Genomic DNA, 57,671 nt, shown 5'->3' on the forward strand with positions numbered 1-57,671 from the left:
GGTGTACCCGGGGGGAGGTCGCGCAGCCCGGCGCCGGCGGGGTGCCGTCGCGCCCACCCGTGCCGCCCTGCGGCACGACTGCCCGCGGAGACGGCTGCGTGGGGTCGCTGCGGCGGCTGGGCGACGGCGGCACGCGGCGGGCGTGGCTGCGGCACGCGGGTGGCGGCTGCGGCACGACTGCCCGCCGAGACGGCGGGCGGCGTTATGGGGACGGTTGGGGGGACGGCTGCGGTTCGGGTTCCGGGACGCGGCGCCGGCGCCGCCGTTTCAGCAGCGCCCACGGCCCCCGCGGCCCCGCCGGCATCGCCGCCGTGACCTCCGTGCCCGCCTCCGACGCCGCCTCCGCCGCCGCCCGGGCCACCGGCAGGAACCCCTCGCGGCGCGCGGCGTCCGGCCGCTCCTCCTCCGCCGGCCACAGCCCCAGCGCCGCGCAGACCGTCGGCAGCACCGCCATCGCCGCCGTGGCGTATCCCTCCACGGAGGGGTGGTAGCTGTCCGGCCCGAACAGCTCCCGCGGATTCGCCGCGAACTCCGGACCCAGCAGATCCCCCAGCGACACCGTCCGCCCGCCCTGCTCCACCGCGCCGATCGTCTGTGCCGCCGCCAGCTGCCGTGACGCACGCCGGGCCAGCCAGCGCAACGGTTGCCACACCGGCTCGATGGTGCCGAGATCCGGGCACGTACCGACCACCACCTCCGCACCGGCCGTCCGCAGCCGGCGCACCGCCGACGCCAGATGGCGTACGGACTGGGTGGGCGGCATGCGATGGGTGACGTCGTTGGCGCCGATCATGATCACGCAGATGTCCGGCACCCGCGACGGATCCGCCAGCGCCATCGTGACCTGCCGGTCCAGATCGTCGGAGCGCGCCCCGGGCACCGCCACCGTGCTCAGCCCCACCGGACGCTCCGCGATCGCCGCGACCCCCGACGCCAGCAGCGCGCCCGGCGTCTGGCCCGCCCGGTGCACGCCCTGCCCCGCCGCCGTGGAGTCGCCCAGCATCGTCAGCCGCAGCGCCGGCTCACCCGGCACCGTGTACGCGGCGCCGTACAGTCCGTCGGCGTTCGGCACGCGAGGACTCGTGCCGTTGCCCACACGGCGCCGCGCCAGCTGCGCCTCCGCCAGCAGCAGGCCCACGGCGGCCGCGCCGGCCAGGCCGATGCCACCGCCGCCGTACGCCGCACCGGCCGCGATCCGCCGGGCCACCCGCGCCCTCGACATGCCCGTCATGCCCGCTGCCACCTCCTCGAAGCCGTACCCAGTGCTTGCCCCGTACGGACGGTGGTCCAATCCCGACGGGGAGTGAACGACCCGCGCGGCTTCCGCCCCGGGAGGGCCTACGCTGGTCGGACCACTACGACCACCTCTTTTGCAAGCATCCGGAGACAACGGTGCACATCCACGACTCGATGATCAGCCTCGTCGGCAACACCCCGCTGGTGCGGCTCAACAGCGTGACCAAGGGCATCAGGGCGACCGTCCTGGCCAAGGTGGAGTACTTCAACCCCGGCGGCTCCGTGAAGGACCGCATCGCCCTGCGCATGATCGAGGCGGCCGAGCAGAGCGGGGAGCTCAAGCCGGGCGGCACCATCGTCGAGCCGACCAGCGGCAACACCGGGGTCGGGCTCGCCATCGTGGCCCAGCAGAAGGGCTACAAGTGCATCTTCGTCTGCCCGGACAAGGTTTCCTTGGACAAGATCAACGTGCTGCGCGCCTACGGCGCCGAGGTCGTCGTCTGCCCGACCGCCGTGGCACCGGAGCACCCCGACTCGTACTACAACGTCTCCGACCGGCTGGTGCGCGAGACGCCGGGCGCCTGGAAGCCGGACCAGTACTCCAACCCCCACAACCCGCTCTCCCACTACCACTCCACCGGGCCCGAGCTGTGGGAGCAAACCGAGGGGAAGATCACCCACTTCGTGGCCGGCGTCGGCACCGGCGGCACCATCTCCGGCACCGGGCGCTATCTGAAGGAGGTCAGCGACGGCGCCGTGCAGGTGATCGGCGCCGACCCCGAGGGCTCCGTGTACTCCGGCGGCTCCGGGAGGCCGTACCTGGTGGAGGGCGTCGGTGAGGACTTCTGGCCGACCGCCTACGACCGGGACATCGCGGACGGGATCGTCGCCGTCTCCGACAAGGACTCCTTCCAGATGACCCGGCGCCTGGCCAAGGAGGAGGGCCTGCTGGTCGGCGGATCCTGCGGCATGGCGGTCGTGGCGGCGCTGGAGGTGGCCTCCGGGCTCGGTGAGGACGACGTGGTCGTCGTCCTGCTGCCGGACAGCGGACGCGGCTACCTCAGCAAGATCTTCAACGACGAGTGGATGGCCGACTACGGCTTCCTGGAGGACACCGGGCCCAGCGCCCGCGTCGGCGACGTCCTCGACGACAAGGAGGGCGGCCACATCCCCTCCCTCGTCCACATGCACCCGGACGAGACGATCGGCCAGGCCATCGAGGTGCTGCGCGAGTACGGCGTCTCGCAGATGCCTGTGGTCAAGCCGGGCGCAGGTCACCCGGACGTGATGGCCGCCGAGGTCGTCGGCTCGGTCGTGGAGCGGGAGCTGCTGGACGCGCTGTTCAGCAAGAGCGCCTCGCTCGACGACCCGCTGGAGAAGCACATGTCCGCGCCGCTGCCGCAGGTCGGCTCCGGCGAGCCCGTCGCGGACCTGATGGCCGTCCTGGGCAAGGCGGACGCGGCGATCGTCCTCGTCGAGGGCAAGCCGACCGGCGTGGTCAGCCGCCAGGACCTGCTGTCCTTCCTCGCCAAGAGCGAGAAGTGACGGGGCGTCGGGCGAAGCACCGTTGAATCAGAAGCACCGCTGAACCAGCGGTGAACGGCGGGGTGTTGGCGCGCCCGTGCTCCTCGTGGACTTCGCGCAAGCGGTACGAGGGTGTCACGTGCGCGCAGCACTCGCTTAACACGCGTCCGGCAGAGTGGTGGGTGTCGGCAGGGCGGTGAGAACGCCTCCCGGGGCGTTCAGCACCGGATGGGGCCTTCTCCGGTCCGGCCGGCGGCCAAGCGGCGTCGTAGGACCTCCGGAGCGGCTCCCGGACCCCCAAGGACGCCCCGGACGCGCAGCCGCCTCAACGTGCGCGCGTCCCACGCGGGGACCGCCGTCGTCCCGCCCCCCGGCGACGGGGGTGCGGCGGTCCCCGCGCAAGGCGGCTCGATCTCAGTCCTCCCAGTCGCCGTCCCGCGCGGGCCGGCGGGTGGCGAACAGGCCGGGATGGGTCCGTACGGCCTGTACGACGTTGACGCCGACGATGCCCAGCCAGGTGACCAGCAGGCCGGGCAGATGGCCCACGCCTCCGCCGATCGCGGACAGCGGCACCGCCAGGACCAGCGAGACGATCCCGAACCCGAAACGCTCGCCCCAGGAGTCCGTGACCCTCGGCGACCGTGCGTCCCGGGCCTGCGTCAGCCGGCGCTCGGCGAGCTGCCGGCGCACCCGGCGCTCCACCGCGCCGTCGATGCGCTGGTCGACCTTCTCCAGGAACGAGTCGACCAGCGCGGACTCGTACTCCTCGCCCAGTTCCCTGCGCGCCTGCAGGGAGGCCTTGAGTTCCTTCTTCAGCTCGGCGTCCCGCGCGTCCATTCCGGTCATGAAATCCACGGTAGGCAGGGGCGGGCCCGGTGGCACTGGGGGTAACCCCCCTCTCGGCCCGGGGTCCGCCGCGCCCCTGCTTCACTTCTCGCACATCTTCTCGTCGGCCCGGGACTGCTCGACGTCCACCTTCTTCGATGCGGCCACGGGAACGCCGGCGCCCTTGAAGTCGGGGCCGAGGGTGAGTGTCATCGGCGCGTCCGGGGACGCGTCCGTGGTGCCGGGCTTCAGCGCGGCGGCGGGCAGGCCCATCAGGTCGGCGAGCTTACGGGCCTGGGCGGCCTGGTTCGGCGCGTACTCCAACCGTGTCCTGCCGACCTCGGCCGGGGCGTTCCCCCTGTTCGTGGACCTGGGGACGCCCTGGCTGGTCTGCAGCCAGGTCAGGGTGTCCTGCGCGGCGCCCTGCGGACCGCCGCCGTTGTAGACGTCGACGCGCACGGCGGACGCCTCGGCCCGCGGCCCCTCGAGCAGGGCGGCCTGCTGGTCCTTGGCCTTCTTCTCCTTCTTCTTCACCTCGGTGAGGGAGACGTCGTTCTGCAGGATGCTGAAGAGCTTGGGGGCCTCGGCCGGGTGCGGGACGACGGTGACGGGGCTGGGCTCGGCCGGGTTGTCGATCACCGGCAGCGTCATCAGGGTGATGTTCTTCAGATCGATTTTGGCCAGCTCCTTGGCCAGGGTGAGGAGCTTGCCGGGACTGCCTATCCCCTTGTCCACGGTGAGGGACTTGGTGGCCGCGTCGGCCACGTCGAGCATCTTCGACGGGCTGTCGAGCGTGTCCTCCTTCAACTGGCGGATCATCGACGCGACGAACTTCTGCTGCATCTGGATCCGGTCCAGGTCGCTCTCGTTCTTCAGGCCGTGCCGGTTGCGGAGAAACGCCAGCGCGTCCTCGCCCTGGATCGTGCTCTCCCCGGCGGGCAGGTCCAGGTTCGTCCCGCCGTCCAGGTCCTTGATGGGCTTCTCCAGACACACCTTCACTCCGCCGACGGCGGTGGACAGCGTCTTGACCGCGTTGAAGTCGAACATCATGAAGTGGTCGACCTCGATGCCGGCAAGTTCCTCGACCGTGCGCATGGTGCAGCCCGGGTCGCGGCCGTTCACCCCGTAGGACTCGTTGAACCTGGTGGTGCCCGACGAGCCCGGGACGAGCTTGGTGGAGCCGTCGGACTGCTTGGTCTCGCAGTCCGGGATCTTCGTCATGAGGTCCCGGGGAATGCTCACCACGGTCGCATTGGTGCGGTCCTCCGCGACATGGAAGAGGAGGGTGGTGTCGGCGTGGCCGGTGACGTTGTCCCGGTTGCCGTAGGCCTCGTTGCCCTCGCCGGTGCGGACGTCGTTGCCGATGACCAGAAGGTTGACCGGGCCGTCCGCGAGCACCTTGTCGCTGCCCACGTCACCGATGTCGACGGTGTTGATGTTGCCGTAGAGACGGTCGTACCAGTAGTACGCGAACGCCGAGCCGCCGACGAGGACCAGCCCGAGGACGCCTCCCGTCCACATCAGCGCCTTCTTCCGGCCGCTCTTCCTCGGCCTGCCGCGCCCGCCGCCGCGCGAGTCGTCCGCGGCGGGCTCGGAAGCGGGCGCGGTACGGCGGCCGCGCTGCGCCGGGACGCGGCCGGGCGCGGGGGCGGTGCGGGATGCGCCGCGGGGGCGGGGGAACGGCGGCGGCTCGGGGGAGCCGTTCAGCCGCAGCTCGTAGTCGCCGGTCTCCGGGTTCAGCACCCACTGGTCGGCAGGGTCGGTCCCGTCCGCCTGCCCACGGCTCCGCGCATCCACGCTCGTACCGTCCTCCGTCGGGCGCCCCGGAGGACACCTGCGTCTCAAAGCGCTTGCTTGTTCGATGCGTTACGCTAACCGGCCCATTCCGGATGCGCTGACGTCATAGCAATATCGCCGAGATCCGGATCTGTCCCCGGCCGGGCACCGTGTGTGATCTCCGCCCCTCACGACGCGTGTACGGCCGCGACGTCCGCTTCGCCTGTATAACGGTATGCAGAAGACACGACGGATGAATGGGCAGAGAGGTCGAGGGGGAAGTCAGGTCATGAGCGGCAGCGAGAGCCCCGCCGCGCGCCTCCAGGCGCTGTTCGAGGGGCATCGGCTGACGCCGACCCAGCGGCGCATCGCGCACAGCATGGTGCGGCGGGCCGCCGATGTGCCGTTCCTGTCCAGCGTGGAGCTGGCCGAGCTGGCTGGGGTCAGCCAGCCCTCCGTGACCCGGTTCGCCGTCGCCCTCGGTTTCGACGGCTACCCCGCCCTGCGCCGGCATCTGCGCGAGGTCGCGCCTGTCGAACCCGCGCCCGAGACCGGCTCGTACAACGAGTACCAGCAGGCCGTCGAGGCCGAGATCGAGAACCTGCGCCACCTCGCCGACGCGCTGGCCGACCCCGGGCCCGTGCAGCGGGCGGGCCGGGTCCTCGCGGGCAGCCGCCCGCTGCCCGTGCTGGGGCTGCGTGCCGCGGCGGCACAGGCGCACGGCTTCGCCTACTTCGCCGCCAAGGTCCACCCCGACGTACGGCTGCTCAACGAGGGCGGCACGATGCTCCACGACCGGATCGACGCCGCCGCCCGCGCCGGGGCGAGCGCCCTGCTGTGCTTCGCGCTGCCCCGGCATCCCCGGGAGGTCGTCGACGCCCTCGCCCACGCCAAGGAGACCGGGCTGACCGTCGTCACCGTCGCCGACTCCCCGTTCGCGCCGGTCGCCAAGACGTCCGACCTGCTGCTGCCCGCCGCCGTCGGCACCGGGCTGGCCTTCGACACCGCGTGCGCGCCGATGCTGCTGGGCCGGGTGCTGCTGGAGGCGATGTGCGACGACCTGCCGGACGCGCAGGCGCGGCTCGAGGAGTTCGACGCCAAGGCGGCGGCGCGCGGGCTGTTCGTGGACTGACGGCGGGGCCGCCCGCCGCGTTTTCTCAGACTCGTCTCACCTTGCGCCGCTAGCGTCCGCCTCCTTGAAACCATGCACGGGTAAACCATGCACAGGCATCGGAGGACGGGAGGCCAAGGACGTGACGCGCGGAGGACGCGGAGGACAGGGACTGGCCCGGGTGGCCGTCGTCGTGCGGGCCGGGGCGGCGCCACTGTGGTGGCTGGGAATTTTCGCCGCGGGCATCGGGGTGCTGGTGCCCGGACTGACCGGACGCCGGATCGGTGTCCTGACGGGCGCCGCGCTGTTCGTCGTGGCTACGGCCGTCGTGGCGTACGTACGGCGCGGACGGTACCGCGCGCTCGCCCGCTCGACGGCGCGGGCGGGCCGGAACGATGTGCTCCAGGACCGCGCGGTGACCGTGCGCAACTGGCGCCGGGCGCACCGCTGGTGGCTGCTGCTCACCTTCCTCGCCGCCCTGGGCACGGGGTTCGCCGCACCCGCCGCCGGTGGTCTGCTGCTCGCCGGGTGCGGGGCCGGGCTGTGGCTCAAGGCGGCCTGGATCGGCCGGCTGGAGCAGGCGGACGAGGCCCTGCTGTGGGTGCGCGTCGACTGGCTGCGCGCGGCGGCGGGGCGGCCTGCCGGCCGGGCGGTCAAGGCGTACCGGACCACGGGGATCGCGGCGGGGGATGCCGCGCCGGGCGGCGGTTCTCGTCGCAGGAGTGCGGCGATGGTGTGAGTGGGGGTGCCCTGCGGGCGCGGGGTGCTGTGTTGTCCGCTCAGTTCCCCGCGCCCCTCGGTGGGTTGTTGCTCAGGGGGCCAGTGCGGTCAGGGCGTCGGTGTGGGCGGCTCCGGACTCGGTGACGATGTCCTCGATCGTCTGGGCTCCGCGCACCGTGGCGAAGGCGACCCCTCCCTTCCCGTCCGGAGTGAAGCCGTGGACGGCGGGGCGGGGCAGCGAGTTGTACGCGTAGTGGTGGGCGAAGTAGTACGCGCCCGTGTCCAGCGCCGCCGCATAGTCGCCCTGCTCCAGCAGCGGCAGCTCCTGTCCCTGCGCGAGCAGGTCGCCCGCGAAACAGGCCGGTCCCGCCACGTCCTGCACCACCGCCGGTCCCTTCTTGGGCCTCCCCTTCGCGTCATAGGCGGCGATCCTCAGCGGCCACGACTGCGGCGCGTACACCGTGCGCGTCGCCACCTGGACGCCCGCGTGCGTCACCGCGACCGGACGTCCGCCCGCGCTCTTGGCGTACTCCACACGGGCCACCACCGTGCCGTGCTTGGCCAGCAGTGACCGTCCGAACTCGGTCACCAGGCCGTAGCGCCCGTCGAACAGCCCCGGGACCGTCTCGCGCAGCAGCCGCGCGTACTCCCCGTACGTCGGGCTCGTCTCCTCGGACGCGAAGTTCACCGGCAGTCCGCCGCCGATGTCGACGGTGTCGATCTGCTGCCGTCCGGCACGCCGGTTGATCTCCTCCGCCAGCGCGTACGTCTCCGCGATCCCCCGCGCCATCATCGACAGCGCGATGCCCTGGGAACCGGAGTGCGCGTGCAGCCGGGTCAGCCACGGCCGGTCCAGATACGCCCGCACCACCCACTCCCGCGCCCCCTCGTCGCGCAGCGCCACCCCGAACTTCGAGGTCGCCGTCGCCGTGGACAACGCCTCGATGGAACCGCCGCCGACCTGCGGGTTCACCCGGATGCCGATGGGGGAGCGGGAGCCGGACCCGGCCATCAGGGCGTCGATGCGCTCCAGCTCCTGCGGATTGTCCGCGTTCACGGCGATGCCCAGCGCCAGCGCCTCCCGCAGCTCGGCGAGGGTCTTGGCGGGCGAGTCGAGGACCGTCCGCTCCGGCGCCACCCCGGCGGCCCGTGCCAGCGCCAGCTCGCCCGGGCTAGCCACCTCCGCGCCGATGCCCTCCTCGCGCAGCAGCCGCAGCACCGGCACCAGCGGGCTCGCCTTCACCGCGAAGGCGTGCAGCACGGGTGTGCCGTGCGCCGTCACCGCGTCGAACGCCGCCCGCAGCCCGGCCGCCGACTCCCGGATACCGGTGACGTCCAGCAGGGCCACCAGGGGAGTGTCGCCGTCGAGCAGCCCCTGCTCCACGGCGGCCCGCACCGCCTCGTCCCGCCGTGCCGCCCGTCCCGCGCCCTGCGGGTCCACCTCGTCCGTCAGGCCGTTGCCGTAAGCCACCGTGTCCCCCGCCCCTTCGGCGTTCACCTTGTTCGTGCGCATGCATCCAGCCAAACATCCCTCTCCCGGCGGTGACGACACACCCCCTGTCTTGACTAGCTCTATTCAGGAGTCAAGGATGTGAATATCAGCAGTAATCATCTGCAGGCATCATCCGCAGTGATCCGCAGCATGAGGAGGCACACCATGGCCGGACCCGGACCCGGACCCCGCCCCGTCCGAGCGCCGCGCGGCACCGAACCGAGCGCCCTGGGCTGGCAGCAGGAGGCGGCCCTGCGGATGCTGCAGAACAACCTCGATCCCGAGGTCGCCGAGCACCCCGACAAGCTCGTCGTCTACGGCGGGACGGGGAAGGCCGCCCGCGACTGGCGCTCCTTCGACGCGATGGTCCGCACGCTGAAGACCCTCAAGCAGGACGAGACGATGCTCGTCCAGTCCGGCCGCCCGGTCGGCGTCATGCAGACCCACGAATGGGCCCCGCGCGTCCTCCTCGCCAACTCCAACCTCGTCGGCGACTGGGCCAACTGGGAGGAGTTCCGCCGCCTGGAGGCGCTCGGCCTGACCATGTACGGGCAGATGACCGCCGGCTCCTGGATCTACATCGGCACCCAGGGCATCCTCCAGGGCACCTACGAGACGTTCGCCGCCGTCGCCGCGAAGAAGTTCGGCGGCACCCTCGCCGGGACCATCACCCTCACCGCCGGCCTCGGCGGCATGGGCGGCGCCCAGCCGCTCGCCGTGACGATGAACGACGGCGTCGCGATCTGCGTCGACTGCGATCCCCGCGCCATCGACCGGCGCATCGAACACCGCTACCTCGACGTCAAGGCCGACTCCCTCGACCACGCCCTCCAGCTTGCCGTCGAGGCCCGGGACCGGCGCAAGCCCCTCTCCATCGGCGTCCTCGGCAACGCGGCGGAGCTGGTGCCGCAGCTGCTCGCCATGGGTGCGCCCATCGACATCGTCACCGACCAGACCTCCGCGCACGACCCCCTGGCGTATCTGCCGATCGGCATCGCCTTCGAGGACATGGCCGACGCCGCCGCGAAGGACCCGGCCGGCTTCACCACCCGCGCCCGCCAGTCCATGGCCCGGCACGTCGAGGCGATGGTCGGCTTCCAGGACGCCGGCGCCGAGGTGTTCGACTACGGCAACTCCATCCGCGGTGAGGCGCAGCTGGCCGGGTACGAGCGGGCGTTCGCCTTTCCCGGGTTCGTGCCGGCGTACGTCCGGCCGCTGTTCTGCGAGGGCAAGGGCCCCTTCCGGTGGGCCGCGCTGTCCGGCGACCCCGCAGACATCGCCAAGACCGACAAGGCGATCCTGGAACTCTTCCCGGAGAACGAGTCCCTGGCCCGCTGGATCAGGATGGCGGGGGAGCGGGTCCACTTCCAGGGGCTGCCCGCGCGGATCTGCTGGCTCGGGTACGGGGAGCGGGACAAGGCCGGTGAGCGGTTCAACGACATGGTCGCGAGCGGGGAGCTGGCCGCGCCGGTCGTCATCGGGCGGGACCATCTCGACTGCGGTTCGGTCGCCTCTCCCTACCGGGAGACCGAGGCGATGCTGGACGGGTCCGACGCGATCGCCGACTGGCCGCTGCTGAACGCCATGGTGAACGTGGCGTCGGGCGCGTCGTGGGTGTCCATCCACCATGGTGGCGGTGTGGGCATGGGCCGGTCGATCCACGCCGGGCAGGTGACGGTGGCCGACGGGACGGCGCTGGCGGGCGAGAAGATCCGACGGGTGCTGACGAATGACCCCGGCATGGGGGTGATCCGTCACGTGGACGCCGGGTACGACATCGCGGAGTCGGTGGCCGACGAGCGGGGCGTGCGGGTACCGATGCGTGAGGGTGACCCGACGTGAGCGACGGCACGTCTGGGGTGGGGGCGGGGGCATCGTCACCGCCCACGGGTCCGGCTGTGCCGATCCTCCCGGATAGCCCAAGGGGCACGGGAGCTACCCCCATCGCCCCGCGGAACGACGGCCCCCAGCCTGCGCCGACTGATGGCACGCGGCCTGGGCGGGGCGGCGGCGCCCAGCCTGGGCCGGCTGATGGCACGCGGCCTGGGCGGGGCGGCGGCGCCCAGCCTGGGTGGGCTGAGGGCCCACAGTCTGGGCGGGGCGACGGCCCGCAGCCTGGGCCGGCTGATGGCATGCGGCCTGGGCTGGCTGACAGCGCGCAGCCTGGGCCGGGCGACGGCCCACAACTTGGGCGGAAGGACGGCCCACTGCCTGGGCGGGGTGACGTCCCACAGCCGGGGCCGGGCGACGGCCCACTGCCTGGGCGGGGTGACGTCCCACAGTCGGGGCCGGGCGACGGCCCACAGCCTGGGTGGGGTGAGGGCCCACAGCCTGGGTTGGCTGACGGTACGCGGCCTGGGCGGGGCGATGGCGCTCAGTCTGGGCCGGCTGGTGGCCCGCGGCTTGGGTGGGGCGACGGCCCACAGCCTGGGCGGGGTGAGGGCCCACAGCCTGGGTTGGCTGACGGCCCTCAGCCTGGGCGGGGCGGCGGCCCTCAGTCTGGGCCGGCTGATGGCACGGCGCCTGGGTGGGGCGGCGGCTCGGAGTCCCGGGCCGGCCTGGCTCCACGTGGGGTTTCCTTTCAGGAGATGTGGAATCAGTTGCGGCCCATCGGGCGGCATGGTGCTTCCGGTGGTTATCGGCGGTTCGCCTGGAGTGTGGCCGACGGCGAGTGCCGGGACTGGTTCGAGGCGCAGGCGCGCGGCCGTGGGCTGGCCTACGAGGTCGACCGGAACGGGAATCAGTGGGCCTGGCTCGGGGACCCCGCGCGGGGGGACGCCGTGGTCACCGGGTCGCATCTGGACTCCGTACCCGACGGCGGGGCCTTCGACGGGCCCCTCGGCGTCGTGTCCGCCTTCGCCGCCCTCGACGAACTGCGCCGCAGGGACGTGCGGTTCACCAAGCCCCTCGGCATCGTCAACTTCGGCGACGAGGAGGGCGCGAGGTTCGGGCTCGCCTGTGTCGGTTCCCGGCTCACCGCGGGCGCGCTCACGGTCGACCAGGCCCACCGGCTCACCGACGCGGACGGCGTCACCCTCCCGCAGGCGATGGAGGCCGCCGGCTACGACCCCGGCACCCTCGGCGCCGACCCCGAACGGCTCAACCGCATCGGCGCCTTCGTCGAGCTCCACGTGGAGCAGGGCCGCGCCCTGGACCTGTCCGGCGACCGTGTCGGCATCGCGTCCGCCATCTGGCCGCACGGGCGTTGGAGGTTCGACTTCCGGGGAGAGGCCAACCACGCCGGCACCACGCGGCTCGCCGACCGCCGCGACCCGATGCTGCCGTACGCCGAGACCGTCCTCGCCGCCCGCCGCGAGGCAGATCTCGCCGGTGCGGTCGCCACCTTCGGCAAGATCGCCGTCGAGCCGAACGGCGTCAACGCCATCCCCTCCCTGGTGCGCGGCTGGCTCGACTCGCGCGCCGCCGACCACGAGCGCCTGGACGCCGTGGTCGGCGGGGTGAAGAGGGCCGCCCGTGAGTACGCCGCCGCCCACGGTGTCGACCTGGACGTCGAACGGGAGTCCTTCACCCCCGTCGTCGAGTTCGACCACGCCCTGCGCGACGAACTCGCCCGCATCCTGGGCAGCGACACGGACCTGAGGGTGCCCGTCCTCGGCACCGGCGCCGGACACGACGCCGGAATCCTCTCCGGACGCGTGCCGACCGCCATGCTGTTCGTGCGCAACCCCACCGGTGTCTCGCACTCGCCGGCCGAGTTCGCCGCCGAGGACGACTGCGTGACCGGGGTGCTCGCACTCGCCGACGTACTGGAAGGACTGGCCTGCACGTGACTGCCACCCCGCGGACGTACTGGCTGGAGCACGCCTGGCTCGGCACCCATGTCGAGCCGGGCGTGACCCTCACCGTCCAGGACGGCCGCATCACCGCCGTCCACCCGGACACAACCGCCCCGCCGCCCGGGGCCGAGATCCTGCGCGGACTGACCCTGCCGGGACTGGCCAACGCCCACAGCCACGCCTTCCACCGCGCCCTGCGCGCCACCGTCCAGGTGGGCTCCGGCACCTTCTGGACCTGGCGCGAGATCATGTACGCCACGGCTGCGCAGCTCACGCCGGACAACTACCACGCCCTCGCCCGCGCCGTGTACGCCGAGATGGCGCTGGCCGGCATCACGACCGTCGGCGAGTTCCACTACGTCCACCACGCCCCCGGCGGCACGCCCTACGCCAACCCCAACGCCATGGGGGAGGCGCTCGTCGCGGCCGCCGCCGAAGCCGGCATCCGGATCACCCTCCTCGACACCGCCTATCTCTCCTCCGGCTTCGGCAGGCCGCCCACCGCCCCGCAGCTCCGCTTCTCCGACGGCGACGCGGACGCCTGGGCCGAACGCTGTTCAGTTCTCAAGGAACGGGATCACGCACGGATCGGTGCGGCGATCCACTCCGTCCGGGCCGTACCGGCGGAGCAGTTGGCGACCGTGGCACGCTGGGCCGAGGAACGGCGGGCCCCGCTCCATGTGCATGTGTCCGAGCAGACCGCGGAGAACGACGCCTGCCGCGAGGCACACGGGTGCACCCCGGCCCAGCTGCTGGCCCAGCACGGCGTCCTCGGGCCGCGCACCACCGGCATCCACAACACCCATCTCACCGCCGAGGACATCCCCCTCATCGGCGGCAGCGGCACCGGCACCTGTATGTGCCCGACGACCGAACGGGACCTCGCCGACGGCATCGGCCCCGCCGCCGCCCTGCAGAACGAGGGCTCCCCGCTCTGTCTCGGCTCCGACAGCCACGCCGTGATCGACCTGTTCGAAGAGGCACGCGCGATGGAGCTGGACGAGCGGCTGCGCACCCGCACCCGGGGCCACTGGACGGCCGCCGCCCTGCTGCGGGCCGCCTCCGCCGACGGACACGCCGCCCTCGGCTGGGACGGCGTCGGCATCATCGAGGCCGGGGCGCGCGCCGACCTCGTCACGATCGCCCTCGACTCGGTCAGAACCGCGGGGCCACTGCCCAGGCTCGGCGCCGAGACGGCCGTATTCGCCGCGACCGCAGCGGACGTCCGCCACACGATCGTGTCGGGCCGGCACGTCGTGCGCGACGGGGAGCACACGCTCGTCCCCGATGTGCCCGAAGCGCTCGCACAGGCAGTCGAAGCCCTGCGCGCCTGACGACCCCCCATGAGGAAACCATGAGCAGCACCGTCATCAGCAACATCGCCACGCTGGTCACCAACGACCCCTCCCTGGGTGACACCTCTCCCCTCGGTCTGGTCCGGGACGCGGCCGTCGTCATCGAGGGCGACCGCATCGTGTGGACCGGTGAATCAAGCAAAGCACCCGCCACTGACAATCGGGTCGACGCCGAGGGTCGGGCGGTGCTCCCGGGCTTCGTCGACTCCCATTCCCACCTGGTCTTCGCGGGCGACCGCACCGAGGAGTTCAACGCCCGGATGTCCGGCCGCCCGTACAGCGCGGGCGGCATCCGCACCACCGTCGCCGCCACCCGCGGCGCCACCGACGCGCAGCTGGAGGCGAACCTGACCCGTCTCCTCGCCGAGGCGCTGCGCCAGGGCACCACCACCTTCGAGACCAAGTCCGGCTACGGCCTGACCACCGAGGACGAGGCCCGCGCCCTGCGCCTGGCCGCCCGCCACACCGACGAGGTCACCTACCTCGGCGCCCATATCGTCGCCCCCGAGTACGCCGACGACCCGGCCGGGTATGTCGCCCTGGTCACCGGCGAGATGCTGGACGCCTGTGCCCCGTACGCCCGCTGGATCGACGTGTTCTGCGAGAAGGGCGCCTTCGACGGCGACCAGGCCCGCGCGATCCTCACCGTGGGCAGGGCGAAGGGCCTGCATCCGCGCATCCACGCCAATCAGCTCTCGTTCGGCCCCGGCGTCCAGCTCGCCGTCGAGCTCGACGCGGCCAGCGCCGACCACTGCACCCACCTCACCGACGCCGACGTGGACGCCCTCGCGAACAGCCGCACGGTCGCCACCCTGCTTCCCGGTGCCGAGTTCTCCACCCGCGCCGAGTGGCCGGACGCCCGCCGGCTGCTGGACGCGGGAGCCACGGTCGCGCTGTCCACGGACTGCAATCCGGGGTCGTCGTTCACGTCCTCCGTGCCCTTCTGCATCGCGCTCGCGGTGCGGGACATGGGGATGACCCCCGACGAGGCCGTGTGGTCGGCCACGGCGGGCGGGGCCGCGGCCCTGCGCCGCGGCGACATCGGCCGCGTCGCACCGGGGGCCTGCGCGGACCTGCTCCTCCTTGACGCGCCGTCCCACGTCCACCTGGCCTACCGGCCGGGCGTGCCGCTGGTCCGCGCGGTCTGGCGGAAGGGACGCAGAGTGCAGCCGCGGCAGAGGTGAGGCAGGCCCTTCACCCCGCCCCGGCTCGCCACCGCTGGTCCGTCCGGCCCGTCTCCCGCACCAGCGCCACCGCTCCGGCGCCGCCCTCCGGCGTCACGGCGTGGTCCGGAGCGACGGCCGGGCGGATCACCCCGCGCGCGTCGACGGTGAAGCGGAGGTTGAGGCCGTTGCGCCCGTCCACCGAGTCGCAGTCCCAGATGCCGACCCCCCGCTCCACCGAGCCCCGGCTGTCCAGGCAGTAGTCGGGATCGGCGCCCGACTGCAGCACACCGCGCCCGGCGTCGACCCGCCACAGCTGGGTGGCGGCGGAGGTGCAGGGGGCGGTGACGACGTCCGTACGGTCCTCGAGGTCGCCGTCGATGTCCAGGCACAGACCCGAGCCGAGGTTGACCACCTGCGCGTACACGCCGCCCGGCGGTGCATACGTGGGAGCGGTGCGCGTGGGCGTGGGGCGGGGGGTGTGCGAGGGGCTGGGCCTCGCGGTCCGGGACGGCGACGGTGAGGGGGAGGGCGACGTCCGTGTCGGGGACGCCGTGGGGGGCGGCGGTGTGGCCGTCACCGTCACCGGCGGCGGGAGGGACGAGGGGGTGGTCGACGCCGCGGCACCCTCGGACGGCGCGTCGGCCGGCGACAGCAGGAAGAGCAGCAGCGGGACGACGGCCACGCCGAGCGCCGTCGAGGCGAGTGCCAGGCGCCGCGACCGTGGCCAGGGCAGGGGAGCGGTGAGGGAACGGGCGTCCGGCTCCGCCGCGACCGGGCTGGAGGTGGCGTACGCCGTGCCCGCCCACGGCAGCAGGCCCTCGGCGAGGGTGGTCCGCGGGTCGTCCCGCAGGGCGCACAGCTCCGCGTGGGCCGCGGCGCAGTGGGCGCACCTCGCCATGTGGGCGTGCAGATCGGCGCTCTCGCGGGGACTGTCGGGCCGTACCGATTCCTCGATCAGCCGACGGAAGTCCCCGCACCGGGGGTCGTCCGAGGCGGCCAGCCGGGACCTCAGACAGGCCTGGCCCAGCGCGTGCAGCGCGGACTCCGTGCCGTGGGCCACGTCGTCCGGGGTGATGCCGAGGAAGACCGCCGTACGGTCCGCCGGTTCCCGCTCCACGGTCGCGTACCAGAGGAGGCCCTGCGCCCGGTACGGCAGTGTCCGGAACGCCGCCAGCATGGTCGGGACCGGGCCGTCGGGGCCGGAGGAACTGAGGACGAGGTGCAGGCCGGGGTCGAGCCCGCCGGCCCGTCCCTCCACCGCCCACGACGCGGCCACCCGGGCGGTCAGCAACAGCAGATGGTGCCGCAGCGGACCGCCGGGGTCGGTGCCGTGGGCGGTCTCACGGACGGCCAGGGTGAAGGCCCGGGCGGCGAGTTGGCGCGCCGCGGAGTCGCCGGTGGCGCATACGCGGGCGTAGGCGAGGACCGAGGGGCCGTGCCGGGCGCGCAGTTCCTGGAGGGCCGCGTACGCGGCCGATGTGTCACCGCGCAGTGACACGGCCAGCTGTGCGTCCGGTACTCCGGCGAGCGCTCCCGAGCGCCCGCCGCCGGCTCCGTCGCCGTCCGCGCTCCCGTCCCCCCGAGTCATCTGCAGCCTCCCGGCACCCATGGGCCTGCCGGGCCCGGCTTTCTGACCTACCGGCAGTTCGGGCGCCCATAGTGGTGGAAGAACGTACGGGAGGAAAGGGGTAACCGCGGGTAAGGAGGCGCGCCCCGCGCCCGGCGGGCGCCCGGTGCCCGGGGTGGGCATCCGGCGCCCGCAGGGCGCGGGGCGCGGTCAGATCGCTCCGTGGGGCCGAACGGCCCGTCACTCCTCGACGGTGAGCCCCTTGCGCAGTTTCACCAGCGTCCGCGACAGCAGACGGGAGACGTGCATCTGGGAAATGCCGAGTTCCTCGCCGATCTCCGACTGGGTCATGCCCGCGACGAAGCGCAGGGACAGGATCTTCCGGTCCCGCGGCGGCAGTTCGGCGATCAGCGGCTTCAACGACTCGACGTACTCGATGCCTTCGAGCCCGTGGTCCTCGTAACCGATCCGGTCCGCCAGCGCGCCCTCGGCGTCGTCCTCCTCCGGCTGGGCGTCCAGCGAGGAGGCGGTGTAGGCGTTCGACGCCGCCATGCCCTCGACGACCTCGTCCTTGGTGATGCCCAGGCGGTCCGCAAGCTCGGCCACTGTCGGCGCGCGGTCGAGCTGCTGGGCCAGTTCGTCACCGGCCTTGGCCAGGTCGAGCCGGAGTTCCTGGAGGCGGCGCGGTACGCGCACGGACCAGGAGGTGTCGCGGAAGAAGCGCTTGATCTCGCCGATGATGGTCGGCATCGCGAACGTGGGGAACTCCACACCGCGCGACAGTTCGAAGCGGTCGATCGCCTTGATCAGGCCGATGGTGCCGACCTGGATGATGTCCTCCATCGGCTCGCTGCGCGAGCGGAAGCGGGAGGCGGCGAACTTGACCAGGGCGAGGTTCAGTTCGACGAGCGTGTTGCGTACGTAAGAGAATTCGTGGGTGCCTTCCTCCAGCGACTCCAGGCGCTCGAAGAGAGTCTTCGACAGCGCCCGCGCGTCGACCGGGCCCACCTCGTCGTACGGGGGAATCTCCGGTAGTCCGGCGAGTAGGTCGTCCGGGACGACACCCAGGTCGTCCTGCTCGATGGGTTCCAGATGTTCCGGAGGGAGTGTCGACGTCGCTTCAGGGGTAGGCGATGCGTCGAGCCGGGGTGACATGATGTCCTCCATCGTTCTCGGCATATGGCTGCCGAAGCCGATACGTGCACTGCGGTGTGCGGCGCCTCCAAAGCCGGCCGTGTCGGGTACGTGTCCTACTAGCCCTACCGGCTCTCGCAAGTTCACCGCAAGTGCGTTCTGTGCGCATATGTCTGTTTCTGCGTGATTGTTAGAGTGTCGATGCGCGGCCAGAAGGCGTAATGTTCGAAGGCGTCAGCAAGCAGCCACGACCTCGGGAGAGAGAGACGGCATGGACCGCGGGACGGTCGGCAGCGCACAGTCGGGCCGGCTTCTGGTCGAGGTGCGAGAAGAGGGCCCCAGTGCCGTCGTGACCCCGGCGGGTGAGTTGGATCACCACACCGCCGATCTGTTGCGTGAGCCACTCGAGGGCTGCCTCGCCAAGGGATTCAAGCGGCTTGTCATCGACTGCTCCCGGCTGGAGTTCTGTGACTCCACGGGGCTGAACGTGCTGCTCGGCGCGCGGCTGAAGGCCGAGGCGGCGGGAGGCGGGGTCCACCTCGCCGGGATGCAGCCCGTGGTCGCGCGCGTGTTCGAAATCACGGGTGCGGACGCGGTGTTCACCGTGCACGACACTCTTGAGGCGGCTCTGGCCGACGATTCGGCGTGAGCCGCGCGGGCACGCCGGGCGCGCGCGAGTACGGTCGTGCCTTTTCGCGCGAATACGGGGGTGTCCCCGCGGCCCGCTCGGGCAGGAGTCATCCTGAACGTGCCGGACGTGGTGGTCACGGGGGTGCCGGGAACCGGATGTGCCGTGCACGCGTGAACGACCGAGTACGGAAACTTTTGAATCGTGAACTGGTGACACGGTGAGGTGAAGCGCTGATGAGCACCACCCGGCCCTATTCGCCGGGCGACCGCGGTCCGGAGCCCGGCGGCGCTTCCGTGACGCCCGCGGAGGATGCCCCGGGCGGCGGCGGCCGGGTCCGTCGGCTGAGCTTCGACGGCCAGAGCGGCGTCGTACCGCTCGCCCGTGACTTCACCCGCCAGGCGCTGTACGACTGGGGCTGGCTGCCGGCCGCCACCGCCGACCGGCGGGCCGCCGCGGAGGACGTTCTGCTCGTCGTCTCGGAGCTGGTCACCAACGCGTGTCTGCATGCCGAGGGGCCTGACCATCTGGCGATCACCTGTGACAAGAAGGTGATCCGGCTGGAGGTCACCGACCGGGGGACGGGGCAGCCGGCGCCGCGCACCCCGCACCGGGCGGGCCGCCCGGGAGGCCACGGCATGTTCATCGTGCAGCGACTCTGCCTGGACTGGGGTGTCGTACGGTCCCCGGACGTCGCGGGCAAGACAGTCTGGGCCGAACTGGGCACACCGGCGTAACTCCGTCGCCGGGCGGTTGTCTCGCCCCCGCCGCCCCTTCCCATCCCGTCCCCGGGGGCAAGCCCCCGGACCCCCGTTTTGGCCCTTCGGGCCTCGTCCTCAAACGCCGGACAGGCTGGTGTGTCAGCCCCTCCGGCGCTTAAGGAGCGGGGGTTCGAGGGCGCAGCCCCGCCGCCCCTTCCCCTGAATTTTCAGCCCGTCCGGCACAATCCAGCCCCTCCGGCGTTTGAGGAGCGGGGTCTGGGGCGGAGCCCCAGGTTGGGACGGGAAGGGGCGGCGGGGGCGAGAACAAGCATGTGGCAGCACACGGCAGCCGCCGGAACGCCCGAAGGGCCCGCATCCCTCCACAGGGACGCGGGCCCTTCGTCCGCCCGTGCGGGGACCGCTCAGCGCACGTCGCCCATGAGCGCCTTGACCTTGTTCCGGTACATCCACACCGCGAAACCGGCAACCACGGCAAGCGTGGCCTCCATCGCGACAATGCCCGTCCGGTTCAGGTCGACCCCGGCGATGGACAGCAGTCCGGTGGTGGCGTCACCGGCGGTGACCGCCAGGAACCAGACACCCATCATCTGCGAGGCATACTTCGCGGGCGCCATCTTCGTGGTGACCGACAGCCCCACCGGGGAGAGCAGCAGCTCACCAACGGTCTGCGTGAAGTAGATCGCCACCAGCCACAGCGCCGCCGCCTTGTGACCGCCCTCGGCGATCGACAGCGGGGCCAGGAAGAGGAAGAAGGACACGCCGACCAGCGCCAGACCGGACGCGAACTTCACGATCGTGCTCGGCTCCTTGCCGCGCCGGTTCAGCGCCAGCCAGATCCAGGCGAAGACCGGGGCCAGCGCCATGATCAGGACCGGGTTGACCGACTGGTACCAGGAGACCGGGAACTCCCAGCCGAACACGCTGTTGTCGGCCGAGGAGTCGGCGAAGATCGACAGGGTCGAGCCGCCCTGGTCGTAGATCATCCAGAAGATCGCGGCGGCCACGAAGAACCAGATGTACGCGGACATCTTCGACTGCTCGGCGCGGTCCAGGTCCTTGTCGCGCTTGATGCGGGCGATGACCATCACCGGGACGATCACACCGAGCAGCGTCAGCGGGACCAGCACCCAGTTCAGGGTGTAGGTGCCGGTGACACCGAGGACGGCGTACGCGACGACGGCGACGCCCGCCCACAGCGCGGCCTTGCGCAGCGTCGAGGACTTCTCCTGGTCGGAGAGCGGCTTCGGGACGACGCTGGACTGCGCGTCCAGGTGGCGGCTGCCGAGCAGGAACTGCGCGACGCCGAGACCCATGCCGAGCGCGGCGAGCGCGAAGCCCAGGTGCCAGTTGACGCTCTCACCGACGGTGCCGATGATCAGCGGCGCGGCGAAGGCACCCAGGTTGATGCCCATGTAGAAGACGGTGAAGCCGCCGTCCCGGCGCGGGTCGTCCGGGCCCCGGTAGAGCTGGCCGACCATGGTGGAGATGTTGGCCTTCAGCAGGCCGGAGCCGATGGCGACCAGGCCCAGTCCCGCGTAGAAGGTGCCGGAGGACGGCAGGGCCAGCGTCAGATGGCCCAGCATGATGATGCCGCCCGCGACGGCGACGGTCTTGCGGGGACCCCACACACGGTCGCCGAACCAACCGCCCGGCATGGTGAGCAGGTACACCAGCGAGAGGTACACGGAGTAGATCGCGGTGGCGGTGCCCGCGCTCAGGCCCAGTCCGCCCGGTGCGACGAGGTACAGCGGGAGCAGGGCCCTCATGCCGTAGTAGGAGAAACGCTCCCACATCTCGGTCATGAAGAGAGTGGCCAGTCCGCGGGGGTGGCCGAAGAAGGTCTTCTCGGATCCGGGGGTGCCCGGGGTGACCGAGTCCTTCGTCAGGCTGGACGCCATGGTCGTTCCTTGCTGTCTGGACGCGTCGCGCGAGCGTGTACGCGCCCCGGTGGGGGGCGGCCGGCACCGGCAGGCCGTACCGTCCACCCACCCCACGCCCGGGGGAGGCCGCTCCGGATCGCGGAGCGGCGGACGGCGACCTCCGGGATCCACGCCTCCTCCGTGCGTCTATGCGCGGTGAGGCCCGGCCACAGGTCGTTCCTTCCGGGGCCGGTGGAAAACCGGCCCGCACACAAAAGAGACCCTCAGCGTCGACTGCGCCAAAGGTCCCCGTGGTGCAACAGGCGTTGATTCACCATACGGCAGGACAGTGCCGGATATGGAAGGACTTGAGACAGACATCACAGGTCACAAAGGAACAGGATCACTCATTCGAAGGTCTCCACCAGGATCGCACCCCACACCCGCAGGTCCGTACCAGGGGCCGTCGAAGGTGAGAGGCGGGTGTGACGGAGGTAAGAGACGGGCGTGGCGATCATCCCCCTGGGCTTACCGTGGCGGGTCTACCATCACTGGCATGACCCGTGTACTGCTCGCCGAGGACGACGCGTCCATCTCGGAGCCGCTGGCCCGCGCACTGCGCCGGGAGGGCTACGAAGTCGAGGTGCGTGAGGACGGACCCGGCGCACTCGACGCCGGAATGCAGGGCGGTGTCGACCTGGTGGTGCTGGATCTCGGGCTGCCCGGCATGGACGGCCTCGAGGTGGCCCGCCGGCTCCGCTCCGAGGGGCACACGGTTCCGCTGCTGATCCTGACCGCGCGCGCCGACGAGGTGGACACGGTCGTCGGCCTGGACGCGGGCGCCGACGACTACGTCACCAAGCCGTTCCGCCTCGCCGAACTGCTCGCCCGGGTCCGCGCCCTGCTGCGGCGCGGCTCCACGGAGCCCCAGCAGCCGCCCGCCACCCACGGGGTGCGCATCGACGTCGAGTCGCACCGGGCGTGGATGGGCGACGAGGAGCTTCAGCTCACCGCAAAGGAGTTCGACCTGCTGCGGGTCCTGGTGCGGGACGCGGGCCGGGTCGTCACCCGCGACCAGCTGATGCGCGAGGTCTGGGACACCACCTGGTGGTCCTCCACCAAGACCCTCGACATGCACATCTCCTGGCTGCGCAAGAAGCTCGGCGACGACGCGGCCAATCCGCGCTACATCGCCACCGTGCGCGGTGTGGGTTTCCGCTTCGAGAAGAGCTGAACCCCGCCGGGGTTCGCCGGCGGGCAAGAGCAGTGGGAGCGGGCAACAGCAGTGGGAGCGGGCAACAGCAGTGGGTAAGAGGGCAACAGCAGTGGGTAAGAGAACATGCGCCGCCGTCTGATCCAGTCCACGCTCGCCGTGGTGCTCGTCGTGATCGCCGTCTTCGGCGTCTCCCTGGTGATCGTGGAGACCCGCACCATCAGCGAGACGGCCAGGGAGCGGGTGGAGTCCGAGGCGGTGCGGCTGGCCAGCATCGTCGACAGCCGGCTGCTCGTCGAGGACCAGGTCACCGCCGAGATCCTCAGCGACCAGATCACCGAGGACCGGTACGCCGTCGTCCGGATCCCCGGCCGGCCGCCCATCGAGGTCGGCACCAAGCCGGACGGCGACGTCATCAGCGCCTCGGCACCCGGCGAGGAGGGCGAGACGGTCACCGTCCAGGAGCCGCGTTCCTCGGTCACCCGGGAGGTCGGCCGTACGCTGCTGATCATCGTCCTGGTGGCGCTGCTCGCGGTGATCGCGGCGGTACTGCTGGCGATCCGCCAGGCGAGCCGGCTGGCCTCTCCGCTCACCGACCTTGCGGAGACCGCCGAACGCCTCGGCTCCGGCGACCCGCGCCCCCGCCACCGCCGCTACGGCGTTCCCGAGCTGGACCGGGTCGCGGACGTGCTGGACGCCTCCGCGGAGCGCATCGCCCGCATGCTGACCGCCGAGCGGCGCCTTGCGGCCGACGCCTCCCACCAGCTGCGTACTCCCCTCACCGCGCTGTCCATGCGCCTGGAGGAGATCACGGTCACCGACGACCCGGACACCGTGAAGGAGGAGGCGACGATCGCACTGACGCAGGTGGAGCGGCTGACGGACGTCGTGGAACGCCTGCTGACAAACTCCCGCGACCCCCGCACCGGCTCCGCGGTCACCTTCGACCTGGATGAGGTGATCAAACAGCAGCTCGCCGAGTGGCGCCCCGCCTACCGCAGCGCGGGCCGCGCGATCGTCACCTCCGGCAAGCGGGGGCTGCGGGCGGTGGGGACGCCGGGCGCGGTGGCCCAGGTGCTGGCCGCGCTGATCGAGAACTCCCTGATGCACGGCGGCGGCACGGTCGCCCTGCGGACGCGGGTCACGGGCAACCAGGTCGTGGTCGAGGTCACCGACGAGGGACCCGGCGTCCCCGCCGAGCTGGGGGCGCGGATCTTCGAACGGGCGATCAGCGGACGCAACTCCACCGGCATCGGCCTCGCCGTGGCCCGGGACCTGGCCGAGGCGGACGGCGGCCGACTGGAAATGCTGCAGGCCAGCCCGGCCGTGTTCGGCCTGTTCCTCTCCCGCACACCCCCGCAGAGATCCACGAACGAGGACACCGGCCACACGGTCCGCTGACCGCCCACACGGCGCGCGGCACGGGCAGGAGGGCGCGCGCGGGCCGGCAGGTGGGTGGGGGTGCGCCCGATGGGGTGGTCTGGGCCCGCGGCGGACGGGTCCGCGGCCTTGCGGGACCCGGCCGGGGTCGGCGGACGGGTGCGCGGCCCTGTGGGACCGGGCGGGGGTCGGCGGACGGGTGCGCGGCCCCGTGGGACCGGGCGGGCGTAGCCGGGACGGGTGCGCTGCCCTGCGGGATCTAGCGGGGGTTGGCCGGACGAGTGGGCGGCCTTGCGGGACCCGGCGGTGGTGGCGGGACGGGTGCGCGTCCCGGTGGGACCCGGAGGGGGTCGGCAGGGCATGTGCGCGGCCCGGTAGACCAGGTGCGGGGCGGCGGGACATGCGCGCGGTCCGGTAGGACCCGGGGTTCGGCGGGAAAGGTGCGCGGCCCGGTAGGACCCGGCGGGGGTCGGCGGGACGAGTGGGCGACCCGGCGGGGGTCGGCAGGACAGGTGCGCGGCCCGGCAGGACCCGCAGGCGTCGGCAGGACCGCGCCCCGCTCCCGCAGGACGGAGCGGCCCGCTACGGCACCCGCTGCTTCGGGCGGTGCCCTGTGACCGGGCCGGAAGAACCCGCCACCGGCCCCCGGACGGGCAGCGCACGGAAGACCCATGTGCGGTACGACCAGAAGCGGAACAGGGTCGCGATGCCGATGCCGAGGAACTTGAAGATGTTGCTCTGCAGGGGGCTGTCCCAGCCGAAACCGTACGTCGCCGTGTACAGCACGCCGTTCTCGATCACCAGGCCGACCGCGCTGAACAGCAGGAACAGGGACATCTCCCGGGTGCGCCGGGACTTGTCGCGGTCGCGGTAGGTGAAGTACCGGAAGCCGATGTAGTTGAAGACGATCGCCACGATGGTGGCGATGACGCTCGCCCGCACCACGTGCAGGTCGGTCACCTGTCGCACCAGGTTGAACACCACGAAGTTGACCAGCAGGCCCGCCCCGCCGACCGCGCCGAACTTCACCAGCTCGCGGACGAGCCCGTCGATCCGCCGCCGCAGGGTGCCGCCCGAAGCCGGAGCCGGGGCCCTGGTCGGAGGCCCGGAGGAACCGAGTCCCATGGTCGTGCTGGCCCCCGTCCATAGGTTGGCGTCAACCAGACCATGCTAACCACGCGTCCTCGTGATCTTCCTGCGGACGGAGGTCCTGCATACCGGAGACCCTGCGCGTAACGGGCCGGGAAATCGGCCACTCTGGCTCGACGGATACCCTGGGGGCGTGACGTTCCCGGTAGTCGGCATGGTCGGCGGTGGCCAGCTCGCTCGTATGACCCACGAGGCGGGCATCCCGCTCGGCATCAGGTTCAAGCTCCTCAGTGACACTCCGCAGGATTCCGCGGCGCAGGTCGTCGGCGACACCGTCGTCGGCGACTACCGCGATCTGGAGACGCTGCGCGCGTTCGCGCGCGGCTGCGACGTGATCACCTTCGACCACGAGCACGTGCCCACCGAGCACCTCAGGGCCCTGGAGGCGGACGGCATCCCCGTCCGTCCCGGCTCCGAGGCGCTTGTGCACGCCCAGGACAAGGGCGTGATGCGCGCGAAACTCGACGCGATCGGCGTGCCCTGCCCCCGGCACCGCATCGTCGACGGTCCCGCCGACGTGGCCGCGTTCGCCGCAGAGGGGGAGGGCTTTCCCGTCGTACTGAAAACGGTCCGCGGCGGCTACGACGGCAAGGGCGTGTGGGTCGTCGACTCCGCCGAGGAGGCCGCCGAGCCCTTCAAGGCCGGCGTGCCCGTCCTCGCCGAGGAGAAGGTCGACTTCGTGCGCGAGCTCGCCGCGAACGTCGTCCGCTCCCCGCACGGCCAGGCCGTCGCCTACCCCGTCGTCGAGTCCCAGCAGGTGAACGGCGTCTGCGACACGGTCGTCGCGCCCGCGCCCGGCCTCGACGAGGAGCTCGCGCTGAGGGCCGAGGAGATGGCGCTGAACATCGCCAAGGAACTCGGCGTCGTCGGCCACCTCGCGGTCGAGCTGTTCGAGACCCGCGACGGCCGCATCCTCGTCAACGAACTCGCGATGCGCCCGCACAACTCCGGCCACTGGTCCATGGACGGCGCGATCACCTCGCAGTTCGCCAACCATGTCCGCGCCGTCCTCGACCTGCCGCTGGGCGATCCGCGCCCGCGCGCGCGGTGGACGGTCATGGTGAACGTCCTCGGCGGCGACTACCCGGACATGTACTCCGCGTATCTGCACTGCATGGCCCGCGACCCCCAGCTGAAGATCCACATGTACGGCAAGGACGTGAAGCCCGGCCGCAAGGTGGGCCACGTCAACACCTACGGCGACGACCTGGACGACGTGCTGGAGCGCGCCCGTCACGCAGCCGGCTATCTGAGAGGCACGATCACCGAATGAGCCCTGTTGTCGGCATCGTCATGGGGTCGGACTCCGACTGGCCCGTCATGGAGGCCGCGGCCAAGGCCCTCGACGAGTTCGAGATCGACCACGAGGTCGACGTCGTCTCCGCGCACCGCATGCCCCGCGAGATGATCGCGTACGGCGAGCAGGCCGCGGACCGGGGCCTGAAGGTGATCATCGCGGGTGCGGGCGGTGCCGCCCATCTGCCCGGCATGCTCGCCTCGGTCACCCCGCTGCCCGTCATCGGGGTGCCCGTGCCGCTGAAGTACCTCGACGGCATGGACTCCCTGCTGTCCATCGTGCAGATGCCGGCCGGTGTCCCGGTCGCCACGGTCTCCGTCGCGGGCGCGCGTAACGCGGGCCTGCTCGCGGCGCGGATCCTCGCCTCCCACGACGAGGAACTCCTCGGCCGGATGCGGGACTTCCAGCAGGAACTGAACGACCAGGCCACCGAGAAGGGCAAGCGGCTGCGCGCCAAGGTCGAGGGGTCCGCCAACGGCTTCGGTTTCGGCAAGTGAGCGGGGTGGATGCCATGACGTCCCTTGACGACGCCCGTGCGCTGCTGGCCGAGTTCCCCGTCGTCGACGGGCACAACGACCTGCCCTGGGCGCTGCGCGAACAGGTCCGCTACGACCTCGGCGCCCGCGACATCGCCGGCGACCAGTCCGCCCATCTGCACACCGACATCCCCCGGCTGCGGGCGGGCGGGGTCGGGGCGCAGTTCTGGTCGGTATACGTCCGCGCGGACCTGCCCGACCCGGTGCCGGCGACACTGGAACAGATCGACTGCGTACGGCAGTTGCTGGCACGTCACTCCGAGGACCTGGCGCCCGCGCTGACCGCCGCGGACATGGAGGAGGCGCGCGGCCAGGGCCGTATCGCCTCCCTCATGGGCGCGGAGGGCGGCCACTCCATCGCCAACTCCCTGGGAACGCTCCGGGGGTTGTACGACCTCGGCGTGCGCTATCTGACCCTCACCCACAACTTCAACGTGGCATGGGCGGACTCGGCGACCGACGAGCCCGCCGTGGGCGGTCTGTCCGCCTTCGGCCGCGAGGTGGTCCGGGAGATGAACCGGCTGGGCATGCTGGTCGACCTCTCCCATGTCGCCGCGACGACCATGCGGGACGCGCTGGACACCACGTCGGCGCCGGTGATCTTCTCCCACTCCTCCGCCCGCGCGGTCTGCGACCACCCCCGCAACATCCCGGACGACGTACTGGAGCGGCTGCCCGCCAACGGCGGCGTCGCGATGGTGACGTTCGTGCCGAAGTTCGTGCTCCAGGCGGCCGTCGACTGGACGGCCGCGGCCGACGAGAACATGCGCGCGCACGGCTTCCATCACCTCGACACCACCGCCGAGGCGATGAAGGTCCACCGCGCCTTCGAGGAGATCCACCCGCGCCCCGTCGCCACGGTGTCCACGGTCGCCGACCACCTGGACCATATGCGCGAGGTCGCCGGCATCGACCACCTCGGCATCGGCGGCGACTACGACGGCACGGCCTTCACCCCGGACGGCCTGGGCGACGTCTCCGGATATCCGAACCTGATCGCCGAACTCCTCGACCGCGGCTGGTCGAAGACCGACCTGGCCAAGGTGACCTGGCAGAACGCGGTACGGGTCCTGGGCGCCGCGGAGGACGTGGCCCGCGACCTGCGCGCGACGCGCGCACCGTCCAACGCCACTCTGGACTCCCTGGACGGCTGAGCCCGGGGGGCCGCAGGCCTTACGGCTGTGAGATCCGGCACAGGCAGAAAGGATGCCCCGCGGGATCCGCGTACACGCGGAAGTCCTTGGTCTCGTAGTCCTCCCGGTCCAGCACCCGTGCCCCCAGCGCCAGCACCTTCTCCTCGGCCGCGTCGACCTCCTCCCAGGTGGCCCCGGCGTCGAAGTCGAGGTGGAACTGCTGGGAGTCGTGGTCGGCGCGCGGCCAGTCCGGCGGCGCGTACCCCGGCGCCCGCTGGAAGGCCAGCCGCGGCCCCGCGGGAATCTCGAGCACCACCCAGTCCGGGTCCTCCTCCACGGGCGTGCCACCGCCGACGGCCGCGTAGAAAACGGCCAGTTCACGCGGATCGGGGCAGTCGACGACGACGCTGCGCAGGCGGGCAACGGCGGCCATGAAATTCCTCCCGGTGTCAGCAGGCGTGTCAGCAGGCGCACAGGCAGAACGGGTGCCCGGCCGGATCCGCGTAAACCCGGAAGGTCCGCGAGCGGTCCTCCGTGTCCAGCGGCTTCGCGCCCAGCGCCAGCACCTCCTTCTCGGCGGCGTCCAGGTCCTCGACGGTCAGATCCAGGTGGAACTGCTGCGAGTGGTTGGCAGACGGCCACCGCGGCGGTACGTGTCCCGGCGCTGCCTGGAAGGCCAGCGTCGGGCCGCCGGGCACCTTCAGCTCCACCCAGTCGCCCTCGCCCTCCACCGTGCCGCCCACGATGCCGGCGTAGAAGGCGGCCAGCTCGCGGGGATCGGGACAGTCCAGTACGACGGCGCCTACCTTGGCTGCGGACATGACGTCCTCCTCGAGGTCTTGGGTGTTACCGGTACCTATGGTCAGCCGGTAACCGTTACCGCATGCTGCACCATAGGAGGTAACCCCGCAAGGGGAATGCGGAGAACCGAGAGGTACGGTCCAGGCATGAGTGAGAGATCCGCCCCGCCCGGTGGGCTCGCCGTGGTCCAGGCGCTGGTCAACACGCTGGACATCGAAACGGGCGGCGACGCGCTGGACACCGCGGAGGGGCGTGCGCGGTTCGGGCTGACCGAGGACGCCGTGGACTCTGCCCGCGAACTGCGTGAGTCCCTGCGCGCGACGCTTCTCGCTCATGCCGGACACCCTCCGCACCGCGCCGTCACCCCGCTGGGTGACCTGCTCGCGCGGGCGCCCCTGGTGGTTACGGTCGACGCGGCCGACGGCTCGGCCGCGCTCGCGCCGGTCGATGACGGGCCGCTGCTGTCCCGGATCGCCGCGGCCGTGGCCGAGGCCGTCATGGCTGGCACTTGGAACCGGCTTAAGGCCTGCGAGGCCGTCAGTTGCCACTGGGCGTACTACGACCGCAGCCCGGCCGGACGCGGCCGTTGGTGCTCCATGCAGGTGTGCGGGGCGCGGGCGAAGATGCGGCGCTATCGGGAGCGCTCCGGTTAGGGCGGGGCGGTGTTGGCCGTGGTCGACTGCGGCGCCGTCGTGGCTGGTCGCGCAGTTCCCCGCGCCCCTTAGGGGGTTGGGGTGCGGGTGTCGGGCGGGTGCGGCGCCGTTGTGGCTGGTCGCGCAGTTCCCCGCGCCCCTAAGGGCGTTGTGGCTGGTCGCGCAGTTCCCCGCGCCCCCTTGGGGCGCTGCAGGGTCGCTGCGGGCATCGCCGGCCTCGCTGGAAGGGCGCGTAGGCGCGCCTTGTGCGCGGGGGTTTGGCAGAATGCTGCCGGACGCCGGTTCGGCCGACTGAGCCTCGGCCGAACCGGTGTCACCCGTCGGGCCGGGCGCCGGCTCAGGCGCCGGGGCGTCCCATCGCGCGGAAGCGCCACCCGGCACGCCGCCAGGCCTCGGCGTCGAGCGCGTTCCGGCCGTCCAGGATCAGCTTCTCGGCCGCCAGCTCACCCAGCTCCGCCGGGTCCAGCTCGCGGAACTCCCGCCACTCCGTCAGATGCAGGACGGCGTCCGCGCCCCGCACCGCGGCCGGCGCCGAGTCGGCGTACCCCAGGGTCGGGAAGATGCTGCGGGCGTTGTCCATGCCCTTCGGGTCGTACACCGTCACCTGACCGCCCTGCAGATGGATCTGCCCGGCCACGTTCAACGCCGGCGAGTCCCGGACGTCGTCCGAGTCCGGCTTGAAGGTCGCGCCCAGCACCGCCACCCGCTTGCCCAGGAACGGGCCGCCGCCCAGCGCCTGCCGGGTCAGCTCCACCATCCGGCCGCGCTGGCGCATGTTGATGGAGTCGATCTCCCGCAGGAACGTCAGCGCCTGGTCCGCGCCCAGTTCACCGGCGCGGGCCATGAACGCCCGGATGTCCTTCGGCAGACAGCCGCCGCCGAAACCGATCCCGGCCCGCAGGAACTTCTTGCCGATCCGGTCGTCGTAGCCGATGGCCTCCGCCAGCCTGGCGACATCACCGCCCGTCGCCTCGCAGAGTTCGGCCATGGCGTTGATGAAGGAGATCTTGGTGGCGAGGAAGGAGTTCGCGGAGGTCTTCACCAGCTCCGCCGTCGGGAAGTCCGTCACCACGAACGGCGACCCCTCCTCGACCGGAGTGGCGTACACCTCGCGCAGCAGCTTCTCCGCGCGCTCGCTGCGCACGCCCACCACGATCCGGTCCGGGTGCAGCGTGTCCTCGACGGCGAAGCCCTCGCGCAGGAACTCCGGGTTCCACGCCAGCTCCGCGTCCTCGCCGGCCGGGGCGTGCTCCGCCAGGTAGGCGGCCAGCCGGTCGGCCGAACCCACCGGCACGGTCGACTTGCCGACGACCAGCGCGGGACCCTTCAGATGCGGCGCGAGCGAGGCGATCGCGGAGTCGACGTACGACATGTCGCAGGCGTATTCGCCGTGCCGCTGCGGGGTGTTGACGCAGACGAAGTGGATGTCGCCGAACTCGCCCACCTCGGCCCAGTCCATGGTGAACCGCAGCCGGCCGCTCGATCCCTCGATCCCGGCGACGTGCCGGCGCAACAGCTCGTCGAGCCCCGGCTCGTACATCGGGACCTCACCGCGCCGCAGCTTGTCGATCTTCTCCGGTACGACGTCGAGGCCCAGCACCTCGAACCCCAGCTCCGCCATGGCCGCCGCGTGGGTCGCACCGAGGTAACCGGTGCCGATCACGGTGATCTTCAGGGCCATGGGTGCTCCAGGGGTCAACGGCATGCAGTGCGCGCCCGAGCATAACCGGGAGGCGGGGAACCAAGCCTTCCGGCTGTCGTCAAGCTCACCTACCCATGACCGGGGACGAAGGCCTAAAATCGGAGTTACTTAACGGTAGTTAGCGTGACCAGCATCGCAGCGTTTTGGAGCGTGAGAGACCTTGGCCGGATCGGCTGACTTCGACCTGTACCGCCCGTCCGAGGAGCACGACATGCTCCGCGACGCCGTCCGCTCACTGGCCGAGGCGAAGATCGCGCCGTACGCCGCCGTGGTGGACGAGGAGGCCCGCTTCCCCCGGGAGGCGCTCGACGCGCTCGTCGCCAATGACCTGCACGCCGTCCATGTACCCGAGGAGTTCGGCGGTGCAGGCGCGGACGCCCTCGCGACGGTCATCGTGATCGAGGAGGTGGCCCGCGTCTGCGCGTCCTCCTCCCTCATACCCGCCGTGAACAAGCTGGGCTCGCTGCCGGTCATCCTGTCCGGCTCCGAGGAGCTGAAGAAGAAGTACATGACCCCGCTCGCCAAGGGCGAGGCGATGTTCTCGTACTGCCTCTCCGAGCCGGACGCCGGCTCGGACGCTGCCGGCATGAAGACCAAGGCGGTCCGTGACGGCGACCACTACGTCCTCAACGGAGTGAAGCGCTGGATCACCAACGCCGGTGAGTCCGAGTACTACACGGTGATGGCCGTCACCGACCCCACCAAGCGCTCCAAGGGCATCTCCGCCTTCGTCGTCGAGAAGTCCGACGAGGGCGTCTCCTTCGGCGCCCCCGAGAAGAAGCTCGGCATCAAGGGCTCGCCCACGCGTGAGGTGTACCTGGACAACGTCCGCATCCCCGCCGACCGCATGATCGGCGAGGAGGGCACCGGCTTCGCCACCGCGATGAAGACGCTGGACCACACCCGTATCACCATCGCCGCCCAAGCCCTCGGCATCGCCCAGGGCGCCCTCGACTACGCCAAGGGCTATGTCAAGGAGCGCAAGCAGTTCGGCAAGCCGATCGCCGACTTCCAGGGCATCCAGTTCATGCTCGCCGACATGGCCATGAAGATCGAGGCCGCCCGCCAGCTCACCTACGCCGCCGCGGCCAAGTCCGAGCGGGGCGACAGCGACCTCACCTTCCAGGGCGCCGCCGCCAAGTGCTTCGCCTCCGACGTCGCCATGGAGGTCACCACGGACGCCGTTCAGCTCCTCGGCGGTTACGGCTACACCCGCGACTACCCGGTCGAGCGCATGATGCGCGACGCGAAGATCACGCAGATTTACGAAGGCACGAACCAGGTCCAGCGGATCGTCATGGCCCGCAACCTGCCGTAGCCCTTCCCACCCTCCCGGGCCGGGCGCCCGGCCCGGGAGCCGGTCACAGGAAACGCCGGATCGGGGTGACCGCCGCCTCGGCGAGGCGCTCGGTCAGCGGGCGCCGCTTCCAGCGGGCCGGGTCGACCGGCTCACTCTGCTTGCGGTCGGCGTCGAAGTCGGCGTCGAGCTCGGCGGTGAAGTCCTCGTCGAGGACCGTCAGCATGACCTCCTCGTCGTGCTCCAGCGAACGGCGGTTGAAGTTCGTCGACCCGATGAGGGAGCAGACGCCGTCCACCGTGATGATCTTCGTGTGGAGCATGGTCGGCTGGTACTCCCGCACCTCCACCCCCGCGTCGACCAGCGTCCGGTAGTGCTGCCGCCCGGCCAGCAGACAGACCCGCTGGTCGGTGTGCGGCCCCGGCAGCAGGATCTCCACCCGCACCCCCCGGCGGGCCGCGTCGGCCAGCAGACCGACGAAGTAGGCGTCGGGCGCGAAGTAGGCCGTGGCCAGCCGGAAGCGCTCCCGCGCCGAGGTGATCACCACGCGCAGCAGTGTCTGCATGTCCTGCCAGCCGAAGCTCGCGGAGCCCCGCACCACCTGGACCGTGGCGTTCCCGGGCTGTTCCTGCCCGGTGAACCGGTCGTGCTCGTCGTACAGTTCGTCGTGGCACTCGGCCCAGTTCTGGGCGAAGGCCGCCGCGATGCCGTCCACGGCGGGCCCCCTGACCTGGACGTGGGTGTCGCGCCACTCGTCCGGGTTGCGGGCGTCACCGCACCACTCCTGGGCGATGCCGACGCCCCCGGTGAAGGCGGTGTGCTCGTCGGTGACCAGCACCTTGCGATGGCAGCGGTGGTTCTGGCGCATCGGCGACAGCCGCGTGGGCTTGCGGAACCAGGCCACCTGGACACCGGCCTCCGCCATGGCCCGGAGGAGTTCCGGCTCTATCTCCTTGGCTCCGAAGCCGTCCAGCAGCAGCCGTACGCGCACCCCCGCCCGGGCCCGGTCGGCCAGGGCGCCGGCGAACTCCCGCGCGATGTCGCCCCGCCAGTACACGAAGGTCATCATGTCAACGGTGTGCCGCGCGGCGCGGACGGCCGCCAGCATCGCGGGGAAGATCTGGTCGCCGTTGCGCAGCGGCACGAGCTCGTTGCCCTCGGTCGCGGCGATGCCTATGAGCCGCTCCAGCCGTCTGCGCAGCCTCTGTCTCTCCGCCTCTGGTGTCATCGTGCCCTCCCTGTCCCGCTCGTCGAGCCCTCGTCGCGTCCTCGGTCGCGACTCGGACGCTGCCCCCTTGTGCCGTTGCCCGCTCTGCGCCCGGACATCCCGTTTCCGGGTTCCGGTGGGTTCCGGCACACGCCGGACCGGGCGGTCCGGTCCGTCGTGTGGTGCTCATGGGGCGAGGGGCGTAGGACGGAGAGGCGAGGGTCGAGCGCCGGTCCTCGATGCCCCCCTGGGAGGAACCATGACCCAGCAGCAGCCCACCACCATGGAACCGATGAGCCGGCAGATGCAGGACTGCGTCCAGGCGTGCCTGGCCTGCCACACCGTGTGCGAGGAGACCATGAGCTCCTGTCTGCACATGGGCGGCGAGGCCAAGATGCCGATCATGCGCGCGCTGATGGACTCCGCGGAGATCACCCGCATCTGTGCGGACATGATGATGCGCCGCTCGCCGCTGGCGAACGAGATGTGCATGATGTGCGCCCAGGCCTGCGACATCAGCGCCGAGGCGTGTATGTCCATGCCGGAGGACGACCGGATGATGGCCTGTGCCGACTCCTGTCGCCGCTGCTCCGAGATGTGCCGGGCGATGGCGGACACCAGGATGTGACACCCCCGGAAAACAGGTCGGGGGCACCCCGTGGGGTGCCCCCGACCCGCGTCCGGACGTCAGTCGCCCTTGACGGTGACCTCCTCGTCGTTGTTGAGCTGGTTCACCAGCTGCTTCACCTTCGCCTTGTCCCAGACCAGGTTGCCGCCGCTGGACCCCGAGATCGGCATGTTCATGGACGTACCGTCGCCGCCGCTGACGCCCTTCATCGACCAGAACATGTCGGCCAGGTCGAACAGGCCCATCTCCTTGTCGACGATCAGGGAGTCCAGGCCGGCGCCCATGGTCGGGTAGAGCCTGAAGGGGTTGAGGACCGTGCTCGGCGTGGCCACCTGGTTGGCCAGGGCCGAGAGGAACTTCTGCTGGTTCTTCGTACGGTCCAGGTCGGAGCCCGCCAGCGCGTACCGGGTGCGGACGAAGGCGAGGGCCTGCTCGCCGTTCAGGGTCTGCTTGCCCTTCTTGAGGTCGGCGCCGGACTTGGTGTCCTTGATGTCCTGCGGGATGTCCATCTCCACCCCGCCGGCCGCGTCCACGATGTTCGCGAAGCCGGCGAAGCCGATCTCGACGTAGTGGTCGATGTGCAGGCCCGTGTTGAACTCCACCGTGCGGACCAGCAGCTCGGGTCCGTCCTCTGCGTAGGCGGCGTTGAGCTTCACCTGCCGTCCGGTCCCGGGGTAGGTCTTGCCCGAATCGGAGCCCACGAACGAGGGGATCTCGACGTTGGAGTCGCGGGGCAGCGATATGAGGGTCGGCCCGTTGCTACCGGTGTGCAGGATCATCATCGAGTCCGTGCGCTTGCCGTCCGCGGACCCGGTGTGCAGGTTCTTCTTGTCCTCGTCGGACAGGCCCTCACGGCTGTCGGAGCCGACGATGAGGTAGTTGGTGCCCTCGCCCTTCTCCGGCCGCTCGATCACCTTCGACAGGTCGACCTCGCGGTTGAGCTTGCTGTCCGCCCAGAAGTACGTGGCGACGCTCGTCACCACGAGCACGGTCACCAGGGTGAGCGCCGTCCGCTTGATGCGGCGGCCCCAGTTGGGCGCCGGGCGCTGCGCGGCGTAGCCGCCGTCACCGCCCCGCCCGCCGGGGCCACCGCCGTAGACCTGGCCGGTGTTGTAGCCGCTGTCGTAGCCGTCGGGGCCATGACCCCGCCCGTCCACGTACGACGGCTGCTGCGGGACACCGCCGTACACGCCCTGCCCGGGAGGGGCCGCCGGGCCGCGGCGGACCTGCCGCATGGCGCGGGCGCTCTCGGGGTGTGCGCTCGCGCTCCCGCGTCCGTAGCGGCCGCCGCGGTTTTCGTCGGACCATGCCTCGGGCCAATCAGTCATGGGAGACAGTGTGCAGGTCCCGGCTGTGTGCCACACAAGGGGCGTGGGAAAATCAGGGCAGCGCTGTTGCGAAGCTGACACAAATCAGGACGGACGACGCCTCGGCATAAGGTGGAGTCCATGACAGACCAGGCCCCAGCCGCAGCTACGGAGAGCCCGGACATACCGGGCAAGCCCATCGCGGCGTCCCGTACGACCCTCAGCCACATCATGACCCACAACGACACCAACCTTCTGGGCACGGTGCACGGCGGGGTGATCATGAAGTTGGTCGACGATGCGGCGGGCGCCGTCGCCGGACGGCACTCCGGAGGGCCGGCCGTCACCGCCTCCATGGACGAGATGGCCTTTCTCGAGCCGGTCCGCGTCGGTGACCTGGTGCATGTGAAGGCCCAGGTCAACTGGACCGGCCGGACCTCGATGGAGGTCGGCGTGCGCGTGCTGGCGGAGCGCTGGAACGAGTCGGCCCCGGCCACCCACGTCGGCTCGGCGTATCTGGTGTTCGCGGCCGTCGACGCCGACGGCAAGCCGCGCCGGGTGCCGCAGGTGATACCGGACACGGAGCAGGACAAGCGCCGCTACCAGGAGGCCCAGATCCGCCGCACCCATCGGCTGGCCCGCCGCCGGGCGATCATGGAGCTGCGGCAGAGGCGCGCCGCGGAGGGATTCGAGGACTAGGGCCTGTCCGGCGGATCGAGTCGGGGGATAAGGGGCGGTGCCGTGCAACCCAGGTGAGCGGGGTCTGGTGCGTCCGGCTGCAAGGCGGAGGAGGGGGTCGACGCGATGGGGGAGTCGGCGACCGACGACAACGCCGCAGATGGGCGTGCGTAGGACCCGCGTCCCCGGCATCATGCGCGGACAGGCCCAAGGTGCGCTGTCGCGGGGCCGCGGTTCAGGAGCAGTTCACCTCGTCGCCCCGGACCACCCCGAACTCACCATGACCCGGGTCCTCGGCCCGCACCTTGCGCACCTTGACGAAGTCGGCGCCCGCGATCACCTTCAGCGTGGCGCCCTGACCCTTCACCGCGCGCAACTCGCTGCCGGGAAGGGCCGCGGCGAGGGACTTGGCGGAGCGGTCCCAGCGGGGGTCGTAGGCGACGACCGTGCGCTTCACGTTCTGCTCGGCCGCGTTGGCCGGGACGCGGGTGGTGTTGAAGCCGGTCGCCGCCAGCGCCGCGTCCACGCGCCGGCCGAGGCCCGCGGTGCGGGTGCCGTTCTCCACCTGGACGCGGATCTGCCGGGGGTCCACCGGCACCCGCTGTGCCGCGGGGGAGCGGTGCGCGGAGAGCGGCTGGTCCCGGCGGAGCGCGTCGAAGATGTGCTCGGACTTCTCCGCGTCCCATTTCAGCGTCGATCCGACGCCCTTCACCGCGTATCCCATCCTCTCGATGGGCACCGTCGTGAACTCGGAGGAGGACGGAGAGAAGTTCCGCATCGCCCGGCCGAGGTCCAGCAGTTCGCCGGTGCCGAAGCCCTTGTCCGCGCGGACCGAGCCGAGCACCGCCCGGGTCACGTCCCGAAACCTCATCGGGTTCAGCAGGATCCCGGAGGAGGTCGCACGGTCCACCAGGGCCGCCAAGAAACGCTGCTGGCGCCTCATCCGGCTGAGGTCGGAGGCCCCGTCGAGATGCCGGGCCCGGACGTACTGCAAGGCCTCGCCGCCCTTGAGGGTGTGGCGGCCGGCCGCCAGGTCCAGGCCCGTGTGGCTGTCCTTGAGCCGCCGGTCCGTGCAGATCTCCACGCCGCCGACCACGTCGACGGTCTTCATGAAGCTGGTGAAGTCGACCTCCAGATAGTGGTCGATCTTCACCCGGGTCATCTTCTCGACGGTGCGCACGGTCAGCTGCGGCCCGCCCTCCGCGTACGCCGCGTTCAGCTTGACGGGGTGTGACGCATGCCGCTCGCCGCTCACCCGGTCGGTGTGCGGGGGCGTCACGGCGTAGGAGTCACGGGGCAGGCTGACCACGCTGGCGCGGTCCCGGTTTTCCGAGATATGCACGATCATCATGGTGTCGGTGCAGTGGCAGGGCGCCCCGCCGAGCCGGTACTTCTCCCGCTCCTCGTCGCCGATCCGCTCGCGGCCGTCGGTGCCGACGAGCAGGATGTTCATGCCGTGCCCGGCCTCGGGACGGTTCTTCATGTCGCGGAACGGGTCGACCCGGGTGATGTCCTCGTCGAGACCGCTCAGCACCGCGTGCCCGATCCCCGCGGAGGCGAGCACCACGACCGACAGCGTGGTGACCGTGCGCATGACCCAGCGCGGCTTGCGGCGCGGGGGCGCCGGAGGCCGCGGCCCCGGGCGGGACTGCCGCGGGGGGTGCTGGGGCGAGGTGCGGGGCCGGGGGGACCGCTGCGGCGTGGGCAAGGGGAGCACCTCCGAAGGACGGCCGTGCGCGGGATCGTGAGCACCGTAGGCCGATACGATCTGCGGCCCGGCGCACAGCACCCCGGCGCGCGCAACCGTGTCCCCCGTTCGCGGTAACGTGAGCCTCCTATGAACGCCAATCCCGACGTGCGGCACCCCGCCGTTTCCGTGATCATGCCCGTCCTCAACGAGGAGCGGCATCTGCGTGGCGCCGTCCGCGCGATCCTCGCCCAGGAGTACGCCGGCGAGATGGAGGTCGTGATCGCCCTCGGTCCGTCCACGGACCGCACGGACGAGATCGCCGCCGAGCTCGTGGCCGAGGACCCGCGGGTGCACACCGTGCCCAATCCCACCGGCCGCACCCCGGCCGCCCTCAACGCGGCGATCAAGGCCTCGCGCCATCCGATCGTGGTCCGCGTCGACGGGCACGGGATGCTCTCCCCGAACTACATCGCCACCGCCGTGCGCCTCCTCGAGGAGACCGGCGCGCAGAACGTCGGCGGCATCATGCACGCCGAGGGCGAGAACGACTGGGAGCACGCCGTCGCCGCCGCGATGACGTCGAAGATAGGTGTGGGCAACGCCGCCTTCCACACCGGTGGCACGGCGGGTGCCGCCGAGACCGTGTACCTCGGCGTGTTCCGGCGCGAAGCGCTGGAGCAGCAGGGCGGCTACAACGTGGAGTTCATCCGCGCCCAGGACTGGGAACTGAACTTCCGCATCCGCGAGGCCGGCGGGCTGATCTGGTTCTCGCCGGACCTGAAGGTGTCGTACCGGCCCCGGCCGAGCGTGCGCGCCCTGGCCAAGCAGTACAAGGACTACGGCCGTTGGCGGCACGTCGTGGCCCGCTACCACTCCGGCTCCATCAACCTGCGCTACCTCGCCCCGCCGACCGCGGTGTGCGCGATCCTGGCCGGCATCGTGGTGGGCGCGGTGCTCACCCCGTGGGGCTTCGTGGTGCCCGGCGGCTATCTCGCGGCGATCGTGGCGGGGTCCATACCGGCCGGCAAGGGGCTGCCGGTGAAGGCGCGGCTGCAGATCCCGGTGGCGCTCGCCACCATGCACATGTCGTGGGGCTGGGGCTTCCTGACCAGCCCCCGCTCGCTGGCGAAGAAGGTCATCGCCTCCCGTCGCCCCGCCGTGCGGGCGGACACGCCGGCCGCCTGACACCGCATCGTCCGCGGGGCCCCTTTCCATCCGGGAAGGGGCCCTTGCGCGTTCACCAGGTGAAGGCGGGGTTGACGTGCATGCACGCCTTGTCGTCGGCCCCGTTGAGCGCGTTCGCCGACTCGGGCGTGGTGTTGTCCTCCTCGGGCGCCTTGTACGCCGTGCCCTCGCGCCAGTCGGCGCCCACCACGACGGTGACACCCGACACGTCGGTGGACCGTGTCACCTGGCTCGCCGGGATGTCGAGGGCGTCGGCGACGCGCCGGGCGTCGCCCTCCAGATCGGCGCTCGGGTAGCGCACCACCGTCCGCTCCTCGGCGAGCGCGCTGGTGGTGTCGGCGGTCGTGGCGGTGAAGCCCAGCTCCCTGAGCGCCCCGGCGACCGTGCCGGTCCGTCCCGGGGCGGCCGCAAGGGTGTCGGTACGGGTGCCGTTGCGCACCTGGACGGCGATCTCGGCGTCGTCGGCGGCCGGGTCGGAGGGCGCCTTGTCCTTCGTGCCCTCCTTGTCCTTCGCCTTGTCCGGGTCGGCGTCCTTGCCGTCGAGGGCGATGTCCTCGCGCACGAGACGGAACAGTTTCTCCGCGTCCTCGGTCGGCTCCACGCGCGCGCCCACATACCGGTTGGGCATCGTCGTCATGGTGATGCGCTCCGGCTTCACCTTGCGCAGCTCGGTGCTCAGGTCGTAGAGCTTCTTCACGGTGTCGAGACCGGGGTCGACGGTGAGCGCCCCGGTGGCCTTCTCGGCGAGCCTGCGCAGCTTGTTGGGGTTGCTGAGGGTGGCGTTCTCGCGCAGCTGGCGGACCAGTGAGTTCATGTACATGTGCTGGGCGCGGGCCCGGGCGAGGTCGCTGCCGTCCTCGAAGCCGTACCGCGTGCGCAGCCACTGCAGGGCCTGCTCGCCCTTGACGGGGTGGGTGCCCTTCTCGAGCTTCAGCCCGGAGCCGTGCCCCTGGCTGTCGCGCGAGTGGATGTTGGCGTCGACGCACACCGGGACGCCGCCGACCGCGTCCGCCATGGACACCACGCCCGCGAAGTCGACCATGACGAAGTGGTTGATGTGAATGCCGGTGAGCTCCTGCCAGGTGGCCACGGTGCAGCCCGGACCGCCGTGTCCGAGGCTCTGGTTGGTCATCGTGCGCCCGTAGCTCGCCGGATAGACCTTGCCGTCGTCCGGGTCGGTGCACTTGGGAATCGCGACCAGGGTGTCGCGCGGCATGCTGATCACGGACATGTTGGTCCGGTCGGCCGACAGATGCACCAGCATCTGCACATCGGCGAGCGGGGTGGAGCCGAACGTCTCCCGGGCACCGCCGAGTTGCTGGTTCTCCTCGGTATCCCGTGCGTCGCTGCCGATGAGCAGGATGTTCAGCGGGGTCTGCCCGGCCGCGTTCGGCGTCGGCTCGGCGACCTTGTTGTCGCCCAGATTCAGGACGTCCTTCTTGATGTTGCCGTTCAGCTGCCGGTAGTAGAGGTAACCCGCCCCGGCAGCGCCGACGATGAGCAGGACGAGGACCGCGGCCGACCACTTGAGCACCCGGCGTATGCGCCGCGGGCGGGGGTCGCTGTCACCGGCGGGCGGGCCGTCGTCCGGGCCCTCCTCGTGCTCCTCGTCACGGAGCGTCTCCCGCGTGGCGTTCTGCGTCACTGCCCCCGTCCTCCCCAGCCCTGGAAACCGTCACCCCGGCCGTGTCGGGCCGTCCTGCCTCCTGTTAGACGCACGAGGGGCGCGTCAGTTGCCCCGCGCCCCGAAGCGAGTTCAACAAATTCCGGCGGGCGGGGACGGCTGTCCCGCCCCGCATGGGGCACGGGCCCGCCCGCGCCCCGGAGGGCGCGTGGCAGGCCCGTCAGGTCACCCCTACTTGGCGCACTCGACCTTGTCGGCCGTGGACTTCTTGATGTCGTCGGGCGCCTTGTCCGGCGGCGTGAGCGACACACCGGCGCCCTTGAAGTCCTTGCCGAGGGTCAGCGTCATCGCGGGCACGCCCTGGGCGTTGGTAACGCTCTCGCCGGGCTTCATCGCCGACCCGGACAGTCCCAGGATCTCGGCCAGGCGGCGTGCCTGGGCGGCCTGGTCGGGGGCGTACTCGAGCGTCGTCTTCCCCAGCTCCGCGGGCGCGTTGCCCGCGTTCTCCGACTTGGTGACGCCCTGCTGGACCTGGAGCCAGCTCAGGGTCTCCTGCGCGCTGCCCGCGGGTGCGCCGCCGTTGAGGATCCGTACCCGGACCTCGGAGGCGGGTGCCTTCTCGCCCTTCAGCCGGGCGGCGACGGCGGCCTTCTCCTTCTTCTTCTGCTGCTTGACCTCGGTGAACGACACATCGTTCCGGATCAGGGAGAAGACCTCGGGAGCCTTGCCCTCGTCGAGGACGACGGTCGCCTTCACCTGCTCCGTCGGGTTGTCGATCACCGGGATGGTGGTGAAGGTGAGGTTCTTCACGTTGAGCTTGCCCAGCTCCAGGCCGAGTTCCTTGAGCTTGTTGATGCTGTCCAGGGTGGAGTCGACAGTGAGCGCCTCGGTGCCCGCCTCGGCGAGTTTGATCATCTTCGACGGGCTGGTGAGGGTGTCGTTGGACTTCAGCTTGCGCATCAGCGCGCTCAGGAACTGCTGCTGGAGCTCGATGCGGCTCAGGTCGCCGCCCAGGCCCACCGAGTGCCGGGTGCGCACATACGCCAGTGCCTGCTCGCCCTCGATGGTGTGCGTGCCCTTGGGCAGCTTGAGGTGCGAGTCCGGGTCGTCGATGTCCTTCGCCAGACACACCTCGACACCGCCGACCGCCGAGGTCAGCGTCTTGACCGCGTTGAAGTCCGCCACCATGAAGTTGTCCGGCGTGATCCCGGTCAGCTCGGTCACGGTCCGCATCGTGCAGCTGGGCGTACGGCCGCCCTGGCCGAGGCTGGTGTTGAAACGGACGCCGGTGGAGCCCGGGATCACCTTCTGGCTGCCGTCCTCCTGCTGCGTCGGACAGTCGGGGATGTCGACTATCAGGTCACGCGGGATGCTCAGCGCGGTCGCGTTGGAGCGGTCCTTGGAGACGTGCAGCAGGATCGTGGTGTCGGCGTGCCCGGCGCTGCCCTTGTCGCCGTAGCCCTCGTTGCCCGAACCGGTGCGCTTGTCGGTGCCGATCAGCAGGATGTTGATCGCTTCGTCCTTCTTGAAGCCACCGGTGCCCGCGCCGTCGTCGGAGACGGTCGTGATGTTGTCGTTCAGGTGCTCCAGATACAGATAGCCGCCCACGCCGACGGCCAGCACCAGGAACGCCATGGTGCCGCTGGTCCACAGCAGGACCTTCTTGGCCTTCGTGTTCTTCTTCGCAGGCCGGCGTCCGCGCCGGCCCGGCGGCTCCTCCGGCACGCCACGGCGCCTGCGCTGCTGCGGCACCTCCCGGCCGGGCGTCTCCCGTTCGGCCGCCGCACGGCCGGGACGCTCGGGCGAACGGCCCGGCGCCGGCGAACGCCGTGCGCCCCCCGGGGGGCGCGGGCCGCGCGGGCTGGGAATGGGCGACTGCGGTGCGGAAGAGCCCAGTCGCAGTTCGTATTCGCCCGTGTGGGGATTGAGCACCCACTGATCTGCGGGATCGATGTTCTCTCCCCGCCCACGGCTTTGCGCGTCCACGGTCGCTCGAATCCTCCGTCGGGGCCACGCGGCGCCTTTCCCCTCCCAGGCGCTCGGGTCTCTGTCACACCGTGCGTTTCTCAGGACGGGCCTGAGGGAACTGACGCACCGGAGCGCTCACACTAACGGTCCTGATCGGCTCAGGGCGACGCCGGTGACGAATTCCACGTGCTCACAAGGGGGCATTCCACCCATTTCCATGGACAAGGATGCGCGGGCGTCAAGTTGATTGGTGCAGCCTTTACGTACAGGAGTCCTCGGCGGCGGTGTTCCCCGGGAAGGTCGGGACGGGAGAACTGCCGGCGGACGGCTTCCCGGATTCCCTTTCCGTGGCCTTTCCGTCACGTTGCGTATCGATGGCCACGGGTGCGTCCGTGCGCAGCCGCTCGAACAGTTCTTCCGCCGCGGGCAGTGCGAGTTGGTCACGATTGACGTCCTCCGTGTACGACTCCCGCGGGACGGTCAGGAATTGCACATCCTGCGTGGGGATCTCACGCAGGACGCGCACGAGTTCGTACAAACCACGCAAGCTGGCCAGTTCCGGATCGGTGGTGAGCGACGAGGTGGCCGCGTCCAGAACGGGATACAGCTTCACCGGATTCAGCAGAACGTCATTGCCGCGCACCTTGCTGACGAGCGCGCCGAGGAACCGCTGCTGGCGTTCCATCCGGCCGGTGTCGCTGCCGTCGCCGAGCGTCTTGCGGGCACGGACATAACCGAGTGCCTGCTCCCCGCTCAGCGTCACCCGGCCCGCCGGGAGTTTCAGTTCCGCGTCCTTGTCGTCGATCGGCTCGCGCAGGCACACCTCGACGCCGTCCACCGCGTCGACCATGTCCTTGAAACCGTCGAAGTCCACGACGACGTGATGGTCGACACGGATGTTTGTGAGTTTCTCCACCGTGCGTACGGTGCAGGCGGAGCCGCCCACCTCGAAGGCGGAGTTGAACGTGGTGAACATCGGTGCGGAACGCGATCCGTCCGGGCGGCGGCAGTCGGGCACGTCCACCATCAGGTCCCTGGGCATGGACACCGCGGTGGCACCGCGCCGGCCCGCCGACAGATGCAGCAGGATCACGGTGTCCGAACGCTCGGTCCCCGGATCCCGCCCGTAGCGTCGGTTCTCCGCCCCGGCGCGCGAGTCCGAGCCGATCAGCAGGATGTTCCGGGCGTCCTCGACGAGTGCGGTGGGCCGGTCCTTCTCGAACCGGGCGAGTTCGGCCGCCGCCGCCTCGTCCGGGGTGATGTTCCCCTCCAGCCTCATGTACACCGCCCACGCGGCGCCGGCCGCGGCCACGAGTACGACGGCCACCGTCAGCCCCGTGCCGTGCGCCCAGCGCCGCCGTCGGCGGCGGGCCCGGCCCCGCCCGCTCGGTGAGGACCCCGTCCCCGGGCGCGGGGCGCGCCCGGACCCCGGCTGTCCGGAGGGCGCGCCTGCGGTGTCGCTCATGGCCGGGTCCACCCCTCACTGCGCACGGGACCAGGACGGCGTACGGGTGTGGTGTGTGCCGCTGACTACGACGATGACCCCGGAGCGGTGGGCGTGGGGGGTGGTGTTGCGCCGAACGGGGGACGGTCGCCCTGGGGCGGGTGGGGCGCGGCTGGGGCGGGTCAGCCGGCGGTCATCTGGTGATGACCGTCACCCGCTCGCTCTCCACCCGCTTGTCCAGGGCCTCCGCCCCGAGACGGTCGAGATTCCGGCACAGGACCACCGAGCCGCCTGTTGCCAGCGGTCCGTACAGGCCGGAGTTCAGACCCTCCCAGGTGTCGAACGGCAGCCCCGACAGGATCCGTGAGCCCGGACCGATCAGCCCGAGCTCCGGCGCCTCCGCCCGGGCCCGCTCCACCACCTCCGCCCCGGTGAACTCCCGCCCCGCCACGATCAGCGCCGGCTCCTCCGGGTCGACCGGCGCATACGGCACGAACCGGTCGCCCTGGCCCGGCACCTCCACGGCGTAGTCGGCGAAGCCTTCCGGCGGCTGCGGGAAGCGTCCGCCGAGCGGCCTGAGCGCCAGCGCGATCCGCGGTCCCGAACAGCCCCGCGCGGCCTCCAGCGACTCCGGCTCCGGACCGCTCACCGCCACATCGGCGGCCGCCGGATCCCCGGCCATGTCGGCGACCACGCCCACCGACGCGCACGCCAGCAGCCACACCGCCGTCTGCCAGTGCGCGGGCAGCAGCAGGGCCACCCGGTCGCCGGGTTCGACGGACAGTTCGTCCTGGAGGAGGTTGGCGGTCTTGGCCACCCAATTGGCGACGGTGGCCACGGACAATTCGACACGTTCGCCCGTGGCGTCGTCGTAGAAGGTCACCAGGGGGCGTCCCGGGTCCGCGGCCAGCGCGGAACTCAGCAGGTCGGCAGGGGTGCGGTCGGTGGCGTTCACCCGGGCAAGCGTACGCGGGACGGTCCCGGGACACCGTCCTCGCACGACACCGGTTCGGGGGAACGGTGTCCGACAGACCGTCAAATGCCCGATGGACAGATTTGTCTGACTATGTCCAAGATCAGGGGCATGCGTGGAATTCTTGCTTCCTCAATCGGTGTCACCTGCGCCGCCGCCCTCGCCCTCCCGCTCGCTCCGCCCGCCACCGCGGCGGCCGCGAGACCGGCGCCCACGGCGGAAGCGGCCACGCGCGCAGCGATGACGGCCCCGCCCGACGTGCCCGGCAGCACCCAGTCGCTGCCCCTGCGGCCCCTCACCCGTGACCGTGCCTCCGGCGCCACCGTCCTCGGCCTCGGCCCCCAGGCCGTACGGCACTTCTCCCTCCTCGGCGTCGTCTGGGACGACCCCGACGCCGAACTCGCCGGCCGCGTCCAGGTCCGTACCCGCTCGGTCGCCACCTGGGACTGGTCCGACTGGCAGGACCTCGAGACCCACTACACCGACCACGGGGCCGACCCGGGGACTTCGGAAGCCGCCTCGGGACAGGTGCGGGGGGCCACGGCGCCGCTGTGGGTCGGCGAGTCGGACGGGGTGGAGCTCAGGGTGCGGCCGGAAGCCCGAAAATCGGGGGCCGGTGCGGTCCCGGAGCTGCCGTCCGGGCTGCGGCTCGAGCTGATCGACCCGGGGGACGGCGCCGCGGACTCGCGCGAGGCCGTCGACGGCCGTAGGGGCCCTGCGACCGCCACCGCGTCCGCCGCCTCCGCGGCCAACGCCCGGCTCGCCGCACCGGGCGCCGCGGAGATCCCTGCGCTGAACGGCGAGCAGACCCGTAGGGAGTTCCTCGCCCTGCGCGGGGTTGAGCTGACCTCGGAGCAGCGGGCGAAGCCGTACATCGGGCCGCGCCCCAGCATCGTCACCCGGCGAGGGTGGGGCGCCGACGAGGGCCTGCGGGAAGGCGGGTTCGTGTACACGAGCAAGGTCAAGGCGGCCTTCGTGCACCACACCGCCTCCGGCAACAAGTACTCGTGCTCACAGGCGCCTTCGCTCATCCGCGGCTTCTACCGATACCACGTCAGGAGCCTGGGCTGGCGGGACATCGGCTACAACTTCCTCATCGACAAGTGCGGGCGGATCTACGAGGGCCGGGCCGGGGGAGTGGCCAAGCCGGTCAAGGGCGCCCACACCCGCGGGTTCAACAGCAAGACGACGGGGATCGCGGTGATCGGCTCCTACGGCTCCAAGAAGCCGTCGTCCTCCGCGGTGAAGGCCGTCGCCCGGCTCACCGCGTGGAAACTCGGGCTGCACGGCAAGAATCCGCGCGCCAAGACATATCTGACGTCCGGGGGTGGCAATCTCTACCGAAAAGGCAAGAAGGTACGACTGAACGTGATCTCCGGTCACCGGGACGGGTTCAACACCTCGTGCCCAGGGGGGAAGCTGTACAAGAAGCTCGGCACCGTGCGTTCCACGGCGGCCCGTTACCAGGGGCGCTGAGGCGGGCCGCGCTTCTTCCTGCCGGAGAACGGGCTGCGGAACGGTCTGCATACACTGGCCGGCCGAAAGACAGTTCGGCCGGTCCCGGCAGGAAGCGAAGACGACAGGTGACAGAAGCGATCCTCCTGGTCGGCGGCAAGGGCACGCGACTGCGCCCGCTCACGGTGCACACGCCCAAGCCCATGGTCCCGGCGGCCGGGGTGCCTTTCCTCACACACCAGCTCGCGAGAGCCAGAGCGGCGGGCGTCGAGCACATCGTCCTGGCGACGTCCTATCTGGCCGAGGTCTTCGAGCCGTACTTCGGTGACGGCTCGGCGCTGGGGCTGCACATCGAGTACGTGACGGAGGAGGAGCCGCTCGGTACGGGCGGTGCCATCCGCAACGTCGCGTCCCGGCTGCACTCGGGGCCGGACGAACCCGTGCTCATCTTCAACGGGGACATCCTCACGGGGCTGGACGTCCGGGCACTGGTGCGGACGCACGAGACGACGGGGGCGGACGTCTCGCTGCACCTGACGAAGGTGACCGATCCGCGGGCGTACGGGCTGGTCCCTACGGATGACACGGGGAAGGTGCTCGCCTTCCTGGAGAAGCCGCAGACGCCGGAGGAGATCGTCACCGACCAGATCAACGCGGGAGCGTACGTCTTCCGGCGGTCGGTGATCGACACGATCCCGGCGGGGCGGGTGGTGTCGGTGGAGCGGGAGACGTTCCCGGGGCTGCTGGCGGCGGGCGCGCATCTGCAGGGGATGGTCGACTCGACATACTGGCTGGACCTGGGGACGCCGGCGGCGTTCGTACGGGGCTCGGCGGACCTGGTGCTCGGGCGCGCACCGTCGCCCGCGGTGCCCGGCCGCTGCGGTGACCGGCTGGTGCTGCCGACGGCGACCGTGGCGCCCGACGCGAAGCTCGCGGGCGGGACGGTGGTGGGCGAGGGCGCGTTCGTGGCGGAGGGTGCGCGCGTGTTCGGGAGCACGATCCTGCCGGGGGCGGTCATCGAACCGGGCGCGGTCGTCACCGACTCGCTGATCGGGACACGGGCCAGGGTGGGTGAACGGTCGGTCCTGACCGGCACGGTGATAGGCGACGGCGCGGTCATAGGCGCCCACAACGAACTCCGCGAGGGCATCCGCGTCTGGTGCGACGCCCACATCCCGGCCCGCGCCGTCCGCTTCTCCTCGGACCAGTAGCGGCTGCGGTTGCCTGCGGCGCAACTGCGGGTGCAGCGCCTACGGATGGTCGGTGGTGCGGGGGCGGGCCGGGGGTGTCCGTCCTCGGACTGGCGCGACTACGCTTGTTTGTGGGTGCGGGGCGCGGACGCGCCACCACTGCGGGCGAACACTCCCACCCCACCCCCTCCCCGCCGCAGGCGACACACCCGCTCCAGGCAGCCGTGCCACCCCTCCCGCGAGCATCTGCACCCCCGCTCCCCGCTCCCGCCCTCCACAGGCAGCCGTACCCCCGCTCCCCGCTCCCGCGATCCGCGAGCAGTCGCACCGCCGCTGCCCGCTCCCGCGATCCGCGAGCAGCCGTGCCGCCGCTGCCCGCTCCCGCCCTCCGCGGGCAGTCTTTGCCGCCGCTCCCGCGCCTCGCGCCGCTCCCGCGCCTCGCCGTCTCCACGGCCCGCTGCCGCGATCCGCGGGCAGTCGTGCCGCTGGGGCGGCACGGGTGGGCGCGACGGCACCCCGCTGGCGCCGGGCTGCGCAACCCACCCCCCGGCCCACACCGACGCACGGCACCCGGTCAGCACCGCCGCCGACGCAGTCACCCGGTGCCGACGCAGTCACCCTGAGTCACCGCCGGCCCAGGCAGACTCACAACCGCCCGATATCCCCGTACGGCATCCGCGGCGCCCGCCTCCCCGGCACACACCCACTCAGCAAAATCAACCGCGCAGCCCGATGCCGCTGCCCCGCATACGGCTCCAGCAGCGACAGCATCACCGCATCATCCGCATGCCGATCCCCCGCCAGCGCCCACCCCACAATCCCCGGCAGATGCAGATCCCCCACGGTCACCGCATCCACCGCCCCATGACTGCGCTGCACCGTCTCCGCAGACGTCCACGGCCCGATTCCCGACACCAGCTCCAACCGCGCCTGCGCCGCCTCCGGAGACATCCCCACCGCCTCCTCCAGCCGCGCAGCGACCCGCACGGCACGCAGCACCGTCGAAGCACGCTTGTTGTCGACCCCGGCCCGGTGCCACTCCCATGACGGGATCAGCGCCCACGTACGAGGCGCCGGCATCACCGACATCCGCTCCGGCGCCGGCCCGGGCGCCGGCTCCCCGAACTTCCGCACCAGCAGCCGCCACGCCCGGTACGCCTCACCGGCCGTGACCTTCTGCTCCAGAATCGACGGGATCAGCGACTCCAGCACCAGCCCGGTCCGCGTCAGCCGCAGCCCCGGCCGCCGGTGCCTGGTCACCGCCAGCAACTTGTGCCGGGGCACGAACGCGGACGGATCGTCGGCCGACCCGAGCATCTCCGGCAGCTTGTCCAGGAACCATTCCGCCCCCGGCCCCCACGCCTCGCCCCGGATCTCCCCGGCCCGCTGCGTCACCCGCAGCGTCCCCGGACCCGCCGGCGTCAGGCTCACCCGCCACACGGAGCCGTCCGGGAGCGCCCGGAACGTCGGATCGCCGGGCCCGCGCCGCAGCGGCCCGAGCACCAGGCCGAGGTCCAGCGGACCGTCCGGCACCCACGTCCGTACGCGTGCCGGGGCCGGTGCCTGGCGGGGGACCCCCGCGGGCACGGCGACATGACCGCCGCGCACGGTCGTGCGTGTCGGGCGGGGAGCGAAACGTCCTGCCACGAGAATCCCAGGGGTGGAGGTGAACCGGAGGGCCGTCCGAGAGCGGAGGGCCCCTAAGAGGGTAGGCGCCCCTCGCAAACCCGGCTCACCGCACTGCGATGAAGGCCTCCGCCTCACGATCGGGCCGCGGGCGGGGATCCTCCGCCGGGTGGCCCACCGCCACCGCGCCCATCGGGTCCCAGTGCGCGGGCAGATCCAGGACGTCACGGACCACGTCGCGGCAGAACATCGTCGACGACACCCAGGCGGAACCCAGACGCTCCCCGGCCAGCGCCACCAGGAGGTTCTGGACGCCGGCGCCCATGGCGACCACGAACATCTCCCGCTCCGCCCCGTCCCGCCGCGCGTCCCCGTACGTGTGCGAGCCGTCCATGACCAGGCACGGCACGACCAGATAGGGCGCGTTGCGCAGGACGTCGCCGCGGCGGACGCGCTTGGCGATGGACTCCTCCGTCTTGCCGTCACGGCGCAGGTCCGCGATCCAGGCGTCGCGCATCGCGTCCAGCAGCCGGATGCGGGACTCGGGGGACTCCAGCAGCACGAACCGCCACGGAGTGGTGTGGTGCGGGGCCGGGGCCGTCACCGCCGCCGCCACCGCGCGGCGCACCGCGCCCGGGTCGACCGGCTCGTCCGTGAAGGCCCGCACCGTACGGCGCTGGGTCACCGCCTGCCGTACGGCCTCCGACGTGCCCAGGCGGAACATGTCGTCACGCGCGCCGCGCACCATCGCCCGCGCGCCCTCGCCGTCCTCGGGCGCCACCGTGTGCGGCAGTCCGCGGACGACGGCCACCGGCAGGCCGGACGCCTTGCCCTTGACCAGGTCGCCCGCCGCGGCCAGTTCGTCGGCGGTGGCGACGACCGTGGCGCCCAGCGGATTGCCGTGCGCGTCGGTGCCGCCGCGCAGGTCGTCCAGCACCCGTATGCCCGCGGCGCCGATCGCGACGTCCGTCAGCCCCGCACGCCAGGGGCGGCCGAAGGTGTCGGTGACGATCACGCCGACCTCGACGCCGAGCGCGTCGCGCAGGCCCTCGCGGATCGCCCGCGCGGAGGCGTCCGGGTCCTCCGGCAGCAGCAGCACCGTGCCGGCCGGGGTGTTGGACGCGTCGACGCCGGCCGCGGCCATCACCAGGCCCTGCCGGTTCTCCACGATGCGCAGGGGGCCCCGCCGGGCCACCACGCGTACGGTCTCCGCGTCGATCGCGGCCTCCCGGTCGGCCGCCTCGACGATCCGGCCCTCCGCCTTGGAGACGATCTTCGAGGTGATGAGCAGCACGTCGCCGTCGGACAGGTCCGGCTCGGCGGTCGCGATCAGCTTGGCCAGGTCGTCGCCCGGGCGGATCTCGGGCAGGCCCGGCACGGCCCAGACCCGGTAGCCCGTACCGCTCATACGGCCCGCACCTCCTCGGCCAGCGCCAGAGCGTCCCGCGCCATCCGCGCGGCCGCGTCGACGTCGGTCATCATCAGCGGCACGGCCCGGCAGCGGATCCCGGCCGCCTCGACCCGCTCCACACAGCCCGCGTCGACGGTGTCGACCAGCCAGCCGTCCAGCAGGCCCGACCCGTAATGCTCGGCGACCGCCGGGGCCGTGGACTCCACGCCGACGGCCTCGAGCACCTTGTCGGCCATCCCCCGCACGGGCGCGTCCCCGACGATCGGCGACAGACCGATCACCGGCACGCCCGCGTCGGCGATCGCCTCCCGGATGCCGGGCACCGCGAGGATGGTGCCCACGGAGACCACGGGGTTGGACGGCGGGAAGAGGATCACATCGGCCCCGGCGACCGCCTCCAGGACACCGGGGGCCGGCTTGGCCTGCTCCGCGCCGACCGGCACGACCGCCTGGGCCGGCACCGAGGCCCGCAGCCGCACCCAGTACTCCTGGAAGTGGACCGCCTTGCGCTCGCCCTCCACCTCGACGGCCACATGGGTCTCCACGCGGTCGTCGGTCATCGGGATCAGCCGCACGCCGGGCTTCCAGCGGTCACAGAGCGCCTCGGTCACCGCGCTGAGCGGATATCCGGCGCCGAGCATCTGTGTCCGCACGATGTGGGTGGCGAAGTCCCGGTCGCCGAGGCCGAACCACTCCGGGCCGACGCCGTAGGCCGTGAGCTCCTCCTTGACGCGGAAGGACTCGTCGGTCCGCCCCCATCCCTGCTCCTCGTTGATACCGCCGCCGAGCGTGTACATCACCGTGTCGAGGTCCGGGCAGACCTTCAGCCCGAAGAGGTGGATGTCGTCCCCGGTGTTGCCGATGACCGTGATGTCCGCGTCCGGCACGGCCCGCTTCAGACCGCGCAGGAAACGGGCACCGCCGATGCCGCCTGCCAGAACCACAATGCGCATGGGCCCATCCTTGCAGGCCGCTACGACATCACGTCAGGCAGTTACCGGGCCGGGCGCCTGCCGGGCCTCGCAGTGCGGGGTGTGCATGGGCATCTCGGTGAGGCCCGGGTAGTAGATGTGCAGGCTGACGGCGCCCTCCAGCGCGTCGTTGACGACGTGGTGCGCATAGCCCGGCGCGAACACGCGCTGCGCGCCGGCCGCCAGACGGCGCATGCCGCGCGCGGTGTGCTCGGTGAGGGTGCCCTCGAGAACGGTGAGCACGCCGGAGGAGCGGCCGTGGTCGTGCAACCCGCTGCCCTGGCCGGGCACCCAGGACAGCAGCCACACCTCGTAGCCGGGCCCGGTGCGCAGCCGGTGGTACCAGCGGCTGGTGGCGTCGTAGCGGACGAGGTGCTCCCACTCGGAGCGGTCGGCGGCGATGGAGCGGGCCAGTCCGGCGAACTCGGCGACGGTGGCCGGGTGCTCGCGCGGGGGCTGCAGCAGATGGGGGACTTCGAGGATGTCGCCGGCGATCTGGAGGTCGCTGTCGCTGTTCATGGGTGCGGAGGTTCCTTGGCGGGGGAGCGGCGGGGAGGCGGGTGTCGCGTCACGCCCGGATCGCGGGCGGCGGCGAGGGGTGCCCTGGTGGGAGCGAAGGAAACGGTGGCCGAGTCGCGTCAACTCAGCGACGGCGGGAGCGCGTGGGGCTCAACAGCCGGAACAGCGACAGCTACAGCGAGCCCGGGCAGCACCGAGGAACCCGGCGGAGCGGGTTGAGGTGAATGCCTGATTCGCGAGCATGCCCACTAGGACAGCGGTTCACTCATCCACTGTCAACTCGACGCCCGGTATGTGGGACATGGTTCACCTCATCCGGTTCATTTCGCAGGCGAAAGGTTTGCTCAATCGTTTCCCGGGACACAAGGTGCGCACGGCCGGGTGCCGTGCACGTCGTTGCGATCCCGTGATCCGACTGTGATCCGGTTCGCTTCGTCGCGCAGGTCGAAACGAGATCGATCTCCTGGGCGTCCTCCCCTTAGGGGCTCTGCGTGGGGCCGGCAGCCCTCGCGGGCCCCACGCGCGTGTCAAGGTTTAGGGTGATTTGAACACTTTCCGCTCGGCCTTGGTTCCGCAGAGTGAATAAGGGGCCCAATAGCAGATCTCGGCTTGACTCGCCCGGAGCAGCACACTTGTAATTTCACTCGTGTCGTTCAGCCGGAATCGGTAACGGCTACATCACGGGGACGCGAAAGACGGACGAGGGGCGCACATGACCGAGCTGGTGCAGCAACTGCTGGTCGACGACGCGGACGAGGAGCTCGGCTGGCAGGAGCGCGCGCTGTGCGCCCAGACCGACCCCGAGTCCTTCTTCCCCGAGAAGGGCGGCTCGACGCGGGAGGCCAAGAAGGTCTGCCTCGCCTGCGAGGTCCGCTCCGAGTGCCTCGAATACGCCCTCGCCAACGACGAACGCTTCGGCATCTGGGGCGGACTGTCCGAGCGGGAGCGCCGCCGGCTCAAGAAGGCCGCCGTCTGACGAACAGGCGTCACCGCCGCACACACCGTCATCCCCGCACGCACATCGCTACTCGTACATACGTGACTTAAGGCCCGTCGCAGGTGGTTGTCCACAGGCGGCGGGCCGCCCTGTTGCCCAGCCGATAGTGTGGTTGCTCGTCCGAGACGCCCAGCTGCCCCACCGGGCACAGGCGTCCCCCACAGTCCACCGAACCGGGGCCCGTACCTCGATGTCCGTGCACAGCCACACGGCAGCCCGGCAAGACCTCGCTGCCACTCCTGAGTTCCCGCGTCACGTGGTGACCGCGGTCCTCGTCTCCCATGACGGCGCCCGCTGGCTGCCCGACGTGCTCGCCGGGCTGCTCGGCCAGGAGCGCCCTGTCCAGTTCGCCGTGGGCGCCGACACCGGCAGCGCGGACGACTCCGCACGGCTGGTCACCGACGCCCTCGGCGACCAACACGTGCTGCACCTCGCCCGCCGCACCGGCTTCGGCCAGGCGGTCGAGGAATGCAACCGCAGCGCCCCGTACCTCACGCCGGACGACCTGCCGTACCTGAAGCGGCCCAGCGGCTGGGACCCGGTCACCCGCAGCTGGCGCGACGACGCGTACGACATGCCGGAACTCCCGCACGGCGAACCGGTGCAGTGGCTCTGGCTGCTGCACGACGACTGCGCCCCCGAACCCGACGCGCTGGCCCGGCTGCTGGGCGTCGTGGAGAACGAGTACGAGCTCGGCCGCGACGACGTGGCCGTCGTCGGCCCCAAGCTCCGCGGCTGGTACGACCGCAGACAGCTCCTCGAGGTCGGCGTCTCCATCGCCAACTCCGGCCGCCGCTGGACCGGTCTGGACCGCCGCGAACAGGACCAGGGCCAGCACGACCACGTACGGCCCGTGCTCTCGGTATCCACCGCCGGCATGCTGATCCGCCGCGACGTCTTCGACCGGCTCGGCGGATTCGACCGGCACCTGCCCCTCATGCGCGACGACGTCGACCTGTGCTGGCGCGCCCACTCCGCCGGATACCGGGTCCTCATCGCCCCCGACGCCATCGTCCGGCACGCCGAGGCCGCCTCCCGCGAGCGCCGCACCGTCGACTGCGTGGGCCGCACCTCCGCCTCCCCGCACAAGGTGGACAAGGCGGGCGCCGTCTACACCCTGCTGGTCAACGCCCGCACGGCCGCCCTGCCCTGGGTGCTGCTGCGCGTCGTCCTCGGCACGCTGCTGCGCACCCTCGCCTACCTCGTCGGCAAGGTCCCCGGACAAGCCGTCGACGAGATCCGCGGCCTGATGGGTGTTCTGCTGCGCCCCGAACGGATCCTCGCCGGACGGCGCCACCGCGGCAGCCCGGTCACCGACAAGGGCGAACTCCGGCCACTGTTCCCGCCGCCCGGCGCGACCGTCCGCGTCACCGTGGAACAGGTCGCGAGCAACCTCGTCGGCCGCTCCGACCCCGAAGCCGCCTCCGGCGCGGGACGGCACGGCAGCGCCATCGAGTCCGGACCCGGCGGCGACGACGCCGACTTCCTCGAGGTCGAGCAGTTCGCCCGCCTCAAGCGCATCGCGCGCAAACCCGGCCCGGTGCTCTTCCTGGTGCTGCTGCTCGTCTCCCTCGTGGCCTGCCGCGGGCTCCTCGGCGGCGGCGCGCTCGCGGGTGGCGCCCTGCTCCCCGCGCCCGCCGACTCCGGCGACCTGTGGGCGCGCTATACCGACGCCTGGCACGCGGTCGGCGCCGGCGGCACCGGATCCGCACCGCCCTACCTCGCGCTCGTGGCGGCCCTCGCCTCCCTCCTCCTCGGCTCCACCGGACTCGCCGTCACCATCCTCCTGGTCTGCTCCGTCCCGCTGGCCGGCTTCACCGCGTACTTCGCCTCCCGGCCGCTGGTCGAGTCCCGGCTGCTGCGCGCGTGGGCCGCCGTCGCCTACGCCTTCCTGCCCGCCGCGACCGGCGCCCTGGCCGGCGGCCGCATCGGCACCGCCGTACTCGCCGTACTGCTGCCGCTCCTGGCCCGCGCGGGCATCGCCGCGAGCGGCCTCACCAACCCCTCCGGGGTGCGCGGCAGTTGGCGCGCCACCTGGGCCTACGCGCTACTGCTCACCGTCACCACCGCGTTCACCCCCATCGTGTGGCCCGTCGCCGCGGTCCTCGGCGTCGGCGTACTGGCCCTGCGCAGAACCGACATCCCGGCCTATGGACTCCGCTTCCTGGCCCAACTGGGCACGCCCCTGCTGGTCCTGGCCCCATGGTCGCTGTCCCTGCTCCCGTTCGGCTTCTTCCACGAGGCCGGCCTGGACTACGGCGCCTCCGCCGCGTCCGCCCTCGACCTGCTCGGCGCGAGCCCGGGCGGCCCCGGCACCGCAGGCGGCCTGGTGCTGACCGGCCTGGTGCTCGCCGCCCTCGCCGCCCTGCTCCGCTCCGAACGCCGAACGGCGATCCTCACGACGTGGACGGCGGCCCTGGTGGGCCTCGTCTTCGCCGTCCTGTCCAACGCATCGGCCTGGGCGGGCCCCGCCACCCTCATCTACGGGATCGCCGTCCTGGCCGCCGCCACGCTCGGCGCGGACGGCGCACGCTCGCGTGTCGCCGAGCAGAGCTTCGGCTGGCGCCAGCCGGTCGCCGCCCTGATCGCCCTCGCCTGCGCCGTCGGCCCGCTGGTCCTTGCCGCCGGCTGGATGATCCGCGGTGCCCACGGTCCCGTGGAGCGGCGCGACCCCGTCCAGGTTCCCGCCTTCGTCGCCGAGGAGAGCGGCACCCGCGACCAGGCCCGCACCCTGGTGCTCGACAGCGAGTCGGCCGCCCGGGTCGGCTATGTGCTGGTCCGCGGCTCGGGCGCCCGGATGGGCGACGCGGAGATTGCCGCCGTGGACGGCGAGAACACCAGACTCGACAAGGTGGTCGCCAACCTCGTCGCCGGATCCGGCGCCGACCAGGCCGACGAACTCGGCGGCTTCGCCGTCCGATACGTCCTGGTCCACCAGGGGGCTCCGCGCGAGGTCACCCGTGTCCTGGACGCCACGCCCGGCCTGAGCCGGCTCAGCCAGCAGGCGGGCGGCGCGCTGTGGCGGGTCGACCGGCAGGTCGCCCGCGCGAGCGTCCTCCCCGCCGGCGACGGCGAACCCCAGCCCGTCGCCGCGGGCCCGGTCGAGATCCACACCAAGATCTCCGAGGGCGCCCAGGGGCGGGTCCTCCGCCTCGCCGACACCGTGGCCGAGGGCTGGACCGCCACCCTGGACGGCAAGCCGCTGACCCGCACCACGGTCGACGGCTGGGCCCAGGGCTTCCAACTCCCCTCGTCCGGCGGCGCCTTGGACGTCACCTACGAGGCCCCGATCACCCACACCGCCTGGCTGTGGGCCCAGGGCCTGCTCGCCGTGGTCCTCGTGGTCATGGCCCTGCCCGGCCGCCGCCGCGACATCGACGACGACCTGCCCGAGGAACCGCCCGTCCCCGCCGAGGCCCTGGCCGGCGAGGGCCGCAGGGCCCGCCGCCTGCGCGCCCAGGCAGAAGCGGAGGAAGCAGCCACTCCCACCGAGCCGCCCCCCGTCCCCGCCCAGCCCGACTACGGAAACTGGCACGACGACAACGCCACCCACCCGGCGGACCAGCACCAGCAGTACGCACCGGACCCCTACACCAACCCGTACCAGCCCGACCCGTACCAGCAATACGACCCGTACGCATACGGACAGCAGTACGACCAGACGTACCAGCAGGGCGGCTACGACCCGAACTACACACAGGGCTACGACACTTCGTATGACCCCAACGGCACGGGCAGTGAGCGTCCTGACGGGAGCCGGCAGTGAACCGCACCACCCTGTCCCTGATCGCGGGCGTGACCGCGCTGGCCGCCGTGACCGGCTTCGCCGCCGTGTCCTCACCCGACACCGGGACCACGGACGAGCCGGCCAGGGCGGCGGCTCACCTGCCCGTGGAACGCACGAGCCTGCTGTGCCCCCAGCCCAGCACCTCGGACCTGGCCGAGACGACGTACACGTCCTTCACACCGCCCACCGAGGGCGCGGAAAAGGAAGGCAAGGCCGAACTCCGTCCGGCCACCAGGAAGCCCGGCAAGGCCGTGCTCAAGCCCAAGGACCCCGGCAAACCGGCCGCTGGAGAGGCCTCCGGCGCCGAGGCCCCCGCCCTGATCGGCACCGCGGAGGGCCGCTTCGCGCCCGGCTGGACCGTGCAGCAGACGACCGAGGTGGTGGCGGGCACCGGACGTGGACTGCAGGGCGTCACCTGCACGGCCGCCGACACGGAGTTCTGGTTCCCCGGCACCAGCACCGCAGCCGACCGCACCGACTACGTCCACCTGACCAACCCCGACGACTCGGCGGCGGTCGTGGACATTGAGCTCTACGGCAAGGACGGCGCTCTGAAGACGACGGTGGGGGAGGGCATCACGGTCCAGCCGCATTCCGCCGAGCCGGTGCTGCTGTCCACGCTCACCGACGAGAAGCAGACCGACGTGACGGTGCACGTGGTGGTCCGCAGCGGCCGGGTCGGCGCGGCCGTACAGGCCCTGGACGACCAGCTCGGCGGCGACTGGCTGCCCGCGTCCGCCGACCCGTCAGGCACCCTGGTCCTGCCCGGCATCCCGAAGGACGCCACCGCCGTACGCCTGGTCGCCTTCACCCCGCGCGACGCCGACGTCGACCTGAAGCTCCGCCTCGCCTCACCCACCGGAGAGATCACCCCGGCGGGCAACGAGACGCTGCATGTGAAGGGCGGCATGACGACGGCCGTCGACCTGGGCGACATC

At 71.7% G+C, this 57,671-nt stretch carries 46 protein-coding genes (1 of these 46 running past the window's edge); 24 read left to right on the forward strand and 22 right to left on the reverse strand.

The window, feature by feature from the left end:
* Positions 1 to 202: 202 nt before the first annotated feature.
* Complete coding sequence (locus AB0L56_RS27885) at positions 203 to 1,231, reverse strand: SGNH/GDSL hydrolase family protein (RefSeq protein ID WP_361027344.1); 1,029 nt, start codon at positions 1,229 to 1,231, stop codon at positions 203 to 205.
* Between the two features lie 161 nt (positions 1,232 to 1,392).
* Between AB0L56_RS27885 and AB0L56_RS27890 the strand changes: the two genes are divergently transcribed.
* The gene (locus AB0L56_RS27890) at positions 1,393 to 2,781 is read left to right on the forward strand and encodes a cystathionine beta-synthase (RefSeq protein ID WP_361027341.1); all 1,389 of its coding nucleotides are present in this window, start codon (positions 1,393 to 1,395) and stop codon (positions 2,779 to 2,781) included.
* 393 nt (positions 2,782 to 3,174) lie between these two features.
* Here the strand turns inward: AB0L56_RS27890 and AB0L56_RS27895 are convergent, their stop codons facing one another.
* Together AB0L56_RS27895 and AB0L56_RS27900 are read right to left on the reverse strand one after the other, a co-directional pair.
* Positions 3,175 to 3,597 carry a hypothetical protein gene (locus tag AB0L56_RS27895; RefSeq protein ID WP_365428014.1) on the reverse strand — a complete coding sequence of 141 codons (423 nt, stop codon included), beginning with the start codon at positions 3,595 to 3,597 and terminating at the stop codon, positions 3,175 to 3,177.
* A gap of 90 nt (positions 3,598 to 3,687) precedes the next feature.
* The gene (locus AB0L56_RS27900; RefSeq protein ID WP_365427909.1) at positions 3,688 to 5,382 is read right to left on the reverse strand and encodes an LCP family protein; all 1,695 of its coding nucleotides are present in this window, start codon (positions 5,380 to 5,382) and stop codon (positions 3,688 to 3,690) included.
* Positions 5,383 to 5,650: 268 nt separating this feature from the next.
* Here AB0L56_RS27900 and AB0L56_RS27905 point away from each other — a divergent pair, with 268 nt between their 5' ends.
* Positions 5,651 to 6,493: a MurR/RpiR family transcriptional regulator gene (locus AB0L56_RS27905; RefSeq protein WP_361027331.1), complete on the forward strand. Its 843-nt coding sequence runs from the start codon at positions 5,651 to 5,653 to the stop codon at positions 6,491 to 6,493.
* A 160-nt stretch (positions 6,494 to 6,653) separates the two neighbouring features.
* Positions 6,654 to 7,211: a hypothetical protein gene (locus AB0L56_RS27910; protein ID WP_365428017.1), complete on the forward strand. Its 558-nt coding sequence runs from the start codon at positions 6,654 to 6,656 to the stop codon at positions 7,209 to 7,211.
* 72 nt (positions 7,212 to 7,283) lie between these two features.
* Here AB0L56_RS27910 and AB0L56_RS27915 read toward each other — a convergent pair whose 3' ends face one another.
* Entirely contained in the window at positions 7,284 to 8,705 is a 1,422-nt protein-coding gene (locus AB0L56_RS27915) for a diaminopimelate decarboxylase (RefSeq protein WP_365427912.1), read from the reverse strand.
* Between the two features lie 144 nt (positions 8,706 to 8,849).
* On the opposite strand from AB0L56_RS27915, the gene hutU reads away from it, so the two are divergent.
* From hutU to hutI, 4 genes are all read left to right on the forward strand, one after another.
* A complete protein-coding gene (gene hutU / locus AB0L56_RS27920) occupies positions 8,850 to 10,526 on the forward strand; it encodes a urocanate hydratase (protein ID WP_365427915.1) in 1,677 nt (558 codons plus the stop codon).
* 746 nt (positions 10,527 to 11,272) lie between these two features.
* The gene (locus AB0L56_RS27925; protein ID WP_365427918.1) at positions 11,273 to 12,475 is read left to right on the forward strand and encodes an allantoate amidohydrolase; all 1,203 of its coding nucleotides are present in this window, start codon (positions 11,273 to 11,275) and stop codon (positions 12,473 to 12,475) included.
* A complete protein-coding gene (locus tag AB0L56_RS27930) occupies positions 12,472 to 13,815 on the forward strand; it encodes a formimidoylglutamate deiminase (protein WP_365427921.1) in 1,344 nt (447 codons plus the stop codon). Before AB0L56_RS27925 ends, AB0L56_RS27930 begins: the two co-directional genes overlap by 4 nt.
* 20 nt (positions 13,816 to 13,835) lie before the next feature.
* Positions 13,836 to 15,020 (forward strand): imidazolonepropionase, encoded by a 1,185-nt coding sequence (gene hutI, locus AB0L56_RS27935; RefSeq protein ID WP_365427924.1) that lies wholly within the window; start codon positions 13,836 to 13,838, stop codon positions 15,018 to 15,020.
* Between the two features lie 10 nt (positions 15,021 to 15,030).
* Here the strand turns inward: hutI and AB0L56_RS27940 are convergent, their stop codons facing one another.
* The gene (locus tag AB0L56_RS27940) at positions 15,031 to 16,590 is read right to left on the reverse strand and encodes an RICIN domain-containing protein (RefSeq protein ID WP_365427927.1); all 1,560 of its coding nucleotides are present in this window, start codon (positions 16,588 to 16,590) and stop codon (positions 15,031 to 15,033) included.
* 219 nt (positions 16,591 to 16,809) lie between these two features.
* Positions 16,810 to 17,724 carry an RNA polymerase sigma factor SigF gene (locus AB0L56_RS27945; protein WP_361027310.1) on the reverse strand — a complete coding sequence of 305 codons (915 nt, stop codon included), beginning with the start codon at positions 17,722 to 17,724 and terminating at the stop codon, positions 16,810 to 16,812.
* Between the two features lie 250 nt (positions 17,725 to 17,974).
* Between AB0L56_RS27945 and AB0L56_RS27950 the strand changes: the two genes are divergently transcribed.
* Both AB0L56_RS27950 and AB0L56_RS27955 read left to right on the forward strand, forming a co-directional pair.
* Entirely contained in the window at positions 17,975 to 18,352 is a 378-nt protein-coding gene (locus AB0L56_RS27950) for an STAS domain-containing protein (protein WP_164333000.1), read from the forward strand.
* 215 nt (positions 18,353 to 18,567) lie between these two features.
* Complete coding sequence (locus AB0L56_RS27955; protein ID WP_361027307.1) at positions 18,568 to 19,068, forward strand: ATP-binding protein; 501 nt, start codon at positions 18,568 to 18,570, stop codon at positions 19,066 to 19,068.
* 386 nt (positions 19,069 to 19,454) lie between these two features.
* On the opposite strand, the gene AB0L56_RS27960 is transcribed toward AB0L56_RS27955, so the two are convergent.
* Positions 19,455 to 20,951: an oligopeptide:H+ symporter gene (locus AB0L56_RS27960; RefSeq protein ID WP_365427932.1), complete on the reverse strand. Its 1,497-nt coding sequence runs from the start codon at positions 20,949 to 20,951 to the stop codon at positions 19,455 to 19,457.
* Positions 20,952 to 21,468: 517 nt separating this feature from the next.
* On the opposite strand from AB0L56_RS27960, the gene AB0L56_RS27965 reads away from it, so the two are divergent.
* Positions 21,469 to 22,146 (forward strand): response regulator transcription factor, encoded by a 678-nt coding sequence (locus tag AB0L56_RS27965; protein WP_190165172.1) that lies wholly within the window; start codon positions 21,469 to 21,471, stop codon positions 22,144 to 22,146.
* Between the two features lie 105 nt (positions 22,147 to 22,251).
* The gene (locus AB0L56_RS27970) at positions 22,252 to 23,526 is read left to right on the forward strand and encodes an ATP-binding protein (RefSeq protein WP_365427935.1); all 1,275 of its coding nucleotides are present in this window, start codon (positions 22,252 to 22,254) and stop codon (positions 23,524 to 23,526) included.
* Positions 23,527 to 24,087: 561 nt separating this feature from the next.
* On the opposite strand, the gene AB0L56_RS27975 is transcribed toward AB0L56_RS27970, so the two are convergent.
* Positions 24,088 to 24,630, reverse strand: a complete 543-nt coding sequence (locus AB0L56_RS27975; RefSeq protein WP_361027297.1) for a GtrA family protein — start codon at positions 24,628 to 24,630, stop codon at positions 24,088 to 24,090.
* A gap of 157 nt (positions 24,631 to 24,787) precedes the next feature.
* Between AB0L56_RS27975 and AB0L56_RS27980 the strand changes: the two genes are divergently transcribed.
* The 3 genes from AB0L56_RS27980 to AB0L56_RS27990 are packed head-to-tail and all read left to right on the forward strand — an operon-like array spanning position 24,788 to position 27,641.
* Positions 24,788 to 25,927: a 5-(carboxyamino)imidazole ribonucleotide synthase gene (locus AB0L56_RS27980; RefSeq protein ID WP_361027294.1), complete on the forward strand. Its 1,140-nt coding sequence runs from the start codon at positions 24,788 to 24,790 to the stop codon at positions 25,925 to 25,927.
* Positions 25,924 to 26,448 carry a 5-(carboxyamino)imidazole ribonucleotide mutase gene (purE, locus tag AB0L56_RS27985; protein ID WP_361027291.1) on the forward strand — a complete coding sequence of 175 codons (525 nt, stop codon included), beginning with the start codon at positions 25,924 to 25,926 and terminating at the stop codon, positions 26,446 to 26,448. The genes AB0L56_RS27980 and purE overlap by 4 nt, the downstream gene beginning before the upstream one ends.
* Positions 26,449 to 26,462: 14 nt before the next feature.
* Positions 26,463 to 27,641: a dipeptidase gene (locus tag AB0L56_RS27990; RefSeq protein WP_365427940.1), complete on the forward strand. Its 1,179-nt coding sequence runs from the start codon at positions 26,463 to 26,465 to the stop codon at positions 27,639 to 27,641.
* Between the two features lie 19 nt (positions 27,642 to 27,660).
* Here the strand turns inward: AB0L56_RS27990 and AB0L56_RS27995 are convergent, their stop codons facing one another.
* Complete coding sequence (locus tag AB0L56_RS27995; protein WP_365427943.1) at positions 27,661 to 28,053, reverse strand: VOC family protein; 393 nt, start codon at positions 28,051 to 28,053, stop codon at positions 27,661 to 27,663.
* Positions 28,054 to 28,081: 28 nt separating this feature from the next.
* On the reverse strand, positions 28,082 to 28,441 hold the full coding sequence (locus tag AB0L56_RS28000; protein ID WP_361027282.1) for a VOC family protein: 360 nt from the start codon (positions 28,439 to 28,441) through the stop codon (positions 28,082 to 28,084).
* A 126-nt stretch (positions 28,442 to 28,567) separates the two neighbouring features.
* On the opposite strand from AB0L56_RS28000, the gene AB0L56_RS28005 reads away from it, so the two are divergent.
* Positions 28,568 to 29,074 (forward strand): CGNR zinc finger domain-containing protein, encoded by a 507-nt coding sequence (locus AB0L56_RS28005; RefSeq protein WP_365427946.1) that lies wholly within the window; start codon positions 28,568 to 28,570, stop codon positions 29,072 to 29,074.
* A gap of 337 nt (positions 29,075 to 29,411) precedes the next feature.
* On the opposite strand, the gene AB0L56_RS28010 is transcribed toward AB0L56_RS28005, so the two are convergent.
* A complete protein-coding gene (locus AB0L56_RS28010; protein WP_361027276.1) occupies positions 29,412 to 30,755 on the reverse strand; it encodes a UDP-glucose/GDP-mannose dehydrogenase family protein in 1,344 nt (447 codons plus the stop codon).
* Between the two features lie 181 nt (positions 30,756 to 30,936).
* On the opposite strand from AB0L56_RS28010, the gene AB0L56_RS28015 reads away from it, so the two are divergent.
* On the forward strand, positions 30,937 to 32,094 hold the full coding sequence (locus tag AB0L56_RS28015) for an acyl-CoA dehydrogenase (protein ID WP_365427949.1): 1,158 nt from the start codon (positions 30,937 to 30,939) through the stop codon (positions 32,092 to 32,094).
* Between the two features lie 43 nt (positions 32,095 to 32,137).
* On the opposite strand, the gene AB0L56_RS28020 is transcribed toward AB0L56_RS28015, so the two are convergent.
* Positions 32,138 to 33,301, reverse strand: a complete 1,164-nt coding sequence (locus AB0L56_RS28020) for a phospholipase D-like domain-containing protein (protein WP_365427952.1) — start codon at positions 33,299 to 33,301, stop codon at positions 32,138 to 32,140.
* Between the two features lie 238 nt (positions 33,302 to 33,539).
* Between AB0L56_RS28020 and AB0L56_RS28025 the strand changes: the two genes are divergently transcribed.
* Positions 33,540 to 33,908 carry a four-helix bundle copper-binding protein gene (locus AB0L56_RS28025; RefSeq protein WP_365427955.1) on the forward strand — a complete coding sequence of 123 codons (369 nt, stop codon included), beginning with the start codon at positions 33,540 to 33,542 and terminating at the stop codon, positions 33,906 to 33,908.
* Between the two features lie 59 nt (positions 33,909 to 33,967).
* Here AB0L56_RS28025 and AB0L56_RS28030 read toward each other — a convergent pair whose 3' ends face one another.
* Complete coding sequence (locus AB0L56_RS28030) at positions 33,968 to 35,236, reverse strand: LCP family protein (RefSeq protein ID WP_365427958.1); 1,269 nt, start codon at positions 35,234 to 35,236, stop codon at positions 33,968 to 33,970.
* Between the two features lie 120 nt (positions 35,237 to 35,356).
* On the opposite strand from AB0L56_RS28030, the gene AB0L56_RS28035 reads away from it, so the two are divergent.
* The gene (locus tag AB0L56_RS28035; protein WP_365427961.1) at positions 35,357 to 35,914 is read left to right on the forward strand and encodes an acyl-CoA thioesterase; all 558 of its coding nucleotides are present in this window, start codon (positions 35,357 to 35,359) and stop codon (positions 35,912 to 35,914) included.
* A gap of 214 nt (positions 35,915 to 36,128) precedes the next feature.
* Here the strand turns inward: AB0L56_RS28035 and AB0L56_RS28040 are convergent, their stop codons facing one another.
* On the reverse strand, positions 36,129 to 37,487 hold the full coding sequence (locus AB0L56_RS28040) for an LCP family protein (protein ID WP_365427964.1): 1,359 nt from the start codon (positions 37,485 to 37,487) through the stop codon (positions 36,129 to 36,131).
* Between the two features lie 243 nt (positions 37,488 to 37,730).
* Between AB0L56_RS28040 and AB0L56_RS28045 the strand changes: the two genes are divergently transcribed.
* On the forward strand, positions 37,731 to 38,768 hold the full coding sequence (locus AB0L56_RS28045; RefSeq protein WP_361027255.1) for a glycosyltransferase family 2 protein: 1,038 nt from the start codon (positions 37,731 to 37,733) through the stop codon (positions 38,766 to 38,768).
* A gap of 52 nt (positions 38,769 to 38,820) precedes the next feature.
* Here AB0L56_RS28045 and AB0L56_RS28050 read toward each other — a convergent pair whose 3' ends face one another.
* The 4 genes from AB0L56_RS28050 to AB0L56_RS28065 form a co-directional block, all read right to left on the reverse strand.
* The gene (locus AB0L56_RS28050; RefSeq protein WP_365427969.1) at positions 38,821 to 40,413 is read right to left on the reverse strand and encodes an LCP family protein; all 1,593 of its coding nucleotides are present in this window, start codon (positions 40,411 to 40,413) and stop codon (positions 38,821 to 38,823) included.
* 210 nt (positions 40,414 to 40,623) lie between these two features.
* A complete protein-coding gene (locus tag AB0L56_RS28055) occupies positions 40,624 to 42,378 on the reverse strand; it encodes an LCP family protein (protein WP_361027249.1) in 1,755 nt (584 codons plus the stop codon).
* A 241-nt stretch (positions 42,379 to 42,619) separates the two neighbouring features.
* Positions 42,620 to 43,825 carry an LCP family protein gene (locus AB0L56_RS28060; protein ID WP_365427972.1) on the reverse strand — a complete coding sequence of 402 codons (1,206 nt, stop codon included), beginning with the start codon at positions 43,823 to 43,825 and terminating at the stop codon, positions 42,620 to 42,622.
* Between the two features lie 172 nt (positions 43,826 to 43,997).
* Positions 43,998 to 44,759, reverse strand: a complete 762-nt coding sequence (locus AB0L56_RS28065) for a TIGR03089 family protein (RefSeq protein ID WP_361027243.1) — start codon at positions 44,757 to 44,759, stop codon at positions 43,998 to 44,000.
* A 129-nt stretch (positions 44,760 to 44,888) separates the two neighbouring features.
* Here AB0L56_RS28065 and AB0L56_RS28070 point away from each other — a divergent pair, with 129 nt between their 5' ends.
* On the forward strand, positions 44,889 to 46,253 hold the full coding sequence (locus tag AB0L56_RS28070; RefSeq protein ID WP_365427975.1) for a peptidoglycan recognition protein: 1,365 nt from the start codon (positions 44,889 to 44,891) through the stop codon (positions 46,251 to 46,253).
* Positions 46,254 to 46,360: 107 nt separating this feature from the next.
* On the forward strand, positions 46,361 to 47,443 hold the full coding sequence (locus tag AB0L56_RS28075; protein ID WP_365427978.1) for an NDP-sugar synthase: 1,083 nt from the start codon (positions 46,361 to 46,363) through the stop codon (positions 47,441 to 47,443).
* A gap of 624 nt (positions 47,444 to 48,067) precedes the next feature.
* Here AB0L56_RS28075 and AB0L56_RS28080 read toward each other — a convergent pair.
* The 4 genes from AB0L56_RS28080 to AB0L56_RS28095 form a co-directional block, all read right to left on the reverse strand.
* The gene (locus AB0L56_RS28080) at positions 48,068 to 49,069 is read right to left on the reverse strand and encodes a DNA-3-methyladenine glycosylase 2 family protein (protein ID WP_361027236.1); all 1,002 of its coding nucleotides are present in this window, start codon (positions 49,067 to 49,069) and stop codon (positions 48,068 to 48,070) included.
* Between the two features lie 85 nt (positions 49,070 to 49,154).
* The gene (locus AB0L56_RS28085; RefSeq protein WP_365427981.1) at positions 49,155 to 50,456 is read right to left on the reverse strand and encodes a coenzyme F420-0:L-glutamate ligase; all 1,302 of its coding nucleotides are present in this window, start codon (positions 50,454 to 50,456) and stop codon (positions 49,155 to 49,157) included.
* Positions 50,453 to 51,412, reverse strand: a complete 960-nt coding sequence (cofD, locus tag AB0L56_RS28090) for a 2-phospho-L-lactate transferase (protein WP_361027230.1) — start codon at positions 51,410 to 51,412, stop codon at positions 50,453 to 50,455. The genes AB0L56_RS28085 and cofD overlap by 4 nt, the downstream gene beginning before the upstream one ends.
* A 33-nt stretch (positions 51,413 to 51,445) precedes the next feature.
* Positions 51,446 to 51,949, reverse strand: a complete 504-nt coding sequence (locus AB0L56_RS28095) for a cysteine dioxygenase family protein (RefSeq protein WP_365427984.1) — start codon at positions 51,947 to 51,949, stop codon at positions 51,446 to 51,448.
* A gap of 712 nt (positions 51,950 to 52,661) precedes the next feature.
* On the opposite strand from AB0L56_RS28095, the gene AB0L56_RS28100 reads away from it, so the two are divergent.
* The 3 genes from AB0L56_RS28100 to AB0L56_RS28110 form a co-directional block, all read left to right on the forward strand.
* Positions 52,662 to 52,925: a WhiB family transcriptional regulator gene (locus tag AB0L56_RS28100; RefSeq protein ID WP_003975777.1), complete on the forward strand. Its 264-nt coding sequence runs from the start codon at positions 52,662 to 52,664 to the stop codon at positions 52,923 to 52,925.
* 211 nt (positions 52,926 to 53,136) lie between these two features.
* Positions 53,137 to 56,712 (forward strand): glycosyltransferase, encoded by a 3,576-nt coding sequence (locus AB0L56_RS28105; RefSeq protein ID WP_365427987.1) that lies wholly within the window; start codon positions 53,137 to 53,139, stop codon positions 56,710 to 56,712.
* Positions 56,709 to 57,671 carry the 5' portion of a DUF5719 family protein gene (locus tag AB0L56_RS28110; protein WP_365427990.1) on the forward strand. The gene runs 498 nt beyond the window's last position, so only the first 963 of its 1,461 coding nucleotides appear in the window; the start codon lies at positions 56,709 to 56,711; its stop codon lies beyond the right edge, outside the window. The genes AB0L56_RS28105 and AB0L56_RS28110 overlap by 4 nt, the downstream gene beginning before the upstream one ends.

This window comes from Streptomyces sp. NPDC052079 (assembly GCF_040680275.1).
Lineage (GTDB): Bacteria > Actinomycetota > Actinomycetes > Streptomycetales > Streptomycetaceae > Streptomyces.

Coding starts and splice junctions, on each gene's coding strand:
- AB0L56_RS27885 (WP_361027344.1), bottom strand. CDS start 1,231: ATGACGGGCATGTCGAGGGCGCGGGTGGCCCGGCGGATCGCGGCCGGT.
- AB0L56_RS27895 (WP_365428014.1), bottom strand. CDS start 3,597: ATGGACGCGCGGGACGCCGAGCTGAAGAAGGAACTCAAGGCCTCCCTG.
- AB0L56_RS27905 (WP_361027331.1), top strand. CDS start 5,651: ATGAGCGGCAGCGAGAGCCCCGCCGCGCGCCTCCAGGCGCTGTTCGAG.
- AB0L56_RS27915 (WP_365427912.1), bottom strand. CDS start 8,705: ATGCGCACGAACAAGGTGAACGCCGAAGGGGCGGGGGACACGGTGGCT.
- hutU (WP_365427915.1), top strand. CDS start 8,850: ATGGCCGGACCCGGACCCGGACCCCGCCCCGTCCGAGCGCCGCGCGGC.
- AB0L56_RS27925 (WP_365427918.1), top strand. CDS start 11,273: ATGTGGAATCAGTTGCGGCCCATCGGGCGGCATGGTGCTTCCGGTGGT.
- hutI (WP_365427924.1), top strand. CDS start 13,836: ATGAGCAGCACCGTCATCAGCAACATCGCCACGCTGGTCACCAACGAC.
- AB0L56_RS27940 (WP_365427927.1), bottom strand. CDS start 16,590: ATGACTCGGGGGGACGGGAGCGCGGACGGCGACGGAGCCGGCGGCGGG.
- AB0L56_RS27945 (WP_361027310.1), bottom strand. CDS start 17,724: ATGTCACCCCGGCTCGACGCATCGCCTACCCCTGAAGCGACGTCGACA.
- AB0L56_RS27950 (WP_164333000.1), top strand. CDS start 17,975: ATGGACCGCGGGACGGTCGGCAGCGCACAGTCGGGCCGGCTTCTGGTC.
- AB0L56_RS27955 (WP_361027307.1), top strand. CDS start 18,568: ATGAGCACCACCCGGCCCTATTCGCCGGGCGACCGCGGTCCGGAGCCC.
- AB0L56_RS27960 (WP_365427932.1), bottom strand. CDS start 20,951: ATGGCGTCCAGCCTGACGAAGGACTCGGTCACCCCGGGCACCCCCGGA.
- AB0L56_RS27965 (WP_190165172.1), top strand. CDS start 21,469: ATGACCCGTGTACTGCTCGCCGAGGACGACGCGTCCATCTCGGAGCCG.
- AB0L56_RS27970 (WP_365427935.1), top strand. CDS start 22,252: ATGCGCCGCCGTCTGATCCAGTCCACGCTCGCCGTGGTGCTCGTCGTG.
- AB0L56_RS27975 (WP_361027297.1), bottom strand. CDS start 24,630: ATGGGACTCGGTTCCTCCGGGCCTCCGACCAGGGCCCCGGCTCCGGCT.
- purE (WP_361027291.1), top strand. CDS start 25,924: ATGAGCCCTGTTGTCGGCATCGTCATGGGGTCGGACTCCGACTGGCCC.
- AB0L56_RS27990 (WP_365427940.1), top strand. CDS start 26,463: ATGACGTCCCTTGACGACGCCCGTGCGCTGCTGGCCGAGTTCCCCGTC.
- AB0L56_RS27995 (WP_365427943.1), bottom strand. CDS start 28,053: ATGGCCGCCGTTGCCCGCCTGCGCAGCGTCGTCGTCGACTGCCCCGAT.
- AB0L56_RS28000 (WP_361027282.1), bottom strand. CDS start 28,441: ATGTCCGCAGCCAAGGTAGGCGCCGTCGTACTGGACTGTCCCGATCCC.
- AB0L56_RS28005 (WP_365427946.1), top strand. CDS start 28,568: ATGAGTGAGAGATCCGCCCCGCCCGGTGGGCTCGCCGTGGTCCAGGCG.
- AB0L56_RS28010 (WP_361027276.1), bottom strand. CDS start 30,755: ATGGCCCTGAAGATCACCGTGATCGGCACCGGTTACCTCGGTGCGACC.
- AB0L56_RS28020 (WP_365427952.1), bottom strand. CDS start 33,301: ATGACACCAGAGGCGGAGAGACAGAGGCTGCGCAGACGGCTGGAGCGG.
- AB0L56_RS28025 (WP_365427955.1), top strand. CDS start 33,540: ATGACCCAGCAGCAGCCCACCACCATGGAACCGATGAGCCGGCAGATG.
- AB0L56_RS28030 (WP_365427958.1), bottom strand. CDS start 35,236: ATGACTGATTGGCCCGAGGCATGGTCCGACGAAAACCGCGGCGGCCGC.
- AB0L56_RS28035 (WP_365427961.1), top strand. CDS start 35,357: ATGACAGACCAGGCCCCAGCCGCAGCTACGGAGAGCCCGGACATACCG.
- AB0L56_RS28040 (WP_365427964.1), bottom strand. CDS start 37,487: ATGCGCACGGTCACCACGCTGTCGGTCGTGGTGCTCGCCTCCGCGGGG.
- AB0L56_RS28045 (WP_361027255.1), top strand. CDS start 37,731: ATGAACGCCAATCCCGACGTGCGGCACCCCGCCGTTTCCGTGATCATG.
- AB0L56_RS28060 (WP_365427972.1), bottom strand. CDS start 43,825: ATGAGCGACACCGCAGGCGCGCCCTCCGGACAGCCGGGGTCCGGGCGC.
- AB0L56_RS28070 (WP_365427975.1), top strand. CDS start 44,889: ATGCGTGGAATTCTTGCTTCCTCAATCGGTGTCACCTGCGCCGCCGCC.
- AB0L56_RS28085 (WP_365427981.1), bottom strand. CDS start 50,456: ATGAGCGGTACGGGCTACCGGGTCTGGGCCGTGCCGGGCCTGCCCGAG.
- cofD (WP_361027230.1), bottom strand. CDS start 51,412: ATGCGCATTGTGGTTCTGGCAGGCGGCATCGGCGGTGCCCGTTTCCTG.
- AB0L56_RS28095 (WP_365427984.1), bottom strand. CDS start 51,949: ATGAACAGCGACAGCGACCTCCAGATCGCCGGCGACATCCTCGAAGTC.
- AB0L56_RS28100 (WP_003975777.1), top strand. CDS start 52,662: ATGACCGAGCTGGTGCAGCAACTGCTGGTCGACGACGCGGACGAGGAG.
- AB0L56_RS28105 (WP_365427987.1), top strand. CDS start 53,137: ATGTCCGTGCACAGCCACACGGCAGCCCGGCAAGACCTCGCTGCCACT.